This window comes from Stenotrophomonas maltophilia group sp. msm4, assembly GCF_032025605.1.
Classification (GTDB): Bacteria; Pseudomonadota; Gammaproteobacteria; order Xanthomonadales; family Xanthomonadaceae; genus Stenotrophomonas; species Stenotrophomonas sepilia.
Window position 1 is genome coordinate 557,437 of record NZ_JAVSKK010000002.1, and the last position, 55,244, is coordinate 612,680.

54 protein-coding genes and 1 tRNA gene (2 of these 55 only partly in view) are annotated in these 55,244 nt (G+C 67.6%); 25 read left to right on the top strand and 30 right to left on the bottom strand.

The window, feature by feature from the left end:
* Together ROV93_RS11615 and ROV93_RS11620 are read right to left on the bottom strand one after the other, a co-directional pair.
* Positions 1-9, bottom strand: the start of a protein-coding gene (locus ROV93_RS11615) for a cob(I)yrinic acid a,c-diamide adenosyltransferase (protein WP_072167889.1). 546 nt of this gene lie to the left of the window's left edge; 9 of the gene's 555 nt are visible here — the first part of the coding sequence; the start codon lies at positions 7-9; its stop codon lies beyond the left edge, outside the window.
* A gap of 8 nt (positions 10-17) precedes the next feature.
* The gene (locus tag ROV93_RS11620; RefSeq protein ID WP_069139530.1) at positions 18-602 is read right to left on the bottom strand and encodes a hypothetical protein; all 585 of its coding nucleotides are present in this window, start codon (positions 600-602) and stop codon (positions 18-20) included.
* Between the two features lie 109 nt (positions 603-711).
* Between ROV93_RS11620 and ubiH the strand changes: the two genes are divergently transcribed.
* Entirely contained in the window at positions 712-1,920 is a 1,209-nt protein-coding gene (ubiH, locus tag ROV93_RS11625) for a 2-octaprenyl-6-methoxyphenyl hydroxylase (protein ID WP_072167890.1), read from the top strand.
* Complete coding sequence (locus ROV93_RS11630; protein WP_072167891.1) at positions 1,917-3,098, top strand: UbiH/UbiF family hydroxylase; 1,182 nt, start codon at positions 1,917-1,919, stop codon at positions 3,096-3,098. The genes ubiH and ROV93_RS11630 overlap by 4 nt, the downstream gene beginning before the upstream one ends.
* Positions 3,099-3,272: 174 nt before the next feature.
* On the opposite strand, the gene ROV93_RS11635 is transcribed toward ROV93_RS11630, so the two are convergent.
* The 6 genes from ROV93_RS11635 to ROV93_RS11660 form a co-directional block, all read right to left on the bottom strand.
* Entirely contained in the window at positions 3,273-3,671 is a 399-nt protein-coding gene (locus ROV93_RS11635) for a hypothetical protein (RefSeq protein WP_072167892.1), read from the bottom strand.
* 64 nt (positions 3,672-3,735) lie between these two features.
* Entirely contained in the window at positions 3,736-4,803 is a 1,068-nt protein-coding gene (gene rlmM / locus ROV93_RS11640; RefSeq protein WP_072167893.1) for a 23S rRNA (cytidine(2498)-2'-O)-methyltransferase RlmM, read from the bottom strand.
* Positions 4,787-5,347 (bottom strand): nucleoside deaminase, encoded by a 561-nt coding sequence (locus tag ROV93_RS11645; protein WP_005415358.1) that lies wholly within the window; start codon positions 5,345-5,347, stop codon positions 4,787-4,789. Before ROV93_RS11645 ends, rlmM begins: the two co-directional genes overlap by 17 nt.
* A gap of 97 nt (positions 5,348-5,444) precedes the next feature.
* Positions 5,445-6,167 (bottom strand): DUF6348 family protein, encoded by a 723-nt coding sequence (locus tag ROV93_RS11650; RefSeq protein WP_072167894.1) that lies wholly within the window; start codon positions 6,165-6,167, stop codon positions 5,445-5,447.
* A 48-nt stretch (positions 6,168-6,215) separates the two neighbouring features.
* Positions 6,216-6,869, bottom strand: coding sequence for a hypothetical protein (locus tag ROV93_RS11655; RefSeq protein WP_072167895.1), 654 nt, complete (start codon positions 6,867-6,869; stop codon positions 6,216-6,218).
* 43 nt (positions 6,870-6,912) lie between these two features.
* On the bottom strand, positions 6,913-8,661 hold the full coding sequence (locus ROV93_RS11660) for a glutamine--tRNA ligase/YqeY domain fusion protein (RefSeq protein ID WP_072167896.1): 1,749 nt from the start codon (positions 8,659-8,661) through the stop codon (positions 6,913-6,915).
* A 197-nt stretch (positions 8,662-8,858) separates the two neighbouring features.
* On the opposite strand from ROV93_RS11660, the gene ROV93_RS11665 reads away from it, so the two are divergent.
* Entirely contained in the window at positions 8,859-9,122 is a 264-nt protein-coding gene (locus ROV93_RS11665) for a DUF2007 domain-containing protein (RefSeq protein WP_005415362.1), read from the top strand.
* Between the two features lie 30 nt (positions 9,123-9,152).
* Positions 9,153-9,818, top strand: coding sequence for a peptide-methionine (S)-S-oxide reductase MsrA (gene msrA, locus ROV93_RS11670; protein WP_072167925.1), 666 nt, complete (start codon positions 9,153-9,155; stop codon positions 9,816-9,818).
* A 640-nt stretch (positions 9,819-10,458) separates the two neighbouring features.
* On the opposite strand, the gene ROV93_RS11675 is transcribed toward msrA, so the two are convergent.
* The 5 genes from ROV93_RS11675 to ahpC all read right to left on the bottom strand — a co-directional run bounded on the left by ROV93_RS11675 (position 10,459) and on the right by ahpC (position 15,423).
* On the bottom strand, positions 10,459-11,415 hold the full coding sequence (locus ROV93_RS11675; RefSeq protein ID WP_072167897.1) for a transaldolase: 957 nt from the start codon (positions 11,413-11,415) through the stop codon (positions 10,459-10,461).
* 50 nt (positions 11,416-11,465) lie between these two features.
* Positions 11,466-11,870: a nucleoside diphosphate kinase regulator gene (gene rnk, locus ROV93_RS11680; protein ID WP_049414505.1), complete on the bottom strand. Its 405-nt coding sequence runs from the start codon at positions 11,868-11,870 to the stop codon at positions 11,466-11,468.
* A 123-nt stretch (positions 11,871-11,993) separates the two neighbouring features.
* Positions 11,994-12,956, bottom strand: coding sequence for a LysR substrate-binding domain-containing protein (locus ROV93_RS11685; RefSeq protein WP_049414506.1), 963 nt, complete (start codon positions 12,954-12,956; stop codon positions 11,994-11,996).
* 85 nt (positions 12,957-13,041) lie between these two features.
* Positions 13,042-14,634 carry an alkyl hydroperoxide reductase subunit F gene (ahpF, locus tag ROV93_RS11690; protein WP_072167898.1) on the bottom strand — a complete coding sequence of 531 codons (1,593 nt, stop codon included), beginning with the start codon at positions 14,632-14,634 and terminating at the stop codon, positions 13,042-13,044.
* A 225-nt stretch (positions 14,635-14,859) separates the two neighbouring features.
* Positions 14,860-15,423 carry an alkyl hydroperoxide reductase subunit C gene (ahpC, locus tag ROV93_RS11695; RefSeq protein WP_005408159.1) on the bottom strand — a complete coding sequence of 188 codons (564 nt, stop codon included), beginning with the start codon at positions 15,421-15,423 and terminating at the stop codon, positions 14,860-14,862.
* A gap of 355 nt (positions 15,424-15,778) precedes the next feature.
* On the opposite strand from ahpC, the gene prmC reads away from it, so the two are divergent.
* Positions 15,779-16,636: a peptide chain release factor N(5)-glutamine methyltransferase gene (gene prmC / locus ROV93_RS11700; protein ID WP_072167899.1), complete on the top strand. Its 858-nt coding sequence runs from the start codon at positions 15,779-15,781 to the stop codon at positions 16,634-16,636.
* Between the two features lie 48 nt (positions 16,637-16,684).
* Positions 16,685-17,626, top strand: a complete 942-nt coding sequence (pip, locus tag ROV93_RS11705) for a prolyl aminopeptidase (protein ID WP_072167900.1) — start codon at positions 16,685-16,687, stop codon at positions 17,624-17,626.
* 147 nt (positions 17,627-17,773) lie between these two features.
* Here pip and ROV93_RS11710 read toward each other — a convergent pair whose 3' ends face one another.
* Entirely contained in the window at positions 17,774-18,658 is an 885-nt protein-coding gene (locus tag ROV93_RS11710) for a LysR family transcriptional regulator (protein WP_072167901.1), read from the bottom strand.
* Positions 18,659-18,763: 105 nt separating this feature from the next.
* Here ROV93_RS11710 and ROV93_RS11715 point away from each other — a divergent pair, with 105 nt between their 5' ends.
* Positions 18,764-20,176, top strand: a complete 1,413-nt coding sequence (locus ROV93_RS11715) for an MFS transporter (RefSeq protein WP_312539883.1) — start codon at positions 18,764-18,766, stop codon at positions 20,174-20,176.
* Between the two features lie 136 nt (positions 20,177-20,312).
* Here ROV93_RS11715 and ROV93_RS11720 read toward each other — a convergent pair whose 3' ends face one another.
* The 4 genes from ROV93_RS11720 to ROV93_RS11735 are packed head-to-tail and all read right to left on the bottom strand — an operon-like array spanning position 20,313 to position 23,167.
* Complete coding sequence (locus ROV93_RS11720) at positions 20,313-21,110, bottom strand: N-formylglutamate amidohydrolase (RefSeq protein ID WP_072167903.1); 798 nt, start codon at positions 21,108-21,110, stop codon at positions 20,313-20,315.
* Positions 21,103-21,657 (bottom strand): NUDIX hydrolase, encoded by a 555-nt coding sequence (locus ROV93_RS11725; protein WP_061480126.1) that lies wholly within the window; start codon positions 21,655-21,657, stop codon positions 21,103-21,105. The genes ROV93_RS11720 and ROV93_RS11725 overlap by 8 nt, the downstream gene beginning before the upstream one ends.
* A complete protein-coding gene (locus ROV93_RS11730) occupies positions 21,654-22,589 on the bottom strand; it encodes a 5'-3' exonuclease H3TH domain-containing protein (RefSeq protein WP_072167904.1) in 936 nt (311 codons plus the stop codon). The genes ROV93_RS11725 and ROV93_RS11730 overlap by 4 nt, the downstream gene beginning before the upstream one ends.
* Positions 22,586-23,167, bottom strand: a complete 582-nt coding sequence (locus ROV93_RS11735; RefSeq protein ID WP_061480136.1) for a nitroreductase — start codon at positions 23,165-23,167, stop codon at positions 22,586-22,588. Before ROV93_RS11735 ends, ROV93_RS11730 begins: the two co-directional genes overlap by 4 nt.
* A 331-nt stretch (positions 23,168-23,498) precedes the next feature.
* Here ROV93_RS11735 and ROV93_RS11740 point away from each other — a divergent pair, with 331 nt between their 5' ends.
* Positions 23,499-25,820, top strand: a complete 2,322-nt coding sequence (locus ROV93_RS11740; RefSeq protein ID WP_072167905.1) for a DUF1631 domain-containing protein — start codon at positions 23,499-23,501, stop codon at positions 25,818-25,820.
* Between the two features lie 51 nt (positions 25,821-25,871).
* Positions 25,872-26,951, top strand: a complete 1,080-nt coding sequence (locus ROV93_RS11745) for an NAD(P) transhydrogenase subunit alpha (protein ID WP_072167906.1) — start codon at positions 25,872-25,874, stop codon at positions 26,949-26,951.
* A gap of 101 nt (positions 26,952-27,052) precedes the next feature.
* Here the strand turns inward: ROV93_RS11745 and ROV93_RS11750 are convergent, their stop codons facing one another.
* From ROV93_RS11750 to ROV93_RS11760, 3 genes are read right to left on the bottom strand one after another with little or no spacing between them, the layout of a single operon-like run.
* On the bottom strand, positions 27,053-27,514 hold the full coding sequence (locus ROV93_RS11750) for a DUF3106 domain-containing protein (RefSeq protein ID WP_049414516.1): 462 nt from the start codon (positions 27,512-27,514) through the stop codon (positions 27,053-27,055).
* Positions 27,515-27,517: 3 nt separating this feature from the next.
* A complete protein-coding gene (locus tag ROV93_RS11755; RefSeq protein WP_072167907.1) occupies positions 27,518-27,844 on the bottom strand; it encodes a hypothetical protein in 327 nt (108 codons plus the stop codon).
* Positions 27,841-28,425, bottom strand: coding sequence for an RNA polymerase sigma factor (locus tag ROV93_RS11760; protein WP_080376936.1), 585 nt, complete (start codon positions 28,423-28,425; stop codon positions 27,841-27,843). The genes ROV93_RS11755 and ROV93_RS11760 overlap by 4 nt, the downstream gene beginning before the upstream one ends.
* 98 nt (positions 28,426-28,523) lie before the next feature.
* Between ROV93_RS11760 and ROV93_RS11765 the strand changes: the two genes are divergently transcribed.
* On the top strand, positions 28,524-28,844 hold the full coding sequence (locus ROV93_RS11765) for an NAD(P) transhydrogenase subunit alpha (protein ID WP_005415382.1): 321 nt from the start codon (positions 28,524-28,526) through the stop codon (positions 28,842-28,844).
* The gene (locus ROV93_RS11770) at positions 28,841-30,301 is read left to right on the top strand and encodes an NAD(P)(+) transhydrogenase (Re/Si-specific) subunit beta (RefSeq protein WP_072167909.1); all 1,461 of its coding nucleotides are present in this window, start codon (positions 28,841-28,843) and stop codon (positions 30,299-30,301) included. The genes ROV93_RS11765 and ROV93_RS11770 overlap by 4 nt, the downstream gene beginning before the upstream one ends.
* 176 nt (positions 30,302-30,477) lie before the next feature.
* Here the strand turns inward: ROV93_RS11770 and ROV93_RS11775 are convergent, their stop codons facing one another.
* Positions 30,478-30,897, bottom strand: a complete 420-nt coding sequence (locus tag ROV93_RS11775; protein WP_032953950.1) for a membrane protein — start codon at positions 30,895-30,897, stop codon at positions 30,478-30,480.
* A 122-nt stretch (positions 30,898-31,019) separates the two neighbouring features.
* Between ROV93_RS11775 and sufT the strand changes: the two genes are divergently transcribed.
* From sufT to ROV93_RS11790, 3 genes are all read left to right on the top strand, one after another.
* Positions 31,020-31,571 carry a putative Fe-S cluster assembly protein SufT gene (sufT, locus tag ROV93_RS11780; RefSeq protein ID WP_005415385.1) on the top strand — a complete coding sequence of 184 codons (552 nt, stop codon included), beginning with the start codon at positions 31,020-31,022 and terminating at the stop codon, positions 31,569-31,571.
* 59 nt (positions 31,572-31,630) lie between these two features.
* A complete protein-coding gene (locus ROV93_RS11785) occupies positions 31,631-32,725 on the top strand; it encodes a branched-chain amino acid aminotransferase (RefSeq protein ID WP_005412326.1) in 1,095 nt (364 codons plus the stop codon).
* 451 nt (positions 32,726-33,176) lie between these two features.
* Complete coding sequence (locus tag ROV93_RS11790) at positions 33,177-34,919, top strand: S8 family peptidase (RefSeq protein ID WP_072167910.1); 1,743 nt, start codon at positions 33,177-33,179, stop codon at positions 34,917-34,919.
* A 189-nt stretch (positions 34,920-35,108) separates the two neighbouring features.
* Here the strand turns inward: ROV93_RS11790 and ROV93_RS11795 are convergent, their stop codons facing one another.
* The 3 genes from ROV93_RS11795 to wrbA form a co-directional block, all read right to left on the bottom strand.
* Positions 35,109-35,594: an asparaginase domain-containing protein gene (locus ROV93_RS11795; RefSeq protein WP_010481766.1), complete on the bottom strand. Its 486-nt coding sequence runs from the start codon at positions 35,592-35,594 to the stop codon at positions 35,109-35,111.
* 79 nt (positions 35,595-35,673) lie between these two features.
* Complete coding sequence (locus ROV93_RS11800) at positions 35,674-36,009, bottom strand: DUF2069 domain-containing protein (protein ID WP_005415388.1); 336 nt, start codon at positions 36,007-36,009, stop codon at positions 35,674-35,676.
* Positions 36,006-36,599 carry an NAD(P)H:quinone oxidoreductase gene (wrbA, locus tag ROV93_RS11805; RefSeq protein ID WP_049438254.1) on the bottom strand — a complete coding sequence of 198 codons (594 nt, stop codon included), beginning with the start codon at positions 36,597-36,599 and terminating at the stop codon, positions 36,006-36,008. The genes ROV93_RS11800 and wrbA overlap by 4 nt, the downstream gene beginning before the upstream one ends.
* Positions 36,600-36,676: 77 nt before the next feature.
* Here wrbA and ROV93_RS11810 point away from each other — a divergent pair, with 77 nt between their 5' ends.
* Together ROV93_RS11810 and ROV93_RS11815 are read left to right on the top strand one after the other, a co-directional pair.
* A complete protein-coding gene (locus tag ROV93_RS11810) occupies positions 36,677-37,951 on the top strand; it encodes a YihY family inner membrane protein (protein WP_005415390.1) in 1,275 nt (424 codons plus the stop codon).
* Positions 37,948-38,523, top strand: coding sequence for a TlpA disulfide reductase family protein (locus tag ROV93_RS11815; protein WP_072167911.1), 576 nt, complete (start codon positions 37,948-37,950; stop codon positions 38,521-38,523). Before ROV93_RS11810 ends, ROV93_RS11815 begins: the two co-directional genes overlap by 4 nt.
* 494 nt (positions 38,524-39,017) lie before the next feature.
* Here the strand turns inward: ROV93_RS11815 and ppk2 are convergent, their stop codons facing one another.
* Genes ppk2 through hemA form a run of 4 tightly spaced genes read right to left on the bottom strand, consistent with a single transcriptional unit; the run spans position 39,018 to position 43,902 of the window.
* Complete coding sequence (ppk2, locus tag ROV93_RS11820; protein ID WP_072167912.1) at positions 39,018-39,800, bottom strand: polyphosphate kinase 2; 783 nt, start codon at positions 39,798-39,800, stop codon at positions 39,018-39,020.
* A gap of 46 nt (positions 39,801-39,846) precedes the next feature.
* Complete coding sequence (locus ROV93_RS11825; RefSeq protein WP_072167913.1) at positions 39,847-41,553, bottom strand: tetratricopeptide repeat protein; 1,707 nt, start codon at positions 41,551-41,553, stop codon at positions 39,847-39,849.
* Positions 41,554-41,558: 5 nt separating this feature from the next.
* Positions 41,559-42,641 carry a peptide chain release factor 1 gene (gene prfA / locus ROV93_RS11830; protein WP_014036080.1) on the bottom strand — a complete coding sequence of 361 codons (1,083 nt, stop codon included), beginning with the start codon at positions 42,639-42,641 and terminating at the stop codon, positions 41,559-41,561.
* On the bottom strand, positions 42,619-43,902 hold the full coding sequence (gene hemA / locus ROV93_RS11835; protein WP_065178970.1) for a glutamyl-tRNA reductase: 1,284 nt from the start codon (positions 43,900-43,902) through the stop codon (positions 42,619-42,621). The genes prfA and hemA overlap by 23 nt, the downstream gene beginning before the upstream one ends.
* A gap of 63 nt (positions 43,903-43,965) precedes the next feature.
* Between hemA and ROV93_RS11840 the strand changes: the two genes are divergently transcribed.
* The 8 genes from ROV93_RS11840 to ychF all read left to right on the top strand — a co-directional run bounded on the left by ROV93_RS11840 (position 43,966) and on the right by ychF (position 50,925).
* Positions 43,966-45,651: a tetratricopeptide repeat protein gene (locus ROV93_RS11840; RefSeq protein WP_172412111.1), complete on the top strand. Its 1,686-nt coding sequence runs from the start codon at positions 43,966-43,968 to the stop codon at positions 45,649-45,651.
* Positions 45,648-46,307, top strand: a complete 660-nt coding sequence (gene lolB / locus ROV93_RS11845; RefSeq protein WP_072167915.1) for a lipoprotein insertase outer membrane protein LolB — start codon at positions 45,648-45,650, stop codon at positions 46,305-46,307. The genes ROV93_RS11840 and lolB overlap by 4 nt, the downstream gene beginning before the upstream one ends.
* The gene (ispE, locus tag ROV93_RS11850) at positions 46,304-47,173 is read left to right on the top strand and encodes a 4-(cytidine 5'-diphospho)-2-C-methyl-D-erythritol kinase (RefSeq protein WP_072167916.1); all 870 of its coding nucleotides are present in this window, start codon (positions 46,304-46,306) and stop codon (positions 47,171-47,173) included. The genes lolB and ispE overlap by 4 nt, the downstream gene beginning before the upstream one ends.
* Before the next feature lie 11 nt (positions 47,174-47,184).
* A tRNA-Gln gene (locus ROV93_RS11855) sits at positions 47,185-47,261 on the top strand.
* 140 nt (positions 47,262-47,401) lie between these two features.
* Positions 47,402-48,361, top strand: coding sequence for a ribose-phosphate diphosphokinase (locus tag ROV93_RS11860; RefSeq protein ID WP_005415400.1), 960 nt, complete (start codon positions 47,402-47,404; stop codon positions 48,359-48,361).
* Positions 48,362-48,471: 110 nt separating this feature from the next.
* Positions 48,472-49,089: a 50S ribosomal protein L25/general stress protein Ctc gene (locus tag ROV93_RS11865; protein WP_005415401.1), complete on the top strand. Its 618-nt coding sequence runs from the start codon at positions 48,472-48,474 to the stop codon at positions 49,087-49,089.
* Between the two features lie 48 nt (positions 49,090-49,137).
* Positions 49,138-49,716, top strand: coding sequence for an aminoacyl-tRNA hydrolase (gene pth / locus ROV93_RS11870; RefSeq protein ID WP_072167917.1), 579 nt, complete (start codon positions 49,138-49,140; stop codon positions 49,714-49,716).
* A gap of 117 nt (positions 49,717-49,833) precedes the next feature.
* On the top strand, positions 49,834-50,925 hold the full coding sequence (gene ychF / locus ROV93_RS11875; RefSeq protein WP_005415403.1) for a redox-regulated ATPase YchF: 1,092 nt from the start codon (positions 49,834-49,836) through the stop codon (positions 50,923-50,925).
* Between the two features lie 611 nt (positions 50,926-51,536).
* Here the strand turns inward: ychF and ROV93_RS11880 are convergent.
* On the bottom strand, positions 51,537-54,275 hold the full coding sequence (locus tag ROV93_RS11880; protein ID WP_072167918.1) for a TonB-dependent receptor: 2,739 nt from the start codon (positions 54,273-54,275) through the stop codon (positions 51,537-51,539).
* A gap of 170 nt (positions 54,276-54,445) precedes the next feature.
* Here ROV93_RS11880 and ROV93_RS11885 point away from each other — a divergent pair, with 170 nt between their 5' ends.
* On the top strand, positions 54,446-55,244 hold the 5' portion of the coding sequence (locus tag ROV93_RS11885; protein WP_005415405.1) for a cyanophycinase. Its footprint extends 221 nt past the window's final position; only the first 799 of its 1,020 coding nucleotides appear in the window; the start codon lies at positions 54,446-54,448; the stop codon falls past the right edge of the window.

Consider the following 55,244-nt stretch of genomic DNA (forward strand, 5'->3'; position numbering starts at 1 on the left):
ATGACCCATGGCGCGGCTCAGTGCCGGATGTCGCGGCGGGCCTGCTGGAGCTTCAGTACCTGCTCCACGGCCAGCTGCAATGCCGCCGCCAGCGCCACGTAGATCGCGGTGGTGCGCAGGTAGGGGCCGAACCATTGTGCGTAGTTCTGCGCCCAGCCGGCCAGCGTCGGCTCGGCCACGTTGCGGGTGGTCCAGTAGAAACCGCCCTGCGCCAGCAGGTGGCAGACCGCCACCGAGGCCACCAGCAGCAGCGTACCCTTGGCCAGCACCGGCCAGCGTGCGCCCTGGTAGTTGCGGCCCAGCAGCATGCCGCCGGCCCACAGCGAGAAGTATGCCGGCAGCAGCAGCCAGTAACCCGGCGACACGCAGTAGTGCTGCCAGAAATCCAGGCCGCTGCTGCGGATCACGATCCAGTCCACCAGCACGGCGAACACCATCAACAGCGGAAACGCCCAGCGTGTCCACGTGGCCAGGTAGAAGCCACCGATGAAGAACACCGCCCAGGAGGCATCGGGGATCGCCGCGAAGTGGTTGACCCGGGTCGCCGCCAGCAACAGCACAAGGACGGACAGGACGAAGGCGCGGTTGGCGGTGGCGGACATGGCAGCGGGCCCGGAGCGGATTCAGGTTTCATTCTAGCCCGCCGCGCCGGTTGGCGCAGGTCGGGTGATGTTGGGTGTTCGGGCAGGGCGAGCGCGTATCATGAACATCATGAGTGAACGACATGACGTGCTGATCGTCGGTGGTGGCCTGGTCGGTGCCAGCCTGGCCATCGCCCTGGACCGCCTGGGCCGCGATGTGGGCCTGCTCGAGGCCAGCCCGGCCGGCGAGCTGCCGGCGGTATTCGACCAGCGCAACCTCAGTTTTGCCGCTGCCACGGTCAATGCGCTGACCGCGCTGGGGGTCATGCAGAAGCTGGCGATGGCGCCGGGCCCGATCCGCCGCATCCACGTCAGCCGCGCCGGCGATTTCGGCCGGGTGCAGCTGGAGGCTTCCGACTACGACCGGCCGTGGTTCGGCCAGGTGGTGGTGGCGCGGGACTTCGGCCAGGCGCTGGAAGCGCGCCTGCAGGAGCTGCCGCGGCTGCGGCGATACCGGCCGATGCGTTTCCTGGGCCTGGGCGAGGTGGTCGACGGCTACCGCCAGGTGCGGGTGGCCGAAGAGACCGGCGAGCGCCTGCTGCTGGCCCGGCTGGTGGTAGGGGCCGATGGCACGACCAGTGGCGTGCGCGGCGCGCTCGGCATCGAGGTCGACCGCCATGATTTCCAGCAGACCCTGTTCGTGGCCCGCGTGCGCAGCCAGCGCGCGCCGGACGGCACCGCCTGGGAGCGCTTCACCGATACCGGCCCGACCGCCCTGCTGCCGCGTGGTGATCGCCACTTCGGCACCGTGCACGGTGTGGCGCGCGACCAGGCCGATGCGGTGATGGCGCTGGACGATGCGGCTTGGCTGCAACGCCTGCAGAACGCGATCGGCTGGCGCGCAGGCCGGCTGCTCGAATCCGGCCCGCGCAGTGCGTATCCGCTCATCCAGGTGCTGGCGCGCGCGCTGGCCGGAGAGCGCACGGTGCTGCTCGGCAATGCCGCGCAGACCATCCATCCGCTGGGTGCGCAGGGCTTCAACCTGGGCCTGCGCGATGCGCTGACCCTGGCCGAACTGCTGGAGGATGCGCATGAGGATGCCGGCAGCGATGCACTGCTGCAGGCCTATGTCGCGCGCCGCGAAGAGGACCGCCGGCAGACGGTGGCGTTCTCCGGCGGGCTGGCGCGCCTGACCAGCAACCCGGCGCCGCTGATGCGGCCGCTGCGCAGCCTCGGCCTGGTGGCCGCGCAGCGCGCCTCGGTGCAATCGATGCTGGTCGGTGGTGCGATGGGCTTCCGCGGCGAGGTACCGCGGCTGTGCCGTGGAGAAGCGGCATGAGCCGGCGCGCGCGTCTTGATGTGGCCATCGTCGGCGGTGGCGTGGTCGGTGCCGCCTGTGCGCTGGCGCTGGCTGATGCTGGCCTGTCGGTGGCGCTGGTGGAAGGTCGCGAACCGGCGCCGTGGCAGGCCGCACAGCCGGACCTGCGCGTGTTCGCCTTCGCTGCCGACAACGTACAGCTGCTGAACCGCCTGGGCGTGTGGCCGGCGATCGCGCAGGCCCGTGCATGGCCCTATCGGCGAATGCAGGTGTGGGACGCGGCCGGTGGCGAGGATCTGCTGTTCGACGCCGATCGCTTCGGCCGTCGCGAACTGGGCTACATCGTCGAGAACGGGCTGCTGCAGGACCGTCTGTGGTCGGCGCTGCCGGCGGCGGGTGTGCAGCTGCACTGCCCGGCACGAGTGGACGCGCTTGAGCAGGAGGAGGACGGCGTGCGCCTGCGCCTGGATGACGGGCGCCGCCTGGAAGCGGCGTTGGCGGTGGCCGCCGACGGTGCCGAATCGACCCTGCGCCAGCTGGCCGGGATCGAGGTTGAAAAGCATGACTACCACCAGCGCGGCGTGGTGGCCTACGTGGACAGCGATCTTCCCAATCAGGCCACGGCCTGGCAGCGCTTTCTGCCAAGCGGGCCGCTGGCGTTGTTGCCGGTGGCCGAACGCCGCAGCTCGATCGTCTGGACCCTGCCCGAGGACGAGGCGGCGCGTGTTCTGGCGCTGGACGAGGACAGCTTCAACCGCGAACTGACCCGCGCCTTCGCGGCACGCCTGGGTGAGCTGCGGTTGGCCTCATCGCGTGCGGCATTCCCGCTGCGCCGCCAGCTGGCCCGTCACTACGTGGCCGGTCGTGTGCTGGCGTTGGGTGACGCGGCGCATGTGGTGCATCCGCTGGCCGGGCAGGGCGTGAACCTGGGGCTGCGTGATGTCGCCGCCCTGCAGCAGTGGCTGGCACCCTCGGCAGAGCGCCGCGGCCAACCGCGGCTGTCGCCGCAGCGCCTGCAGCGCTGGGCACGTGAACGGCGGAGCGACAACCACATCGCCGCCTATAGCTTCGATGCGATCAACCGCCTGTTCTCCAACGACGAAATGCACCTGACCCTGGCCCGGGGCCGTGCGCTGGGCTGCGTCGGCCGATGGCCGCCGCTGGTGCAGGCGTTCTGGAAGCGCGCCGCCGGCGTCTGACCGGAATTCAGACCGCACGACGCGACGGGCGTCGCTGGCGTGTTACCAACCACGGGACGCCGCTTTGGCACCTACCGATAGCGGATCGTGCGCGCGCCGTCGGTGATCAAAAAAGGGGACGGAGGGGATTAAGTCGTATGTGCACATACGACTTAATCCCCTCCGTCCCCTTTTTCAATCCACCAGCCAACCGGCCAGGTCTGCACGATCCAGCTTGCCGCGACGCTTCACGTCCAACGCATTGAACTCATCGGCCAGCGCCGGGTTGGCCTGTGCTTCCTCGCGGCTGATGAAACCGTCGCCATTCACGTCAAGGTCGCTGAAGCGGATGCGGTACTGGCCAACCACGCTGCTGGGTTCCAGCGAGCGCACGGTCACCTGTGCCTCGCCGGCCGGCTGCGGAATATCGACGCTGCCGGTGACGCGGCCGGCATCCAGGGGCTGCTGACGGATGGCGCCGCCGGTCGGGCCCAGCGGCTGGCTCTGCGCAGGGGTGGACGGACCATGCTGGGCCATCGCCGGTACCGAAGCCAGCAGGGTGGCCACCAGCACGGCGGAACGGGGAAGGTTCATGACAGGCTCCTTGCCAGAGGGTACCGGGAGCGTACTCCCGGCAACCTGTGCCGCCGATGACGGATCAGCGCAGCGGCGAGGCCAGCACGGTGATCTCTTCACGATCGTGATAGAGCTGCTTGGCGCGCACCACCAGCGGCTTGCCGGCCTGGTCCTGGAACAGGTCCAGGCACAGCCGGGTCTCGTCCCAGCGCTTCTTCATCGGCAGCTTCAGATTGAAGATCGCATGCCTGCACCAGCCCTCGCGGAACCAGGTGGCCATGCGTTCGGCGACGCGGCGCGGCTGCTCGACCATGTCGCAGACCATCCAGTCCAACGGTTGTTCCGGATGCCAGTGGAAGCCATCGGCGCGCAGGTGCTCGACCAGGCCGGTGTCCAGCACGTGCTGGCGCAGCGGGCCATTGTCGATGCTCAGCACGTGCATGTGCTGCCGGGTGAGCACCCAGGTCCAGCCACCTGGGGCGGCGCCAAGGTCGGCCGCGCGCATGCCGGGCTTGGCCAGCGTCTCGCGTTCTTCCGGCGTCAGCAGGGTCAGCAGCGCTTCGTCCAGCTTCAGCGCCGAACGCGAAGGCGCTTCGGGCAGCAGCTTCAGGCGCGGAATGCCCAGTGCCCACGGCGCGCTGTCGGCCGGGTCGGCCACGCAGACGAAGGCGTGGGTACCGTCGACGAACACCACATGCAGGCGCGGCAGGCGGGTGTTCGGCTTGTCGCTGAGCTTGCCGGCCTTGCGCAGCGCCGGGCGCAGCGCGTTGCCGAAGGCACGCGCCAGCCCGGACAACGGCTTGCCAGCGTCGGAATCGGGATGCTCCAACCACAGGTCGCCGAAGCGCGGCGCATCGGCCAGCACCTCCAGCATCGGCGTGATGCGGTCGGCCGGATCCAGCTGTGGCAGCTCAGCGAGCACAACCAGCTTCTGCCGCGCGAAGATCAGTTCGCGCCAGCGCAGGCGCGGTGCCAGCGCCGCGGCCTCGTCGCACATGAACAGCACGTAGCCGTCATTGCGCTGGGTGCGCGCATAACCGGCGAAACCGGCTTCGCCGGCACGGAACTGCAGTTCGCCTGCCAGCTCGGGCTCGAAACCCTGCCGGCACAGGCACAGCAGGCCGATGCCGGTTTCAGTAACGGGCGCCATCGCTTTCCCCATAGGCACGCAGCACGCTGCGCGCGGCGTCGCGGTTCAGGCCCTGCACCACTTCGATGCCACGCTTGTTGAGCTCGCCGACCCAGTCGGCCGGCAGCGGGCCTTCGTCAAACGGAGTCAGTTCTTCGACATCGGCTGCACTGGCACCGATCAGCAGGCGGTCGATGCCCGCCCATACGGTGGCGCCGTAGCACTGGCAGCATGGCTGCGAACTGGTGGCTAGGGTGACCGGCGACAGCACCGCGTTCAGGCGCGGGGTCTGCAGGCGCTGCTGGGCCAGCATGTAGGCCATGTTCTCGGCATGCGCCAGCGAAGTGGCGTGCGGCATCACCCGGTTCACGCCGGCGGCGATCACCTTGTCATCCGGGCCGAACACCACGGCGCCGAACGGGCCGCCACTGGCGTGCTCGACGTTCAACCGCGACAGCTCGATCGCCAGCGCGACCTTGGCCTCATCGCCCGGATATCGACGATCCAGGTCGATCTGGTCGTGGATCCAGGCGGGAAGGGTCAGGTGGACTTGCGCGTACAGCATCGCGGGGGTGCCTCGTAGGGAATGGAAGAAGGTGCGGTTGCTTGGGAAACCGGCGCGCAGTGTAGCCGCACCGGCCTGTATCGGGTGTGGCGGTGGGTCAGCCGGGCGAGCCGGTGCGGATCACCACGTACTGCTTGCGGAACTCCAGCCCGGCCTGCGGCCAGCTGGCGGCATACGCGCGCAGCAATGGCAGGGCAGCGGCGAAGTCGTGGCCATTGACCCGGCAATCGGCCTCGCACAGGCCATCGGCATCGCGCGAGGCGAACAGGCGGATGGCCAGGAATGGGCGCGCTTTCAGCAGTTCGTCGAAGGCGTCCATGCTCCTGGTGAACAGGCAGCACGGACAGGACCCATGGTCGTCCTCGCTGCAGGTGCTGGCGTCCACCTCGTGCTCGCGGTAATGCGCCAGCGGACCCAGCACCACGGTGCGTTCGTGTTCCTGGCCGTCATCGCCGGCCGGATAGGTCAGACCCATCATCGGCAGGCCCTGTGCGTCTTCGGCGCCGATCGCGGTCTGCAGGGTCACTAGGTCCACCCGTGCCCAGGCCTGGAAGCCGGCCAGCAGCGATGCCTGTTCATCGGTACCGTTGGCGTGCTGGTACTCGAACAGGCCGTCAGCGAACAGCAGCGGATGCTGGCTTTCGATGACGGTGGAGGTCTGCCAGCCGCCGTTGTCGCGCGCGTATGCGGCCATCGCATGCGGGGTCAGGCGCAGTCCGCTGTCCAGCAGCAGCGCGTTGCCGTCGATGCGGCTGGCGACGCTGACGTCCTGCAGCGCCTGCTGCAGCAGTGGGAGGAGGGCGGTGGACGTCGTGGTCATGTCGGGCCTGTGGATGGATCGGGTGGAGCATCCAGGCCGGGCCTGGTGCTAGCGGTCGAGCGCGTCAAGTTCGGCGCGATAGCGCTGCGCGTCGGACTGCTGCTGCGGGTCGTTGCCGTGGTCGCGCAGCCAGCTTTCCAGCTCGCGGCGATAGTCCGCGCGGAAACCGGCATTGCCCGGGCTGAAGTGCAGCTTGCGCGCCGCCACCTCCACCCGCTCGCGCGCGCTGGCACGGGCTTGCGCGATGCCGTGCGGCGATTCGTTGGTGAGGATGACGAAGTTGCGTGGGAAGCCCGGCGTGTACTTCACGACGAACGGCTGGTCCTGCGCGGGGATACGGATGGCGTTCTCCAGCGGCCACAGCGAGGCGGTGTTGGTATGGAACACCACCTCCACGTCGCGGCCCTCGGCGGTGCGCAACACCGCTTCGTAACGCCAGATGTACTGTTCGTTGAGCGTGGAATTGGTTTCCTCGGCCTTCACGATCACGGCTTCACCGCGCTCGCCCACCGCATTGAGGAAAGTGGCGTTGAGGAAGCTGCCGAGGAAGATGTTGAGCATCGCCAGCGGAAACACCACGATGGCGTAGACCGGCGAACGCCGCCACCACGAGACCAGCCCGGCCAACACCATTGCTGCAAAGAACGTCAGCAGCGGATGCTGCGAGATGAACCAGAGCAGGGCGGACAGGGCGGTGATCATCGTCGGGAGTGTGCGGGCGCCATCCCGGCGCCCGCGCAGGTCCTCAGGCCGACCAGGTGTCGCGCAGGGTCACGCTGCGGTTGAACACCGGCTTGGCTTCGGTGTGATCGCGGCGGTCGGCGACGAAATAGCCGGTGCGCTCGAACTGGAACGACTGCTCCGGTGCGGCGCTGGCTGCGGCCGGCTCGACATAGCCGGTGACGGTACGGCGCGACTCCGGGTTCAGGTAGTCGCGGTAGGTCTTGCCTTCCGATTCGTCGTCCGGGTTCGGCACCGAGAACAGGCGGTCGTACAGGCGGATCTCGGCCGGCACGCCGTGCACGGCGCTGACCCAGTGGATGGTGCCCTTGACCTTGCGGTTGGCGCCTTCCATGCCCGGACGCGATTCCGGATCGAGCCAGCCGCGCAGTTCGATGATGGTGCCGTCGGCATCCTTGATCACTTCGTCGCAGCGGATGATGCCGGCGCCACGCAGGCGCACTTCGCCGCCCGGTACCAGGCGCTTCCAGCCCTTCGGCGGCACTTCGGCGAAGTCCTCGCGATCGATCCACACTTCGCGGGCGAACGGAACTTCGCGGCTGCCGAAGCTCTCGTCCTTCGGGTGGTTGCTGAAGGTCAGCAGTTCTTCGTGGCCTTCCGGAAGGTTGGTCAGCACCAGCTTGACCGGATCGACCACCGCCATGCGGCGTGGTGCGGCGCTGTCGAGGTCCTCGCGCAGTGCGCCTTCCAGCACGCTGAAGTCGATCAGCGAATTCTGCTTGCTGATGCCCACGCGCTCGGCGAACAGGCGCATCGCGGCCGGGGTGTAGCCACGGCGGCGCAGGCCCTGCAGGGTCGGCATGCGCGGGTCTTCCCAGCCGTCCACCAGCTGTTCGGTGACCAGCGCCATCAGCTTGCGCTTGCTCATCACCGTGTAGTTGATGTTCAGGCGCGAGAACTCGATCTGGCGCGGCTTGGCCGCTTCGCGTGGCAGCCCGGCATCGACCAGCGGCTGGGTCAGCGCGTGGTCATGGGCGAAATCGACGTTGTCCACGCACCAGTCGTACAGCGGGCGGTGGTCTTCGAATTCCAGCGTGCACAGCGAGTGGGTGATGCCCTCGATCGAATCACCCAGCGCATGGGCGAAGTCGTACATCGGGTAGATTGGCCACGCGTTGCCGGTGTTCTGGTGCTCGACGTGCTTGATGCGGTACAGCGCAGGATCGCGCAGGTTGATGTTGCCGCTGGCCATGTCGATCTTCGCGCGCAGGGTGCGCGCGCCATCCGGGAATTCACCGGCGCGCATGCGGCGGAACAGGTCGAGGTTTTCCTCGACGCTGCGGTCGCGCCATGGCGACGGACGGCCCGGCTCGGTCAGGGTGCCGCGGTAGGCGCGCACTTCTTCGGCCGACAGGTCGCAGACATAGGCCTTGCCCTGTTCGATCAGCTTCTCGGCGGCCAGGTAATAGGCCTGGAAGTAGTCCGAAGCATGGCGCAGCTCGTTCCACTCAAAGCCCAGCCAGCGCACGTCGTCCTGGATCGCGGCCACGTATTCCGGATCTTCCTTGGCCGGGTTGGTGTCGTCGAAGCGCAGGTTGCAGACGCCGCTGAACTCGCCGGCGATGCCGAAGTTTAGGCAGATCGACTTGGCATGACCGATGTGCAGGTAGCCGTTCGGCTCCGGCGGGAAGCGGGTCTTGATCGCCTGGTGCTTTCCGCTGGCCAGGTCCTCGCGCACGATCTGGCGGATGAAATCGCGCTTCTCGTGGCTGTCGGCGGGGGTCTCGGGGCTGGCGGGGGTGTGCTCGGACATGAGTCGGCGAAAAGAAAGGCAGAAAGACCAACAGTCTAGCGCGTACCGGGCAGAACTGCCGGGGTTGCCGGCCAGCGGCCGGCACTACCAGGCGTCTTCCGGTAGTGCCGGCCGCTGGCCGGCAACTCTCGGATCCCGCCCTCTCCACCATTCAGCCCCCAGGCGTATGCTGGACCCTTGCCCCGAGGAGCCGCCACATGCACATCGTGTACAAGGCCGACAACCTGTTCGACGCCCATCTGGTCAAGCACGCCCTGGAAGACGCCGGTATCCCCGCGTTCGTGTTCGGAGAGCAGTTGCTGGGAGGGATGGGCGAGCTGCCGCTGTTTGGCGTGTTGCGGGTCGGCATCCCCGATGCGGCGCGGCCGCAGGCCGAGGACATCGTAGCGGCGCTGGACTTGGGCCAGGCCCCGTCCGACCCCATTTCCGATGCAGACGACATTGCCGGCCTTCCGGCGTAGGAGCGCATCATGTTGGGAATTGGCCAGGGCATCCTCGGCATCGGCGCCTTCAAGCAGCGCCTGCCGCGCCCGGAAGAGGCGCTACCGGGGCGTGACCAACCACTGCCGCTGCACAGCAACCAGCACTTCGTGAACAGCCATCCGCTGAAGGACCGTTTCGCCGGCCTGCAGCAGATCCGCTTCGCGCTGGGCTGCTTCTGGGGCGCCGAGCGCAAGTTCTGGACCGAGCCGGGCGTGTACAGCACCTCGGTCGGCTATGCAGGCGGCATCACGCCGAACCCGACCTATGAAGAGGTCTGCTCGGGCCTGACCGGCCACACCGAAGTGGTACAGGTGGTGTTCGACCCGGCGGTGGTGAGCCTGGAGCGGCTGCTGCAGCTGTTCTGGGAAAGCCACGATCCAACCCAGGGCATGCGTCAGGGCAACGACACCGGCACCCAGTACCGCTCGGCGATCCATGCCACCGACGAGGCCCAGTACAGGGCCGCGCTGGCCAGCCGCGAGGCCTACCAGACGCAGCTGGCTGCGGCCGGCTACGGCCCGATCACCACCGAGATCGTGTACCCGGCACCGGCGTACTACTACGCCGAGGACTACCACCAGCAGTACCTGGCGAAGAATCCGAACGGCTACTGCGGCATCGGCGGCACCGGCGTGAGCTGCCCGATCGGGTTGGATGTGGAGGCGCCGCGCTGACGCGCGGTGGTCCGCCTGCGGCGGGCAACGTCAAAATCAACATCAACAGCCAAAGCGGCTCTGGGTCGCTGATGGTTGGGCGGGACGGGGGCGGCTGGCAGGACACGCCGTGAACCCGGCCATGGGGGCTCGATGGCGCCATCCATGGCGCCAACGGTCCTGCCAGCCGCCCCCGTCCCACCTTCGACAGTTTCCCGGTGACGGTGGGCAAGAGCATGGGTTACTGACGAACTGAAGAAAAACAAAAAGGACGCGGCGTTTGCCGCGTCCTTTTTGTTTGATCCTGCAGTGCTTTCTGTAGAGCGGAGCCATGCTCCGCTCCAAGCAAGCGAAGCGCGCGACCCGCTGTTGCTCTTCTTTCCTTCTTCCGTGGCGGGCGGCCGCAGGAAACTGTCGAAGGCGGGGTGGGTAGGCCGTGCAGGGGCGTGAGCCGCATGGGCCCGAGGCATGCCTCGGGCGGGTTGGGCAGGACGCCCAACCCCGGTCTTGCCGTGTGCGCAGGACAGCGCACACGAGCAAGCGGCGGCCAAGCCTCCAGGGATGGATTCACGGCGTCTCCCGCGAACCCAACCCGCCCGACCCAGCACGACTTTTGCTCTGAGCCCCCCGCCACGAGGGGCTCAGCCGTTGGCCGGAATCCTCACAGTGCCGCGCGGATCCGCTCGCGCAGTGCTTCCAGATCCTTGGCAAACGCATCGATGCCGGTCGCCAGCTTCTCGGTGGCCATCGGATCGGCCGCCAGGTCCGCCGCGAACTTCGCCGCATCGATCGGCGTCACCGCCGCGCCATCGGCGGCACCGGCCACCAGCTTGCGCGGCAGCTCGCCGTGGTCGGCGTCCAGCTTCTCCAGCAGGTCCGGCGAAATCGTCAGGCGGTCGCAGCCGGCCAGTGCTTCGATCTGCGCGGTCGAACGGAACGAGGCGCCCATCACCACTGTCGGCGAACCGCGACGCTTGAATTCGGCATAGACGCCGCGCACGAACTTCACGCCCGGGTCTTCATCGATGGTGGCCGGGGCCTGGCCGTTGGCCACGTACCAGTCCAGGATGCGGCCGACGAACGGCGAGATCAGGAACGCCCCGGCTTCGCTGCAGGCCAGCGCCTGGGTCGGGTTGAAGATCAGCGTCAGGTTGCAGTCGATACCCTCGGCCTGCAGGATGCGCGCGGCTTCCACGCCTTCCCAGGTCGCGGCGATCTTGATCAGGATCTTCTCGCGCGGCACGCCGGCATCGGCGTACATCTGGATGAACTGGCGGGCCTTGGCCACGGTGGCAGCGGTGTCGTGAGCCAGGTCGGCATCCACTTCGGTGGACACCCGGCCCGGCACCAGCGTGCTCAGCAGCGCGCCGACGCCGATGGTCAGGCGGTCGGCCACGGCGTGCACCACGGCTTCGCGGTCGCCCGTCTGCTGGCGGCCCCAGGCCAGTTCGCGTTCGATCAGCTCGGCGTAGACCGGCAGGTCCAGCGCCTTCTTCACCAGGGTCGGGTTGGTGGTGCAGTCCACCGGCTGCAGGCGCTTGATCGCCTCGTAGTCACCGGTATCGGCAACAACCACGGACAGTTCGCGCAGCTGGGACAGTTTGGACGGGGTACTCATTACGGCTCCTGGGACAGGGGGATCGAATCGCGCGCGGTGCGCAGCGGTAATCAGGGGCGGTCGTTGTGGACCGCGGTCACGCGCAGGCGCAGCTTGCGGCCGCCGGGCGCGGTCCAGTCGATGCTCTGGCCGATCGAAAGGCCGAGCAGGGCACTGCCGACCGGGGCCAGCACGGAAACCTTGCCTTCATCGACGTTGGCTTCGCGGGGGAAGACCAGGGTCAGGACGTGCTTTTCGCCCGACACTTCATCTTCGCACTCCACGCGCGAATGCATCATGACGATGCCTTCGGGAATCTGGTCCGGTGCCAGCACGGTGGCCCGGTTGAGCTCTTCAGCAAGCGCGAGCGCGGCAGGCGTCTGGCTCAGCGCGGGAGATTCGAGCATGGCGTCCAGGCGGTCCATGTCGAAGGTAGAAACGGTGATCGACGGCGGCAGGCCGCTGGCGGTGTTCATGGTGACGCTCCTTGGTTGAAAGCCATGCAAAAGGCGGCACCTGCTGGCGCCGCCTGTCTGTATTGTGGGGACAAATGCGGCCGGAATCGACACCTGCCGATTCCGGGCCGGTGCTGCAGGGGTTCAGCCGTTCAGCGCCGGGCCGGGCAGGGCCGGTGCATCGCTGCCGGCATCGAGCGCCTCCAGCGTGAACAGCGCCTGCGGCAGGCGCTTGAACTGGTCGGCCAGGTCCATCAGGAAGTCGTTCATGGCCGAGCTGCGGCGCCAGATCATGGCGATGCGGCGGCTGGGACGGCCTTCGCCGGTGAAGTCGAGCAGGCGGATGTTGTTCGAGCGCGGCACTGGCGGCTGCACCGACAGACTCGGCAGCAGGGTGATGCCGACGTCGGCGGCGACCATCTGCCGCAGCGTTTCCAGGCTGGTGGCGCGGAACTCGGACTTCTCGTTGGCGCCGAACAGGCGGCAGACTTCCAGCGCCTGGTCGCGCAGGCAATGGCCGTCCTCCAGCAGCAGCAGCTTCTGCGTGGCCAGTTCCTGCACGTCCAGGTGCTCGCGACGAGCCAGCGGGTGGCGACCGGAGACGGCCAGCAGGAACGGTTCCTCGAACAGGAACTCGGCATGCAGCTGGTCGTCGATCACCGGCAGCGCCAGCAATGCAGCGTCGAGCTTGCCTTCGCGCAGGCGGTCCAGCAGCACATCGCTCTTTTCCTCGACCAGCAGCAGTTCCAGCTCCGGGAAGCGCTCGCGGATGCGCGGGATCACATGCGGCAGCAGGTACGGGCCGAGGGTCGGGAAGATTCCCAGGCGCACCGTGCCGGCTTCCGGATCGCGGCTGCGTCGCGCCGCTTCCTTCAGCTGTTCCACTTCGGACACGATCACCCGCGCCCGTGCGGCTGCTTCCTGGCCGGCCGGGGTCAGCATCACCTTGCGCGGTGCGCGTTCCACCAGCGGCAGGCCGAGCTCTTCCTCCAGCTTGCGGATCTGCGTGGACAACGTCGGCTGGCTGACAAAGCAGGACGCGGCAGCCCGGCCGAAATGCTTGTGGTCGGCCAGGGCTACCAGGTACTTCAGATCACGTAGGTTCATCCTTACACCCCAGGGGTAACGGACCGGCTGACGGCGTGGTTACCCGACAGGCAGACAATGTTCCCGGTGATCTGGGAACGGTGGATCAGGCCGCTTCAGCAACGGCACCGCTGCTGTTGCTCACCGACGAGCGGATCAGGTGGTCGAACGCACTCAGCGCGGCGGTCGAGCCGGCGCCCATGGCGATGATGATCTGCTTGTAGGGCACCGTCGTGCAATCGCCAGCAGCAAACACACCCGGCAGGTTGGTCTGGCCGCGGTCGTCGATGACGATCTCGCCGCGCGGCGACAGCGCCACCACATCCTTCAGCCACTCGGTGTTGGGCAGCAGGCCGATCTGCACGAAGATGCCTTCCAGCTCGACACGGTGGGCATCGCCGCCGATGCGGTCCTTGTAGACCAGGCCGGTGACCTTGCTGCCGTCGCCGAGCACTTCGGTGGTCTGTGCGCTGGTCAGCACGGTGACGTTGCCCAGGCTGCGCAGCTTCTTCTGCAGCACTTCGTCGGCACGCAGGCTGGAATCGAACTCCAGCAGGGTTACATGCGACACGATGCCGGCCAGGTCGATGGCCGCTTCCACACCGGAGTTGCCGCCGCCGATCACCGCCACGCGCTTGCCCTTGAACAGTGGACCATCGCAGTGCGGGCAGTAGGCCACGCCCTTGTTGCGGTACTGGTCCTCGCCCGGCACGTTCATCTGCCGCCAGCGCGCGCCGGTGGACAGGATCACCGAACGCGACTTCAGCACCGCGCCGTTCTCCAGCTGCACATGCACCAGGCCGTCTTCGCCGGCCGGCACCAGCGCACTGGCGCGCTGCAGGTTCATGATGTCCACCTCGTACTCGCGCACGTGCTGCTCCAGCGCCGTGGCCAGCTTCGGGCCTTCGGTCTCCTTCACCGAGATGAAGTTCTCGATGGCCATCGTGTCCAGCACCTGGCCACCGAAACGCTCGGCGGCGATGCCGGTACGGATGCCCTTGCGCGCGGCGTAGATCGCCGCTGCAGCACCGGCCGGGCCACCGCCCACCACCAGCACGTCGAAGGCGTCCTTGGCGGCGATCTTCTCGGCATCGCGCTTGCTGGCATTGGTGTCCAGCTTGGCCACGATCTGCTCCAGGGTCATGCGGCCCTGGTCGAACACTTCACCGTTGAGGTACACGGTCGGCACCGACATGATCTCGCGCTTCTCGACTTCGTCCTGGAACAGGGCGCCATCGATGGCCACGTGCTGGATGCGCGGGTTGAGCACCGCGGCCAGGTTCAGCGCCTGCACCACGTCCGGGCAGTTCTGGCAGGACAGCGAGAAGTAGGTTTCGAACCTGTACTCGCCTTCCAGGTTCTGCACCTGCTCGATCAGCTCGGCGGTGGCCTTGGACGGGTGGCCGCCGACCTGCAGCAGGGCGAGCACCAGCGAGGTGAACTCGTGGCCCATCGGCAGGCCGGCGAAGGTCAGGTGGATGTCCTGGCCCGGCGTGCCCAGGTCGAAGGACGGCACGCGGCCCTGGCCATCGCGCAGGACCTGCAGCGTGATCTTGTCCGACAGGCTTTCCAGGGTCTGCAGCAGTTCCAGCATTTCCTGCGACTTGGCGCCGTCGTCGGCGTGCGCGGTGATCTGGATCGGGCGGGTCACGCGCTCCAGATAGGTCTTCAGCTGCGACTGCAGGTTGGCGTCCAACATCGGGTCATCTCCTGGCTTCAGGCAAACAGGGGGCGTGGCACCGCTGTAGAAGGTAGCGGACCAGCAGGGGGTAGGGGTGAACCCAAGACAGCGACCGTGGAAGGGGCTGGCTGGCCAAAGCTGGCGCGCGTTGGCTGTCTTGGGTTCACCCCCACGCCGGCGGGGGGACCGGCACGGGGATGAAGGGCGCGCCGTGGCGTGGGGCCACGGCAGGCCGGTACTGCCTTAGATCTTGCCGACCAGGTCCAGCGAAGGGGTCAGGGTCTTCTCGCCTTCCTTCCACTTGGCCGGGCAGACCTGGTTCGGGTTGGCGGCGGTGAACTGGGCAGCCTTCAGCTTGCGCAGGGTCTCGGACACGTCACGGGCGATCTCGTTGGAGTGGATCTCCAGGGTCTTGATCACGCCTTCCGGGTTGATGATGAAGGTGCCGCGCAGGGCCAGGCCTTCTTCCGGAATGTGCACGCCGAAGGCGTTGGTCAGCTGGTGGGTCGGGTCGCCGACCAGCGGGAACTGGGCCTTGCCGACGGCCGGCGAGGTTTCGTGCCACACCTTGTGCGAGAAGTGGGTGTCGGTGGTGACGATGTAGACCTCGGCGCCGGCCTTCTTGAACTCGGCGTAGTGGTCAGCGGCGTCTTCGATCTCGGTCGGGCAGTTGAAGGTGAAGGCGGCCGGCATGAAGATCAGGACGGACCACTGGCCCTTCAGGCTGGCGTCGGAAACCTTGATGAACTCGCCGTTGTGGTAGGCGTTGGCTTCGAACGGCTGGATCTGGGTATTGATGAGGGACATCATTTTTCCTCTGGTGAAGGGGAGTGGGTGAATCGACAGGAGCTAGGTTACCCATTCGCTCGCGATAAGAACAATCCATTGATTGCATCTATTTGATAGATGGAGTCTATCAAATTGCCATGAGTAGGCACTGAACCGTGCCGCTCCTATCCTGTAACTGCTTGTGTGGCAAGGAAAATCGCCCGGGATGTGAGAAGAGGGCTGATAGCCCCTCCTTATACCCTCTGGCGAAACCTGAACGGATTCCAGCTTTTTTGTAGCGTCGAGCCATGCTCGAAGGTGGATCTGTAGAGCCGAGCCGATGCTCGGCTGTTCCAGCAGCAGCCGAGCATCGGCTCGGCTCTACAATTGAGGCATGTCTTTCCAACCCGAACCCACTCTGCGTCAGGTCGTAGCCGACGCCAGTGCCCGCTTGGGCGGTGTCGACGCCCGCCACGAAGCCGAACTGCTGCTGCTGCATGTACTGGACCGCCCGCGCAGCTGGCTGTTCGCCCATGCCACCGATCCGCTGGCCGCCAATGACCAGGCCGCCTTCGAAGCCTTGCTGGCTCGCCGTGTGGCCGGTGAGCCGGTTGCCTACCTGACCGGGCGCCGCGGTTTCTGGACGCTGGACCTGGAGGTCGACCCGGCCACGCTGATCCCGCGCCCGGAAACCGAGCTGCTGGTCGAGTTGGCGCTGGAGCGACTGCCGCCGGACCAGGCGTTGCAGCTGGCCGACCTCGGTACCGGCAGCGGTGCGATCGCACTGGCACTGGCCAGCGAACGGCCCCGGGCACAGGTGCTGGCCACCGATGCCAGCCCGGGCGCGCTGGCCGTGGCCGCGCGCAATGCCGCCCGCCATGAACTGGACAACGTCCGTTTCGCCGAGGGCGGGCACGACTGGTATGGGCCGCTGCAGGGCGTGCGCTTCGACCTGATCGCCAGCAATCCGCCGTACATCGCCAGCAACGACCCGCACCTGGAACAGGGCGACCTGCGCTTCGAACCGTCTACCGCGCTGGCCTCGGGCATGGACGGCCTGGATGACATCCGCCGCATCGTCGAGGGTGGCCAGGCCCACCTGCGGCCCGGCGGTTGGTTGCTGATCGAGCACGGTTGGGACCAGGGCGCCGCGATCCGGGCACTGTTCGAGGCGACGGGATTTGCCGAGGTGCAGACCGTGCAGGACCTGGAGCAGCGCGACCGCATCACCCTGGGCCGGCGTCCGGCCTAGAATGGAGGTTCTCCTGCCCCGGCAGGGCATCACCCTGGAGCTGCAAGCATGCGTACGCTGTACCCCGCCATCACCCCCTACGACGTCGGCACCCTGAAGGTCGACGACCGCCACACGCTGTACTTCGAACAGTGCGGCAACCCGGAAGGCAAGCCGGTGGTGATGCTGCATGGTGGCCCGGGTGGCGGCTGCAGCGACAAGATGCGCCAGTTCCACGACCCATCCAAGTACCGCATCATCCTGTTCGACCAGCGCGGTGCTGGCCGTTCCACCCCGCACGCGGATTTGGTGGACAACACCACCTGGGACCTCGTCGCCGATATCGAGAAGCTGCGCGAGCACCTGAAGGTCGATCGCTGGCAGGTGTTCGGTGGCAGCTGGGGCTCGACCCTGGCCCTGGCCTATGCCGAAACCCACCCGCAGCGCGTGACCGAACTGGTCCTGCGCGGCATCTTCATGCTGCGTCGCTGGGAGCTGGAATGGTTCTACCAGGAAGGCGCCAACCGCCTGTTCCCGAATGCGTGGGAGCACTACCTCAAGCCGATCCCGTCGGTGGAGCGTCATGACCTGATCTCGGCCTTCCACCGCCGCCTGACCAGCGACGACGAAACCACCCGCCTTGAAGCGGCCAAGGCGTGGGCGGTGTGGGAAGGCGCGACCAGCTTCCTGCACGTGGACGATGACTTCATCAACAGCCACGAAGACCCGCATTTCGCGCTGGCGTTTGCCCGCATCGAGAACCACTACTTCGTCAACGGCGGCTTCTTCGAAGTGGAAGACCAGCTGCTGCGCGACGCGCACCGCATCGCCGACATCCCGGGCGTGATCGTGCACGGCCGCTACGACGTCGTCTGCCCGCTGGCCAATGCCTGGGATCTGACCAAGGTGTGGCCGAAGGCGAAGCTGGAAATCACCCCGGCCTCGGGCCACTCGGCGTTCGAGGCCGAGAACGTGGACGCGCTGGTGCGCGCCACCGATAGCTTCGCCTGACCGGTAGTGCCGGCCGCTGGCCGGCAACGCCGCACCGGTAGCGCCGGGCATGGCCCGACGCTGCCAACCCCATCCACGCATGGCGTGGATCTACCGCAGTCCACACGTGAAACGTCTGGATTTGCAGGCGCCGGCCAGCGGCCGGCGCTACCAGTCCCCAGCCAGCAACGCGTCGGCCAGTACCTGCAGCTTCGGCGAATGCTGGCGCGACGGTGGGTAGATCAGTGACAGCGCGCGGCTGCGGCCTTCAAACGGCTGCAGCACGCGCAGCAGGCGGCCGTCGGCCAAGGCGTCGGCCACCGCGAAATCCATAGCCTGCACGATGCCGATGCCGGCGATCGCCGCTTCCACCAGCGGATCGCCGCTGTCGAACACCATCCGCGCCGGTGGCGTGAAGTCGTGAAGCTGGCCGTCCTGCAGGAACTGCCAGTCCACCAGCCGGCCACTGCGCAGGTTGCGCACCGCCAGGCAGGCATGATCCCGCAAGGCGGCCACATCGTCGGGCGCGCCACAGCGGTCGAGGTAGTCCGGGCTGGCCACCGTCACCCAGCGCAGCGGCCGCAGTGGCCGCGCGACGATGCGCTGGTCGGCAATGACGCCGGTGCGCAGCGCGGCATCGAAGCCTTCCTCGACCAGATCGACCAGGCGGTCGTTGAGCACGGCTTCCACCTGCAGTTGTGGGTGCTGCTGCAGCATCGGCCCCAGCAGCGGTACCAGCACCTTGCGCCCGAACATCGAGGGCGCACTGATCTTCAGGGTGCCCGAGGGCGTGCACGGACGGTCGGCCAACTGGCGTTCGGCGTCTTCGAGACCGCACAGCAGGGGCGCGACCTGATCGACGAACTGGCGACCATCCGGGGTCAGTGCCACGTTGCGGGTGTTTCGCTGCAGCAGCTTCACCCCCAGCGTGGCCTCCAGCCGACTGATCGCGCGCGACAGGCCTGACTGGCTCAGGCCCAGCTGCCCGGCGGCGACGGTGAAACTGCGTGCTTCGGCCACCTGCACCAGCATGCGCACGGCATTGAGGTCCATCGAGGTTCCATTCATGCTGAAAATCATGACAGATATGGACGGAATGGGGTTTATTGATAGCTCTGCATCAATGAGACTGCGCTCCCCCACAGCACCGGACCGTCGATGCCTCCCCTCAAGTACCCGCGCTGGGCGCTGGCCCTGCTGGCCACCGCCCAGCTGATCATCGCCCTGGACGCCACCATCATCTTCGTCGCCCTGCATGACATGGGGCGCGCGCTGGAGATCAACGCACAGCAGCTGCAATGGGTGGTCAGTGCCTACACCGTGGCCTTTGGCGGCAGCCTGCTGCTGGGGGGCCGTGCCGCCGACCTGATCGGCCGTCGCCGCTTCTACCGGCTGGGCATGCTGCTGTTCGCACTGGCGTCGCTGCTCGGCGCGCTGGCGCCGAACGCCACCCTGCTGATCATCGCGCGTGCGGCGCAGGGCATCGGCGCGGCATTGCTGTTCCCGGCCACGCTGGCGCTGATCAACACGTCGTATGCGGAAGGTCCGGTGCGCAACCGTGCACTTGCGATCTGGAGCATGGCCAGCGCGGTGGGCCTGGCGCTGGGCACGCTGCTCGGTGGCGTGCTGACCCAGGCGTTCGGCTGGCCGGCGGTGCTGGCGGTGATCGTGCCGCTGGCCACCACCTGCGCGGTGGCTGCGGGTGCGTGGTTGCCGGCCGATGGCCCGCGTGCGCAGGGCCGCTCGTTCGATCTGGCCGGCTGCATCACCGTCACTGCCGGCGGCAGCCTGCTGGTCACTACCCTCGTGCAAGGGCCGGAGTGGGGCTGGACTGCGCCGGCCACGCTGGGCTGCCTGCTGCTGTCGGTGCTGCTGCTGGTGGCGTTCGTGCAGATCGAACAGCGCAGCCGCGATCCGCTGATGCAGTTCGCGTTGCTGCGGCTGCCCGGACTGCGCGCGGCACTGGGCCTGACCTTCGCCTTCATGAGCAGCTATGGGGTGCAGTACTACTTCATGGCGCTGTACTTCCAGGACGGCTACGGCTGGAGCCCGCTGCAGGCCGGCCTGGCGTTCCTGCCCGCCACTGCGGTGTGCACGGTCGGCATCCAGCTGGCCGAGTGGACGCTGCAGCGCTGGAGCGCGCGCAAGGTGCTGGTGATCGGGCAGCTGGCCGGCGCCATCGGTATCGCCTGGGTGGCCGCGACGCTGCCGCACGGCGCGAACTTCTGGCCGCTGCTGCCGGGCGTGGTAGTGCTGAGCATCGGCCAGGGCATGACCTGGACCTCGATGTGGATCGTGGCCGGGCAGGGCGTGCCGTCCGCACAGCAGGGTGTTGCATCTGGCATGGCGGCGACCGCGCAGCAGATCGGTGGTGCGCTGGGCCTGGCCGTGCTGGTGATGGTGGCCAATGCCGATGCCGGTACAGCCGGTTCGCCGAGTGCACTGGCCGGGCTGGTGCGCGCCGAATACGGTGCCGCCTTGTTTTCACTGTTCGGCGTGGTGATCGCGCTGGGCCTGCGCCCGGCACCGGCCGAATCGGCCGCCACCGTCTGCCCGGCCAACGAGGCATGATTGAAGGGGTTGCCGTGGGGGGATGTGCCGCGCCTGTGGTAGTGCCGGCCGCTGGCCGGCAATCTCGGGGTGGTTGGATCACTGAGGTTGCCGGCCAGCGGCCGGCACTACCGATACGGGATGGAACCACGCGCGTTCAACCCAGCGCCAGCAACTCCGGTTGCAGCGCGCCGAAGATCCGTGCCAACCGCTCGGCCCACGCCTGCTGCCCTGCCATATCGGCAATGAGGTCCTGGCGGATCTCCAGTTCCACGTGCACCAGCCCGCGGCCTTCGCCATGCACCGGCACCGCGTAGTCGCTGGTACTGCTGACCGAATACGGTTCGTTGTCCCCCACCACCAGGTCGCCTTCTTCGCGCAATGCCTGCAGCAGGGCATGGGCAAAACGCATGTCCTGGTGGTACAGCACGCCGGCGTGCCAGGGCCGCTGCGTGCCGTTCATCACGGGGGTGAAGCTGTGCATCATCACCAGCAGGGTGGGCTGGCCGGCATCACGGCGCGCATCAAGCTCGGTCTCGATGCGTGCATGGTACGGCGCGTGGATCGCATCGATGCGCTGCTGGCGCTGCGCCGCCGACAGCCCGGCATTGCCCGGCACCACGGTGTGGTCGCTCACCTCCGGAATCAGCGTCGGTGAGGCCAGTGGGCGGTTGCAGTCGATCAGCAGCCGCGAGTACGTCTGTTCGATCGCCCAGGCATCGAGCCGTTCGGCCAGTGCACGGGTGGTGCCGGCGATGCCGATGTCCCAGCCGATATGGCGGTCCAGCTCGGCCTGGGGCAGGCCGAGCCCGGTCAGCGCACGCGGCACCTGCTGGCCGGCGTGGTCGGCAAGCAGGAGGTAGGGCGAGACGCCCTGCGCCCGGTGGATCGTGTAGATCGCCGGGTCGTCGGCGCCGAGCAACGCAGGCAGCCTGTGCAGGTCAGCGTCAGCCACGCGGGCGCCCGTCCAGGTGGTGCTCGATCATCCACAGCCCGGCCCAGAGCTTGGCGTCCAGCTCGTAGCCTTCGCCCATCTTCTGCACCAGCCACGCTGCAGCCTCATTGCGTGGAATCTCGTGCACGGTGATGTCCTCGCTGTCATCACCGCCCCCTTCGCCGATGCGGCGCAGGCCGGTGGCGCGCACGAAGGCGATCTTCTCGCTGCTGGCGCCGGAAGACGTCGGGCCGATCATCAGCACTTCGGCGTGATCGGCGGTCCAACCTGTTTCTTCTTCCAGTTCACGCACCGCCGAGACTTCGATCGATTCGCCGGCGTGGATGTCGCCGACCAGGCCGGCCGGCATTTCGATGGTGGGCGCCTGCAGCGGTACACGGAACTGTTCGACGAACAGCACCTTGTCCTCCGGGGTGACGGCGATGATGATCGCGGCCAAGCCACCGGCATGGGTGCGTTCGCTGTATTCCCAGGTACCGCGCACCAGCATGCGCTGGTACTTGCCTTCGTAGACGACGCGCGGGGCTTCGGTATTGCGCTGGCTCATGCGGGCTCGCTGTGGGAGGGAAGAGGATCGGCCACGCCGGCGGCGTCGAACAGCCGGCGGCGGGTCATCGGGCCGAAGCGCAGGGTCTGGCACAGGCCACCGAGCAGCTCTGGATCGGCCGATTGGCGCAGCAGTCCGGGCTGGCTGCCCTCCAACGGCGCGTCCAGCGCGATGGTGGTCAGCTGGCGCCAGAGCTGGGCGTGCTCGCGCTGCTCGCGCAGCCGCACTGCCATCTGTGCAGCGCCACGCAGGCGCAGGAACGGCACTTCGTCCAGTCGTTCGAACAGCGCATCCATGCTGCCGAAATGGGCCAGCAGCACGGCGGCCGATTTGCTGCCGAGGCCACTGACACCGGGAATGTTGTCCACCGCATCGCCACACAGCGCCAGGTAGTCGGCGATCTGGTGCGCGTGCACGCCGTGCCGCGCCTTCACCCCGGCCACGTTCCAGCGCTGGTTGCGGGCGTAGTCCCACTGCTCGTCATGGTCGACCAGCAGCTGCGACAGGTCCTTGTCGGCGGAGATGATCACCCCGCGATGGCTGCCCCGGTGTACGTGCAGGGCGCTGCCGATCAGGTCGTCGGCCTCGTAGTCGTGGTGGGCCAGGACCGCAAGGCCCAGCGCCGCGCACAGCGCCTTGCAGTGCACGAACTGGCGCTTGAGCGCCTCCGGTGCCGGCTCGCGGTTGGCCTTGTAGGCCGGATACAGCCGGTGGCGGAAACCGCTGTCGAGCGCTTCGTCGAAGGCGATGGCGATGTGCCGCGGGCGCTCGCGCTCGAGCAGGTCCAGCAGGAAGCGGGCGAAGCCGTGCACCGCATTGGTGGGCCAGCCCTGTGCGTCCTGGAACTGGTCTGGCAGTGAATGCCAGGCACGGAACACGTAGATGCTGGCATCAACCAGGTACAGCGACGGCGGGGCGGCCGGCAGGGTCATGCCGGGGGCGTCCAGTCGCGCAGCAGGGCCGCCGGGTCGGGGCGCTCGCGCTCGGGTACGTCGGCCTTGGGCGTACCGATGTGGATGAAGCCGGCGATGCGTTCGCCGTCGACCAGGCCCAGGTGGGCCTGCACGGCTGGATCGAAGGCCATCCAGGCGGTCAGCCACTGTGCGCCGAAACCCAGCGCCTGCGCGGCCTGCAGCAGGGCGAAACAGACGCAGCCGGCGGTCATCAGCTGTTCCTGTTCGGGCACCTTCGGGTCCGGCCGCGGGCTGGCCACCACCACGATCACCAGCGGTGCGTGGCTGAAACGCTGGCGGTCCTTCTCGAACACGGCCTCGCCCGCATGTGGGTCGCGCTGGCGGCTGCGTTCAGCCAGGAACTCGCCCAGAGTGTGACGTGCATCGCCTGCGATTTTCAGGAAGCGGAACGGCACGCGCTTGCCGTGGTCGGGCACGCGCACCGCCGAGGCCAGCATCCGCTGCAGGGTGGCCGGGTCCGGCCCGGGCTCGCCCAGTTGCCGCGAGGGCACCGAGCGGCGGGCATCCAGGGCGAGCAGGGCAGCAGGATCGGGCATGGAGTCTGAACCGGTCATCACGGGCGTTTGATTATAGTCGGGGTGGTCAATGACGCCGTTTGTGTCGCGTCCGGCCCTTGAATACCAAACTGTGATGAACATCATGCCACTGGCGGGAAACGGACAGCCGCTTCCCCTCGCCTCGTGGGCCTTGCACGGCTTACGATATCTGTCTTGCCGGGCCGCCGGTCATGAGGTTTGAAGTGAGGACTGTTTCACTGTCCGTGACGGGCTGGCCGGCCTACCATCGACGTTCCGGTACATGGGGTGTGCCGGAAGCCGCGATGTCCATGCTGTCTGTCGTACCAGAGAAGGTGGGGAGCCTTCCCGAATGATGAGCGTGCCCACACCGATGGGATCGCCGGGCCGTGACCCGGCCCAGCTCCAGCGTGCCCGGGACATGGTCCTGCCCGCGCTGTGCCAGGCCTTCGGGGCGGCACTGGCGCGTTTCGACGATGCCCTGTTCGACCGCGCCGGCAATGCCGGCTCGTCGCAGTTGCTGTTCCTGGACGCGATGCGCGAACTGCGCCGGCGCCGTGAGGACATCGCGGCCGCTTTCGCAGGCCACCTGCAGCAGGCCTGGGCCGCATTGGAGGCTGGTGAGCCGCTGTCAGCCGAGGCGACCCTGTCCGGGCCGGCCGAGGATGGGCTCAGCCTGCTGGCCGAGCATGTGCTGGAATCCCGGTTGGCGGTGCGCAATTTCGCCACTGTGTTGCTGCGTGACTTCAAGCCGGTGCTGGCGCGGCTGGATCGCCGCCTGGGCCGGTTGATCGGCGGCGCGGAACTGGACGCCGACCACAATCCGATCAGCCCCGAACACCTGGGCGTGGCCATCCACGAGGCCTTTGCCGGCTGTGAACTGGCCCCGGAAGTGCATCTGGTGCTGATCAAGCTGTGCGAGCGCGACCTGCGTGCACCAGTCGGTCGCATCTACGAGAAGCTGGACGAGCAGCTGGCCGCAGCCGGCGTGATGTCGCAGATGGGGGCTCCGCAGCGCCCACAACCGCCGGCACCGGATCCGCGCATGGCCGGGATGCTGGATGACCTGGTCGAGCATCGCCACGGCGTGGGCGTCGATCCGGGGTTCAGCGATGACGAGCAGGCCGCACCGGCCTGGGCGCAGCGCTTCGCCGCCCGCTGGTCCGAGCGCCGCGGGCATATGCAGCAGCACCTGGGCGGCGATGACGGCGCCACCGGCGAGGCCTACGCTGGCCAGCAGGGCATGCTGCTGGAAGCGCTGCACGAACTGCTGCAGCAGACCCGCCACGTGCGTGAGGATGCCACGTCTGCGGCGCAGGTGGCGGTTGGCCAGCAGCGCCCGCTCAGCCAGCGCGAAATGATGTCGGTGCTGTCGCTGCTGCAGGCCACGCCCAGCGCCACCCTGCGCGCGGCCATCGGCGAGGACGGCGAATCGCTGGCCCAGCGCCTGAAGAGCGAAGTGCTGTCCAGCGCCACCCAGCTTGGCGTCGATCCGGGCCAGACCCGGCTGGACCCGCAGGATGAGGACGCCATCGACCTGGTCGGCATGCTGTTCGACGTGATGCTGGACGAGCGCGAACTGGAAGGCCGCTCGCGCGAACTGATCGGCCGCCTGGTGGTGCCTTTCGTCAAGGTCGCCATGCTCGACCGCCGCATGTTCGTGCAGAAGACCCACCCGGCGCGCAAGCTGCTCAACTCGCTGGCCGAGGCCTGCGAGGGCAACACCGGCGAGAGCCAGGCCGAGCGCATGCTGATGGCCAAGGTCGAAGAGATCATCGAGCGCCTGGTGGCCGAGTTCAACGAGAACCTGGCGATCTTCCTGACCCTGGAAGAGGAATTCCGCGAGTTCCTGGTGCAGCATCGTCGCCGGGTGGAAATCGCCGAGCGCCGTGCCGCAGAAACGCAGCGCGGCCAGGAAAAGCTGGAGATGGCCCGCAGCCGGGCCGGTGCGGAACTGGACCGCCGCATCGGTGACGCCACGCTGCCGCCGGCCATTGCCGAGTTCCTGCGCCAGCCGTGGCAGCATCATCTGACCCTGGCGCTGCTGCGCGAGGGAGAAGAAGGCGCGTCGGTGGCCGAGGCATTGAGCCTTGGCGATGGCCTGCTTGAGGAAGTGGCCGAGGCCCGCCGCCAGATCGTCGGCAAGCCGTGGCTGCAGGCCTGGCAGCCGGTGCTGGCCAAGGTGTTTGCCAGCGTCGGCGTGCACGGCGATGCGGCAACCGCCGCCATCGATGCCCTGCATGACACCCTGCAGGGCATCGCCGAATCGCGGCCGGAACTGCAGCGTGCGCTGCCGGAGCTGCCGCAGGTTGCCTTGCCGGCGCCGCCAGTGGCTGAATCGCCGGCGGTTGAGCTTGGCGGGCAGATTGACGCCGACGATTTCGACAACGCCGATGCCGACCGCTTCCGCCGCATGGAAATCGGCAACTGGCTGGACTTCGTCGACAAGGATGGCAAGGTGCAGGCGGGCAAGCTGTCCTGGGTCAGCCCGATTTCCTCGCGCCTGCTGTTCGTCAACCGTCGCGGCGTGCGCTTCTGCGTGGCCTCGCCTGAAGAGCTGGCGGTGATGATGCGGCTGGGCCGCCTGCGTGCCCACGTTGATGATGGCGCCTTCGACAGCGCCATGCAGGGCGTGATCGATCGCCTCGACCCGGGCAGCGCCACGCTGCACTGAGCGGGTGCCGCCTGCTAGGATCGGGAAACTCACCGATCAGCGGGGATCTGCATGGCCGTGGCGTTGCTGGGGATCAAGGAGACCGCGCCGGGCGAACGGCGCGTGGCACTGACGCCGGAGACCGCGCGCAGGCTCGGGGCCTTGGGCATTGCCGTCTGGTATGAGGCGGGCGCGGGTCTGGCCGCTGGTTTCACCGACGCCGCCTATGACGATGCCGGTGCATGCGTCTTCGACGCGGGCCGCTGGGCCGAGATCGATATCCTGCTGTGCGTGCAGGCCCCCCCTGCGGCGGTGCTGGAACAGCTCAAGCCCGGCGCCAGCGTGGTCGGCCTGCTGGCCCCGGCCAGCGATCCGGCGCTGGCCGCGCTGGCGGCCGATGGTCGCCTGCAGCTGTTCGCGCTGCAGCAGCTGCCGCGCACCACCCGTGCGCAGGCGATGGATGTACTCAGTTCGCAGGCCGGCATGGCCGGCTACAAGGCGGCGCTGATCGCCGCCGAACGCGCGCCGCGCTTCTTCCCGATGCTGACCACTGCTGCCGGCACCGTGCGGCCGGCCAAGGTGCTGGTGATCGGTGCCGGCGTGGCGGGCCTGCAGGCCATCGCCACCGCGCGCCGCCTCGGTGCACAGGTGGAAGGCTTCGACGTGCGCCCGGAAACCCGCGAGCAGATCCAGTCACTGGGCGCACGCTTCCTCGACCTCGGGGTCAGCGCGGCGGGCGAGGGAGGCTATGCGCGGGCGCTGACCGATGACGAGCGCGCCGAGCAGCAGCGTCGGCTGGCCGACCACCTGCGCAGTGTGGACGTGGTGATCTGCACGGCTGCGGTACCGGGCCGCCCGGCACCGACCATCGTGACCGCCGCGATGGTGGAAGGCATGGCCACCGGCAGCGTCATTGTTGATCTGGCGGCGGAAAGTGGCGGCAACTGCGCACTGACCCTGCCGGGGCAGTGCATCGAACACCAGGGCGTGACCATCGACGGTCCGCTGGGCCTGGCCAGCCGCGGCGCGACCCAGGCCAGCGAGATGTATGCGCGCAACCTGCTCAACTTCGTTGCGCTGTTCGTGCGCGACGGGCAGCTCGGTTTCGATTGGGACGACGAACTGCTGGCGAAGACGCGCTGGCAGGGGTGAACCTCATTGCCTCCTGTAGAGCCGAGCCCATGCTCGGCTTGCGCAGGCGCGATAGAGCAGCAGAGCGTGGGCTCGGCTCCACAAAGGGTTGAACGTTGCCTTTACCGCGGCTTCGCCGGCGGCGGATTCTCTCGCACCCAGTCCTTGCGTTGCTCCGGCGTCATCTGCGACCAGCGCTCGCGCAGTGCGTCGCGCTGCGCGGGCGGCAGATCCCGCATCTGCCCGAACAGGGCCCGGGCCTGTTCACGCTGTTCCGGGCTCATGTGCTCGAAGCGGCGCAGGCCACGGCGGGCCTTGTCGCGCTCCTCCGGGCTCATCGTCTGCCAGCGCTGGCCATGCGAGAGCATGCGCTGGCGCTGGCCGGCATCGGCGCTGTTCCAGCGGTCGCGCAGTGGCGCCAGCAGCGATTCCCGCTGCGCTTCGCTCAACTGTTCCCAGGCCGGCAGCGGCGTGGCCGGCGCAGGGCGCGCCGCAGGGGCGGGCGCGGCGCTCTGCGCCAGCGCCGGGAGGGCCGGCAGCAGCAACAGGGTCATCAGCAGCGGCAGGGTGTGCAGTCGGGACATGATTCACTCCATCGCCAGGTCGGTATCGCCCAGCCACAGGTACAGATCGGGATTTTCGTCGTACAGCACGCTGTTGTCTTCCATCGAGGCCAGCACCGGTGCCGGCACGGCGGGCGACAGGGGGCTGTGGCCGCTGAACTGCAGGCCGACCCCCAGCGCCACCACCAGAGAACAGGCGCTGGCCAGCCACCAGCGCCAGCGCCCGTGACGGGCCGCGCTGGCGCCGTGGCGCGCCAGGCGCAGCCGTGCCAGCGTGGCCGGCGACAGCGCCTGCAGCGACTGCGCGTGCAGGTCGCGCAGGGTGTCATCGGAAGGCAGGGAGCGGTTCACGGGTGGGTCTCCAGGTAGTCCTGCAGCGCCTGCCGGGCGCGTGCCAGATGGGTTTTTACCGCGCCTTCGCTGCAGCCCATGGCGCGGGCGGTGGTGGCCCCGTCCAGGTCCTGCAGCACGCGCAGGGTGAAGGCCTCGCGCTGGCGTGCGGGCAGGGTACGCAGCGCCTGCACCAGTTGCTGGTACTGCTGGCGCTGTTCGTGCGCCTGCGCCGGGTCCGGGCCGGGGTCGGCCCAGTCGATCCCGGCTCCGTCGGCGTCCTGGTTGTCGCGCCAGAACGGCAGGCGTAAACGGCGCCGGCGCTGCAGGTCGATCACACGGCGGCGCAGGATGCTCCAGAACAGGGGCGCCCATTCGGCCGCTGGCTTGTCTGCGTAGTCCAGCATGCGCATCAGCGCGTCCTGCACCGCGTCCATGGCGTCTTCGCGCTGGCGCAGGCCGGCCTCGGCGAAACGGAACGCGCGCGGGCCGACGCTGGCCAGGAACGCCTCCAGCGATGCCGGCAGGGCATCGGTGTCGGCGCTCGGGGGGACGGGGCTGCTCACCAGCACAGGGTACGGTTCCTCGCTCGGGCTCACCATCGACAACGCGTGAGCGTCGCCGCGGTTGACGCCGGGTGCGCGCCGGGTTCAGCCCGTGGTTATGATGGGCCGACGAAGACAGAGCGGGAGCGTTGCCAGTGAGTGACGGGTTCGTAGCGCTGTACATCTTCATGCTGGCGGCCATCGCCGGCCACGTGATCATTTCGCGGGTGCCGGTGATCCTGCATACCCCGCTGATGTCGGGTTCCAACTTCATCCACGGCATCGTGCTGATCGGCGCGATGGTGGTGCTGGGGCACGCGCAGACGCCGCTGGAAAAGGCGCTGGGCTTCCTTGCCGTGGTGCTCGGTGCCGGCAATGCCGCCGGTGGCTACGTGGTCACTGCGCGCATGCTGGAGATGTTCAAGCCGAGCGCGCCCAAGGGCGGCAGGGACGAACCGAAGGAGCCACAGGCTTGAACATCAGCACCGTCGAACTGCTCGACTGGCTGGTCAAGGCCAGCTACCTCGTCGCCGCCACGCTGTTCCTGCTGGGTCTGCAGCGCATGGCTTCGCCGCTGACCGCGCGCAGCGGCATCCGCTGGGCCGGGCTGGGCATGCTGCTGGCCACGGTGGCGACCTTCTTCCTGCCTGAACTGCACAACGTGCCGCTGATCCTGGTCGCACTGCTGCTGGGCGCGGGCCTGGCCTGGTGGTCGGCCGGCAAGGTGGCCATCACCGACATGCCGCAGATGGTGGCGTTGTACAACGGCATGGGCGGTGGCTCGGCGGCGGCGATCGGTGCGGTGGAACTGCTGCGCTATGCCTTCCTTGCCAACCGCGATACCCGCCATTGGAGCGAGCAGGCGCTGGCCGACCTGGCCGCGCGCCAGCCCTCGGGCATGGTGCTGCTGCTGGCGGTGGTCGGCGCGGCGATCGGTGCGGTCTCGCTGTCCGGTTCGGTGATCGCCTGGGCCAAACTGGACGGACGCCTGGACAAGCGCGTGACCTGGCCCGGCCAGCAGCTGATGAACCTGATGGTGGCACTGGCGGTGGCGGTGCTGGCGATCATCGCGGCCAGCACGCTGAACACCTCGGCAATCGTCGCCTTCTTCGTGCTGGCGCTGGCACTGGGCGTGCTGATGACGTTGCCGATCGGTGGCGCCGACATGCCGGTGGTGATCTCGCTGTACAACGCATTCACCGGCCTGGCGGTGTCGTTCGAAGGTTATGTGCTGGGCAATGAGGCGCTGATCATCGCCGGCATGATGGTCGGCGCGGCCGGCATTCTGCTGACCCGGTTGATGGCCAAGGCGATGAACCGGCCGATCCGCAACGTGCTGTTCTCCAACTTCGGCGGCGGTGCCGGAGGCGAGGCACAGGCGATCACCGGCGCGCAGAAGCCCATCGAAGCGTCGGACGTCGCGGCGATGATGGCCTTTGCCGAGCGCGTGGTGATCGTGCCCGGCTACGGCATGGCGGTGGCGCAGGCCCAGCACAAGATCTGGGAACTGGCGCAGCGGCTGGGCCAGCGTGGCGTGAAAGTGAAGTTCGCGATCCACCCGGTGGCCGGGCGCATGCCCGGGCACATGAACGTGCTGCTGGCCGAGGCCGGCGTGCCCTACGATCTGATCGCCGACATGGACGACATCAACCCCGAGTTCGCCAATACCGACGTGGTGCTGGTGATCGGTGCCAACGACGTGGTCAATCCGGTGGCGCGGACCGACCCGGCCAGCCCGATCTACGGCATGCCGGTGCTGGACGTGGTCAACGCGCGCAACGTGGTGGTGATCAAGCGTGGCAAGGGCACCGGTTTTGCCGGCATCGAGAATGCGCTGTTCTACGCCGACAACACCCGCATGCTCTATGGCGACGGCGCCGAAGCGGCGGCCTCGCTGGTGAGTGAACTGAAGGCGCTCGACGGCGGGCATTGAGTTGAGGACCGGGGTCGGATCCCTTTCCGCAGGAAAGGGCTCTGCCCCCCTTGCCGGCCAGCGGCCGGCACTACCCCATCCGCGCGTGGTGGCTGCAGCGGGTAGGTGCGGTCCCTGGTCCGCACGCCTTTGCCGGCCAGCGGCCGGCACTACCGAATCCACGAATCTCTACGCGCTCAGCGCGCCAGCCAGGCACCTACGGCCACGGCCACGGCCAGCCACAGCCATTCCACCGCGCCATTGGCCAGGCTGATTAGGGTCCAGGCCAGGTGCGGGCCCATCCGCGTGGTGGCATCCCACAGGTCCAGGCCGATCGAGCCGCCCATCCAGGCGCTGGCGATGGCCCAGTTGGCCACGGCGGCCACCAGCAGGGTGCCGAGCACGACCAGGGCGACGCGCAGCCGGCCTGGGCCCAGCGTGCCCAGGCGCAGCATGAACACCAGTTCCAGGGCGGCCAGCACCGCCATCCAGCCGACCTGCCGGCCGGTCATCAGCGCCAGGACCATCCAGGCGAGGGGAGCGACAAACAGGCCCAGCAGCAGCATGAGGGGCCAGAGCCAGGTCACGGTCCTGGCACGCGCGGCATTGGAGGACATCGAAGCTCCCAGAAGATCACCCACAGGATACTGTGGTTTGCCGCAGTGCACCGGCGGTGCGGGGGCGGCTGGGCTAGAATGCCGTCTTGCGTGGCCTCGGCCACGGCCCCATATCGGTCCCCATGTATTCCCGTAGCAGCGAACCTGTCCACTTCGAACGCGATTGCGAGGCCGTGATGGTCCCGCAGGGCGATACCGTGACCCTGCCTGCCGGCAGCTATGGGTACATCACCCAGGCGCTGGGCGGCAGTTATTCGGTGTTCGTCGAGGGCAACCTGTTCCGCATCGCCGGCAAGGACGGCGATGCCATCGGCAAGGAGGCACCGGCGCCGCTCGAGCTGCCGGCCGACGCCACCGATGAACAGGTGGAGCAGCTGGTGTGGCAGCAGCTGCGCACCTGCTTCGATCCGGAAATTCCGGTCAACATCGTGGAACTGGGCCTGGTCTATGAAGTCGAGATCAAGCACCTGGATGAGGGCAAGCGCGAGATCGACGTGAAGATGACGCTGACCGCCCCGGGCTGCGGCATGGGCGAGATCCTGGTCGACGACGTGCGCAGCAAGCTTGAAATGATCCCGACGGTGGCCGAGGCCGACGTCGACCTGGTGTTCGACCCGCCGTGGAACCAGCACATGATGTCCGAGGCGGCCCGGCTAGAGACCGGCATGCTTTGACCCAGGGCCCGCAGTGACGCGGGCCCGGCACTACCCGCAACCAGAACAGGAATCCTCCGGTGTCCCAGTCCATCCCCAGCTTCGCCGTCACCCGTTCGGACCACCCGCGCAGCGCTGAAGAGCGCGCCAAGATCCTGGAGAAGCCGGGCTTCGGCCTGCACTTCACCGATCACATGGTGGAAGTGCGCTGGGACAAGGATGCCGGCTGGCACAATGCCAATGTGCGCGCCTACGGCCCGCTGCAGCTGGACCCGGCCGCCGCCGTGCTGCATTACGGCCAGGAAATCTTCGAAGGCATCAAGGCCTACCGCCACGCCGACGGTTCGATCTGGACCTTCCGCCCGGATGCCAACGGCCGTCGCCTGCAGCGTTCGGCGCAGCGCCTGGCGTTGCCGGAACTGCCGGTGGAGATCTTCGTCGAATCGCTGAAGCAGCTGATCGCCGTCGACAGTGACTGGGTGCCTTCGGCCGATGAGTCGAGCCTGTATTTCCGCCCGTTCATGATCGGCGACGAGGCCTTCCTCGGCGTGCGCGGCGCGCACAAGGCCGGCTACTACGTCATCGCCAGCCCGGCCGGCCCGTACTTCGCCAAGGGTGTTGCCCCGGTGTCGATCTGGCTGTCCACCGAGTACGCGCGTGCGGCCAAGGGCGGCACCGGTGCCGCCAAGTGCGGTGGCAACTACGCCGCCTCGCTGCTCCCGCAGCAGAAGGCGCAGGCGCAGGGCTGCTCGCAGGTACTGTTCCTCGACCCGGTCGAAGGCAAGTACCTGGAAGAACTGGGCGGCATGAACGTGTTCCTGGTCTACAAGGACGGCACGCTGGTCACCCCGGAACTGTCGGGCAGCATCCTCGAGGGCATCACCCGCGAGAGCATCCTGCAGCTGGCCCGCGACCGTGGCATGAAGGTCGAAGAGCGCAAGGTCAGCATCGACGAGTGGAAGGACGGCGTCGCCTCCGGTGCGATCAGCGAAGTGTTTGCCTGTGGCACCGCCGCGGTGGTCACTCCGATCGGCCAGCTGAAGGGCGAGGGCTTCTCGGTGGGCGACATCAACGCGCCGGCCGGCGAAGTGACCATGTCGCTGCGCAAGGAACTGACCGATATCCAGTACGGCCGCCTGCCGGACCGCCACAACTGGCTGGTCAAGCTGGGCTGATCGCCCACATCGAATCGTAGAGCCGGGCCCGCGCCCGGCTGCGCTTCTGGAAAGCCCGTCCCCGCGACGGGCTTTCTGCGTTTCGAGCCAAGGGGTCAGATCCCTTTCCGCGTGAGAAAGGGATCTGCCCCGGATCGGTGGACGCCGATGTCGGCAAAGTCATTCCAGGACACGTGACGACCCAGTCAGGTCTGTGCAGGACACGAGAAAGTTCCTTCACCTTCACAAACCCTCGACCCAAAAAGTCTCAGAACGAACATTTCATCTTGCTGAAAAGACGCTGAAAATCTTGTGGTGTCCGGTTTCGGCCATTAGCGTCATATGTACGGCGGATCGTTAGGGGGATCCGCTGACTCATCGGACTTCGAACCTCGCCAACGCAAGCCAGCCCAGGGTTCGGGCCGGTGCTTCTGCCGATTCCGGCATTCACACCACAAGAAAGGGAAATACGATGTCCCAGGTAACGCAACCGCGTGTGCGTCGAGTGTGGGTGGTCCTTGGTGCGTCCGTTCTGTCATCGCTGCTGCTGGCCACGCCTGCGCTGGCCGGTGACGTCCAGCTCAGCGGCCTGCAGTCCGCGCCGACGCACCAGCGCTTCATCGTGAAGTACCGCGACGGCAGTGCGCCGGTGGCCAACACCACGGCACTGGCCTCTTCTCTGAAGACTGCCGCCGCCGGCCTGGCCAGCAGCCAGGGCCGCGCGCTGGGCCTGCAGGAGGTCCGCAAGCTGGCCGTTGGCCCGACCCTGGTCAAGACCGATCGCCCGCTTGACCAGGCCGAATCCGAGCTGCTGATGCGCAAGCTCGCCGCCGACCCGAACGTGGAATACGTCGAAGTCGACCAGATCATGCGTGCGACGCTGACCCCGAATGACACCCGCTTCAGCGAACAGTGGGGCTTCGGTACCTCCAACGCGTCGATCAACGTGCGGCCGGCCTGGGACAAGGCCACCGGCACCGGCGTGGTGGTGGCCGTGATCGATACCGGCATCACCAACCATCCCGATCTCAACGCCAACATCCTGCCTGGCTATGACTTCATCAGCGATGCCGCGATGGCGCGCGATGGCGGTGGCCGCGACAACAACCCGAATGACGAGGGCGACTGGTACGGCGCCAACGAGTGCGGCTCGGGCATCCCGGCCTCCAACTCCAGCTGGCACGGTACCCACGTCGCCGGCACCGTGGCGGCGGTGACCAACAACAGCACCGGCGTGGCCGGTACTGCGTTCAATGCCAAGGTCGTCCCGGTGCGCGTGCTGGGCAAGTGCGGCGGTTACACCTCCGACATCGCCGACGCGATCGTGTGGGCCTCTGGCGGCACCGTCAGTGGCGTGCCGGCCAACGCCAACCCGGCCGAGGTCATCAACATGTCGCTGGGTGGTGGCGGCACCTGCTCGGCCACCTACCAGAACGCCATCAACGGCGCGGTCAGCCGTGGTACCACCGTGGTGGTCGCCGCCGGCAACAGCAACACCAACGTGTCCTCGTCGGTGCCGGCCAACTGCGCGAACGTGATCGCGGTGGCGGCCACAACCTCGGCCGGTGCGCGTGCCAGCTTCTCCAACTACGGTGCCGGCATCGACATTTCCGGCCCGGGCCAGAGCATCCTGTCCACCCTCAACACCGGTACCACCACGCCGGGCAGCGCCAGCTACGCGTCGTACAACGGCACCTCGATGGCGGCGCCGCATGTGGCCGGCGTGGTTGCGCTGATGCAGTCGGTCGCGCCAAGCCCGCTGAGCCCGGCGCAGGTCGAAAGCATCATCAAGAGCACTGCACGCCCGCTGCCGGGCGCCTGCTCGGGTGGCTGCGGCGCCGGCATCGTCGACGCCAACGCGGCCGTGGCTGCGGCGATCAACGGCGGTGGCAACCCGAACCCGGGTGGCAACGTGCTGCAGAACAACGTGCCGGTGACCGGCCTGGGCGCTGCGACCGGTGCCGAGCTGAACTACACCGTCGCCGTTCCGGCCGGTAGCAGCCAGCTGCGCGTGACGATCAGTGGCGGCAGCGGCGATGCCGACCTGTACGTGCGCCAGGGCAGTGCCCCGACCGATACCAGCTACACCTGCCGTCCGTACCTGAGTGGCAACAGCGAGACCTGCACCATCAACAGCCCTGCCGCTGGCACGTGGTATGTGCGGGTGAAGGCCTACAGCACCTTCTCGGGCGTGACCCTCAACGCCCAGTACTGAGCCCAAGTCCCTCTCCAAGGGCACGCCCTGGCTTCGGCCGGGGCGTTCTTGCTTCTGTGGGGCCGAGCCCATGCTCGGCTGCTCTGGCTGCGGACCGTTGTGCCGCGCTGGCACGCGGTTGCCGAGCATGGCTCGGCACTACAAGGGCAGCGCTCTGGCAGGTGCCGAGCTTGGTCGGCGCGCGGTTCCTCAGACCGACTCGAAGCGGTTCGCGGCCACGTTCTTGCGCACGTGCTGCGGGTCGAAGATCCGCCCGTTCATCGCGATGTACACGCCGCTCGGCAACGACTGCACCGCACCGATCGCACAGCCGATGTTGAACTCGGCATCCGAGCCGCGGAAGCGTGCCGGGCTCAGTGCGCCGGTCATCACGATGGTCTTGTCGGGGATTGTCGCCAGCACCTTGCCGGTCTGCACCATCGAGTCGGTGCCGTGGGTCACCAGGACGTGCCGGGTCGGCTGCGCGGCGATGGTGGCGCGGATCAGTTCGCGGTCCTCATCGTTGATGTGCAGCGAATCCTTGCGCAGGATCGGAATCACGTTGAAGCGGAACGTCACGCCCAGCTCGCGCAGGATCATGCCGATCTGCGGATCGCCGATCTGGTAGTCCGACTTGTCGTCGAAGTAGATCTTGTCGATCGTGCCACCGGTGGTGACGACCAGGAGCTCTTCCATCATGTGCATGCGCGAAACCAGGACAGGTACTGCGGCGCGGGGCCAGGAATGCAGATGATACGACCCAGCGGGCGCAGCGTCAGCGTTGCTTGCCGAAGCGGGCGCGCAGGCCGGGCAGGCTGGCGCTGAAGATCACCAGGAGGGCCAGCGCGATCTCGATCAGCGCCAGCCAGCGCGTTTCCGGGTGGCTCCAGGCGCTCATCACGCCGTGGCTGAACCAGCCCAGCGCCAGTACCGAGGCCCAGAATCCGGCCTTGCGCCAGCCCAGGCGCACGGCGATGGCCAGCGCCAGCGGCGGCGCGGTGAACACCAGCTGGGTCGCCAGCCAGTGCTTGTCATTGATGAACCAGCCCGCGAACAGCGCGGCCAGCCCCATCAGGGCCAGCAGCAGGACCGTGCGCGGCGCGGCGCTCATCGGGCCAACCGCTGCGCGATGCCGGCCACCCGGCGCCCCAGCGCGCGCGCCAGCACGGCTTCGTCGTCGGTCGGCTGCGGGTCGTCGGCGGCACCGGCTACGTGGCTGGCGCCATAGGGTGTGCCGCCACTGGTGGTATGGCTCAGCGCCGGTTCGGTGAACGGGATGCCGACGATCACGCAGCCATGGTGCAGCAGCGGCACCTGCATCGACAGCAGGGTCGATTCCTGCCCGCCATGCATGGATGCGGTGGACGTGAACACGCCGGCCGGCTTGCCGGAGAGGGTGCCATTGACCCATTCGGCGCCCAGCCCATCCAGGAAATGCTTCACCGGCGCGGCCATGTTGCCGAAGCGGGTCGGGCTGCCGAGCAGCAGGCCCTGGCATTCGACCAGGTCCTGCACGCTTACATAGGGGGCGCCATCGTCGGGTACCGGCGGCTGCGCGGTCTGGGTCACTGCGGCCACCGGCGGCACCGTGCGCAGGCGCGCGGTCATGCCCGGCACTTCGCCGATGCCCCGCGCGATCTGGCGCGCCAGCCGTGCCACCGAACCGCCCCGGCTGTAATACAGCACCAGAATCTCGCCCATCGTGCCCGCTTCTCCTCGTCGTGTGGCCACCAGTATGGCTATCCTGCGAGCATTCCGCATCGGGTACCCTTCCACCGATGGAACCTTTGGATACGCTCAACCTGTGGATGGAGCGCGCGCGGGATCGCGCACGGGCCATCAGTTTCGGCCGCTTCCTGTGGCATCGCTTCCTCGACGACCGCCTGTTCCAGGCAGCGGCGGCGCTGGCGTACACCACGGTGTTCGCGCTGGTACCGCTGGCCATCGTGGTGTTCGGCGTGCTCTCGGCCTTCCCCGTTTTCGACCGCTGGAGCGACCAGCTCAGCGACTACGTCTTCTCCAACTTCGTGCCCTCCGCTGCGCGCGCGGCCGAGGGTTACCTGCGGCAGTTTTCGGCCAGTGCCGGCCAGCTGACCGCCGCCGGCTTCATCGCACTGGTCGCCTCACTGCTGATCACGCTCAACAGCGTGGAAGAGACCTTCAACCAGATCTGGCGGGTCGGCTCGAGCCGGCCCAAGCTGACCCGCTTCCTGGTCTACTGGACCGTGCTGACCCTGGGCGCGATGCTCGCCGCTGCGTCGCTGGCGGTGTCGGCGCGGGTGTTCGCGATGCCGTTGTTCGGTACCCAGGAGGGCCGTTGGCTGGCCGAACTTGCGCTGCGGCTGGCACCGATCCTGATCGAGTTCGTCTGCATCACGCTGATGTTCCGTGTGGTACCGCACCACACGGTGAAATGGCGGCATGCCGTGCCCGGCGCGATCCTGGCGGCGGTCATCCTTGAACTGGTGAAGTGGGGCATCGGCGCGTATCTGGGCAGCTTCCAGTCCTACCAGAAGCTGTATGGCACGGTCGCCTTCGTGCCGATCCTGCTGCTGTGGATCTACCTGTGCTGGGTGGCGGTGCTGCTGGGTGCGTCGCTGGCCTCCTCGATGGCCGCCTTCCGCTACCAGCCGGTCGAGCTGCGCCTGCCGCAGGGGTACGAGTTCTATGGGCTGCTGCGCCTGCTTGGCCGCTTCCAGCATGCGCGGGCCAAGGGCAAAGGCCTGGCCGATGACGAGATCCTGCGGCTGGAGCCGATGCTGACCGATTCACTGCTGCAGGACCTGATCTGCAACCTGCAGGAGATCGACCTGCTGCGCCGCGATGAGCGCGGCGAGTGGCTGCTGTCGCGCGACCTGGACCAGGTCAGCCTGGCCGATCTGTACGAATGCACCCAGCTGCGCATCCCGGTAGCCGAGCAGCACCTGCCGTATCGCGACGACAGCCTGGGCCGTGCCGCCTTGGCGGCGCTGGATGACCTGCGACTGCCCCTGCGCGAACGCCTGAAGCGCAAGGTCAGTGATATCTATACCGACTCTGGAGACACCCCATGACCCGCAAGACGTCGTTGCCGCTGCTGCTCCCGTTGACCCTGCTGCTGGCCCTGGCGGCCTGCAAACCGGCCCAGGAGCCGGCACCGGCCAGCAGCCAGCCACCGGCGCAGGCACCGACGCCGAGCACGCCGGCACCGGTCGAGGAAACCCCGGCCGAGCGCACCACCGCCGAGTTCCCGACGCTGAAGATGAAGGCGGTGGATGGCAGCGACTACGACCTGGCCGCGCATCGCGGCAAGTGGGTGGTGGTGAACTTCTGGGCCACCTGGTGCGCGCCGTGCCGCAAGGAGATGCCCGAGCTGTCGGCCCTGCATGCGATGCGCAGCAACATCGAAGTGGTCGGCTTGGCCTACGAGGACATCGAAGTGCCGGAGATGCAGTCGTTCCTGGCCAAGCATCCGGTGACCTATCCGATCGTGATCGTGGACCCGTTCGATCCGCCGGCCGACTTCGCCACGCCACGTGGTCTGCCGCTGACGCATCTCATCGATCCGCAAGGCAAGCTGGCGCACACGTTCCTTGGCCCGGTGACCGCCGCCGACATCGAAAAGCAGATCGCTGCTGCCAAGTAGGTTGGGTATCGGCAGGGCTGCGCCCTGCACCCGCGGTAGTGCCGGCCGCTGGCCGGCAACCCCAGCAAAAGCAACAGCAACAGCAACAGCCCAAGAGGGTTTCCTGTGGGGAGGCGGGGTGGGTCCGGTTGCCGGGGACGCCGTAAATACGTCCCTGTAGGCTCGGTCGCCGCATCCATGCGGCTCACGCCCCCGCAACCGGACCCACCCCGCCTTTGACAGTTCTCCGCGATCTGCCGGAATGGGATGGCCTGCTCTTGGTGGGTGTCGACCTTGGTCGACACGTAGATCCACGCCATGCGTGGATGCTCTTCGTTCCATTGTCGAAATGTTCGATTTCAATGGAGATTCATCCACGCATGGCGTGGATCTACCAGATCGCCGGAATCTGTCAGAGGTGGGGCGATGCCGGAGTGCGGGGTGTTGCTGTTGCTGTTGCCGGCCAGCGCCCGGCACTACCGCAGGTGCAGGGCCGCAGGCCCTGCCGACCCACCCTAATCCTCGACCGGGAAGTCCTCGATCGGCTTCAGCACATCGAAGTGCTCGCGATGCAGCTTGCCCTTCAGCTTCGGCAGCTCCGGCAACGGTGCATCCACCCGCGTATCCGGCAACCGGTCCAGCAGGTTTCGCACCAGGGTCAGCCGGCCCAGCCGCTGGTCGTTGAAGTCCACCAGCGTCCACGGCGCCGCCTCGCGATGCGTCGCGCGCAGCATCGCCTCGCGGGCCTCGGTGTACGCGCTGTACTTGCTGCGCGATTTCAGGTCGACCGGTGAGAGCTTCCAGCCCTTCAGCGGATCGAGATGGCGTTCGGCGAAGCGCTTTTCCTGCTGCTCCTGGTCCACGCACAACCAGTACTTGAACAGCAGGATGCCGTCGTCCACCAGCAGCTGTTCGAACACCGGCGCCTGGCGCAGGAACTGCTGGTACTCGGTTTCGCTGCAATAACCCATCACCCGTTCAACACCGGCACGGTTGTACCAGCTGCGGTCCATCAGCACGATCTCGCCGGCGGCGGGAAGATGCGCGGCGTAACGCTGGAAGTACCACTGCGTGGCTTCACGGTCGGTGGGCTTGGGCAGCGCCACCACCCGGCATTGGCGCGGGTTGAGATGCTGGCTGATGGCCTGGATCGCACCGCCCTTGCCGGCTGTATCGCGGCCTTCGAACAGCACCAGCAGGCGTTGCCCGCTGTACTGAACCCAGCGCGCCATTGCAGTCAGTTCCAGCTGCAGCGGCAGCAGCAGTTCGTCGTAGTCCTTGCGCTTGAGCTTGGCCATCGTCACGCCACGCGGGGAGGAAGCCGGAGCGTAACGCAGCGGTTGCTCAGGGGGTGTCGACGCCGCGCCAGCCCTGCTCGCCCGCCAGCGTCTGCAGCAGGGCGGAAAGGTCCTGGGCAAAACCTGCCATGTCGAATACACCACTGTCTTCGCGTGCCTGCGCCAGTTCGGCACGCAACGCTGCCAGCGCCGCCGGCTTGTTGCCCAGCGCGCTGGCAGTGGCGATGAACGCCGCATCGTCGGCAACGTTCATCCGCGAAAGACCCAGATGATGGTTGAGGCTGCCGGCCACGCGCGCGGCGAAGGTATCACCCGGGCAGGTCAGCACCGGGCAGCCGGCCCACAGCGCATCGGAGGCGGTGGTGTGCGCGTTGTACGGATGCGTGTCGAGGAACAGGTCGGCCAGCTGATAGCGGGCCAGGTACTGCGGATGCGGCAGCTTGGCCATGAACACCAGGCGCGCCGGGTCCAGGGCTGCGGCCTGCGCGGCCGCACGCAGGCGGGCGTCGGCCTTGCCGGGCCCGGACAGCAGCCACAGCACGCTGCCGGGCACGGCCTGCAGCACCGCGAAGGCGCGGCCCATGCTGCGCGGGTTGAGCTTGTAGCTGTTGTTGAAGCAGCAGAACACCACGCCGTGTTCGGGCAGCCCGCACTCGGCGCGGGACGGTGCCGGTTCCAGTACGCGGGTGTTGTCCGAGGGCTGGAAGGCACGTGGCAGGCGCAGGACGCGTTCGCTGAAGTGAGGTTCCAGCGATGCCGGCAGCACGAATTCGTCGGCGACCACGGCATCCAGCCAGCGCGCACCTGATGTGCCGGGGTAGGCCAGCCAGTTCAGCTGCAACGGGGCCGGGCGCATGGCCAGCACTTCGGGCGTGCCGCCGCCCCCCCAGCCGCGCAGGTCGAACAGCAGGTCGATGCCCTGTGCACGGATGCGGGCCGCGATGTCGGCATGCCGCAGTGCGGCCACGTCATGCAGGCGGGTGGCGGCCTGCAGGCGTTCGCGGATGCGGCTGCCATCGGCGCGGTTCAGCGCGAACAGGTGCAGTTGCAACGCCGGGTCATGGCGCAGGTGTTCGAGCAGGGCCACGGTCAGCAGCCCGGTGGGATGGGCGCCGAAGCCATTGGAGAGGAAGCCGACGCGCAACGCGCCGTGCTCGCGAACCTTCACTGCAGGAAGGGGGCGCACCGCCGACGCAACGACCGCGGCGCGTGCGCGCGCACAGGCCAACTGCTCCGCAGCGCTTACGTCTTCACTGAGGAAGGCGAAGGGTTCCACTGCACCCTGACCCGCGGCGAGCGCGTTGCGCACCTGCGCAGCCAGCGTGTCCACGTCCTGCCAGTCGCACAGGCGGCGCTGCCAGGCCAGGCGCTGGGCGGCGATGTAGGGTTCGCCCGGCATCAGCGCGTGCGCGCGGCGATAGGCCGCTGCTGCGCCTTCGGCATCATCGGCATCTTCCAGCGCGTGGCCCAGCCACAACGCGATGCCCGGGTGCTGCGGGGCCAATGCCGAGGCCTGGCCGAGCAGCTTCGCCGCGTCGGCGTGCGCGCCGGCCATCCACGCCACGCGCCCCAGCCGCGCCAGCGCTTCGGGGTGGTTGGGGCGCAGCTGCAGGGCACGTCGTGCGGCCTGCTCGCCGGCAGCGATGTCGCCGGCTTCCAGTTCCAGGTCGGCCAGCATCACCCAGGCGACGAAGTCGCCGGGCTGGCGTGCGATCGCCTGCTGCAGGTGCTGCCGCTGCTGCCAGGCCGTCATCGTGCTCAGCCCGCCGACAGCTGGGCCAGGGCGTCGACCTGGTGTTCGTGGCTGAGCCGCTGCAGCAGCGGGTCGAGGTCACCGGCCAGGATGTTGGGCAGGTCGTACAACGTCAGGCCTTCCACGCGGTGGTCGGTGATCCGGCCCTGCGGGAAGTTGTAGGTGCGGATGCGCTGGCTGCGATCGCCGCTGCCGACCTGCAGGCGCCGCGACTCGGCCTGTGCCGCGTCCTGGCGCTGGCGCTCGGCATCGAGCAGCTGCGCCTTCAGGCGCTTCATCGCCTTGTCGCGGTTGGCGTGCTGGCTGCGCTCGGTCTGGCACTCCACCACCACGCCGGTCGGCACGTGGGTGATGCGGATCGCGGACTCGGTCTTGTTGACGTGCTGGCCACCGGCGCCGGACGAGCGGAACGTATCCACCTTCAGGTCGGCCGGGTTGATGACGATGTCATCGACTTCGTCGGCCTCGGGAATGATCGCCACGGTCGCGGCCGAGGTATGGATACGGCCCTGCGATTCGGTGGCCGGCACGCGCTGCACGCGATGCGTGCCCGATTCGAACTTCAGGCGCGAGAACGCACCACGGCCGACCACACGCGCCACCACTTCCTTGTAGCCGCCATGCTCGCCGGGGTTGTCCGATTCGATCTCGACCTTCCAGCCCTGGCGCTCGGCATAGCGGGCGTACATGCGGAACAGGTCGCCGGCGAAGATCGCGGCTTCGTCGCCGCCGGTGCCGGCGCGCACTTCCAGGAACAGGTTGCCTTCGTCGCGCGGGTCACGCGGCACCAGCAGCAGCGCAAGCTCCTGCTCCAGTTCCTGCAGGCGCGCCTGCGCGGCGGCGATTTCCTCGTCGGCCAGCTCGCGCAGGTCGGGGTCGGCGCGCATGCCTTCGGCGGCGGCCAGGTCGGCCTTGGCACGGGCTTCATCGGCCAGTGCAGTGGCGACCGGTTCAAGTTGGGCGAATTCGCGCGAAAGGTCGCGGAAACGGGTGTTGTCGGCGACCACGTCGGGTTCGGCGAGCAGGCGTTCCAGTTCTTCGCGGCGCTCGGCCAGCGCTTCCAGCTTACGGCGCAGGGTCGGCGTCATCGGGTCTCACGGGTGGGTGGTGGTAGCCCGGCGTGGCCGGGAACAGGCGCTCGGCGGCGCGGGTCAGGTCGGCATCGCCACTCAGCGCGGCGGCGCGCAGTGCGGCGGTCGGCGGATGCAGCAGGCGGTTGGTCAGGCCGTGGGCCAGCAGTTCCAGCACTTCGTCGGCGGGCTTGCCGTTGGCCAGCTGCTGGCGTGCGCGCTCCAGCAACTCGGCGCGGGTGGCCTCGCCGAACGCACGCAGCTGCCGCAAAGGCGCCTGATGGGCACTGGCCTGCTGGGTCTCGACGTAACGCGATACCTGCAGGTCGATGATCGCCTCGGCTTCGGCGGCGGCCTCGCGGCGGCCACGGCGGTTGTCTTCCACCGCGCGCTCCAGGTCATCGACCGTGTAGAGGAAGGCATCGTTGAGCGTGCCGACCTCGGCTTCGATGTCGCGCGGAACGGCCAGGTCGAACAGCAGCATCGGCTTGTGCCGGCGTGCACGCAGGGCCTTGGCCACCATCTCGCGATGGATCACCGGCTCGCGCGCCGCGGTGGCCGAGAACACCACGTCGGCCTCGCCCAGGTGACGGTCCAGTTCGGTCAGCGGCAGGGCCACGCCGCCATGGCGGCTGGCCAGTTCCTGCGCGTGGGCCAGGGTGCGGTTGGCGATCAGCAGCCGCCGCACCTTGCCTTCGCTCAGGTGCCGTGCAGCCAGCTCGATGGTCTCGCCGGCACCAACCAGCAGCACAGTGGAGTCGTCCAGCCGGGCGAACGCGTTCTGCGCCAGGCGCACCGCCGCCGACGCCACCGATACCGGGTTGGCACCGACCTGGGTATCGGTGCGCGCCCGCTTGGCCACCGAGAAGGTCTGCTGGAACAGGCGGTCCAGGCGCTGGCCGAGCAGGCCATGGTCGCGCGCGGTCGACCAGGCGTCCTTCACCTGGCCGAGGATCTGCGGTTCGCCCAGCACCATCGAGTCCAGCCCGGTGGCGACCCGGAACAGGTGGCGCACAGCCTCGGCATCGGCATGCTGGTACAGATAACCCTGCAGGTCACCGGCCTGGCTGCGCAGCCACTGGTCCAGCGCCTGTGCCGACTCGGCCACGGCGTACAGCTCGGTGCGGTTGCAGGTGGACAGCAGGACCGCCTCGGCGATCTGCGGGGTATCGCGCAGCGAGCCCAGCGCACGCGGCAACGCCTCACCGGCGAAGGCCGCGCGCTCGCGCAGCTCCACCGGTGCGGTCTGGTGATTCAGTCCGAGCACCCACAGGGTCATTGTTCAGTTGCTTGCGATAAGCTGCTGGCCATTGGACGACATTTTAAGGCCCCGATGCCGACGATGCCCGCATTGATTCGCATCCCCAGTGTTCTGCTGCTGTCCCTGGCCTGCGCGCAGGCCCTGGCGGCGGTGCCGCCCAAGGCCCCCGTGCGGGCCGCGGCCACCGGGGAACTGGCGCTGGAGCCGGTGATGGCCGGTGAGTTCGCCCTGCAGGCCGGCAAGCTGGCCGAGGCCGCGCGCTGGTACCTGCAGGCCGCGCAGCAGACTGACGGCGATGCTGGCCTGGCCGAGCGCGCGACCCGTATCTCCATGCTTGCCAACGATGACGCCAGCGCCGCCAAGGGCCTGGCCCTGTGGCAGCAGCGCGCCCCGCGTTCGTTGACCATGCGCAGCGCCGCCGGTGCGCTGGCCATGCGCCAGGGTGATGTGAAGGCCGCCCGCACTGAATTGCAGGCGCTGCTGGCCGACCCCGACGAGCGCGGCTGGAAGTTCGCCCTGGCCGCGCTGATCGGCGGTGGCCGCGACCCGGCGGTGCCGGCGCAGGTGCTCGGCGAGCTGGTCGATGCCAATGCGATTCCGCCGAAGATCGAGGCCTGGCAGGAGTTCGGCCGCCTCGCCCTGCGCATGGACAAGCCCGACCTGGCGCGTCGCATGATCGATGAAGTGGTCAGGCGCTTCCCCGAAGAACCGCGCGTTGCCTTGCTGCGTGCCAGCCAGCTGCAGCAGGCCGGCGAGACCGACAAGGCCTTGTCGCTGCTGCACGACGTCGAGCCGAAGACCCGGCAGGACCCCGAGCTGCGCAATGCGGTGGCCATCGCCTACGACAGCCTGGGGCAACCGGCTGCTGCCGAGCGCGTACTGGCATTCGGCCCGCAGGATGTGCAGACCTGGGGCATGCGCGCTTCACTGTTGGCCAAGCAGGGCGACAAGGCGGCGCTGTCCAACCTCTACAACGAACTGTCGCGGCAGGCGGCCAAGCCGGACCCCGCGCAGCGCCTGTTGCTGGGCAAGATCGCCGAATACCTGAAGCGCTATCCCGAGGCGGTGCAGTGGTACCACAGTGTGCCCGGCGGTGATGAGCTGAGCGAGGCGCGCCTGCGTGCGGCCAACGCCCAGGCGCTGGCCGGACGGCTGCCGCAGGCACTGGATGAAGTGCACGCGATCCAGTCCGACGCGGTGGTCGACGATGATGTGCGCCGTGACGCGTATCTGCTGGAGGCCGAGCTGCGCCAGCGCGGCGATGACAGTGCTGGCGAACTGGATGCGCTGGCCCGCGGCCTGGCCGCCTACCCGGATGACAATGGCCTGCTGTACGCCCGCGCGCTCACCTGGGAGCGTCGGGACGATATTCCGCGCGCCGAGGCCGACCTGCGCAAGATCCTGGTGACCGACCCGGAAAACGTGCCGGCCCTGAACGCCTTGGGCTACACCCTGGCTGACCGTACCGGGCGCCTGCAGGAGGCGCTGGAGCTGATCGACCGCGCCCGCGTCGCCGAGCCGGACAACGCCGCTATCGTCGACAGCTATGGCTGGGTGCTGTATCGCCTGGGCCGCAAGGACGAAGCGCTGGTGCAGCTGCGCCGGGCCTGGACCCTGGCCAAGGACCCGGAGATCGCCGCCCATGTCGGCGAAGTGCTGTGGGTGCTGGGCAAGCATGACGAGGCCCGCCACTTCTTCGACGAAGCGGCCAAGCTCGATCCTGAAAACCGCGCGCTGCTGCGCGCCCGCGAGAAATTCAATCCATGAGTGTTTCCCTGATCCGGCCGCTGCTGTTGGCGGCTGCGACCCTGGCGGTGACCGCCTGTACCAGCGTGGGCACGCAGAAGACCCCGCCACCGGCGGTGGTCGAGACGGTTTCGGCCGAAGCGGCGCAGGCCGAAGCGGCGCGCGTGGCCGCCCTGCATGCACAGCCGGACTGGGCCTTCCAGGGCCGGGTCGCGGTCAGCAAGGGCAAGGACGGCGGCAGCGGTCGCATCGACTGGAAGCAGGAAGGCCGCCGCTACGTGGTGGAGTTGAGCGCGCCGGTGACCCGGCAGAGCTGGAAGCTGACCGGCGATACCCATTCCGAAGCTGGCCGCCTGGAAGGACTGACGGGCGGCCCGCGCGACGGCGAGGACGCCCAGCAGCTGTTGCTGGAGGCGACCGGCTGGGACATTCCGGTCAACCAGTTGCCGGAGTGGATCCGCGGGCTGGTCGCCGGCGACGCCGCCGGCCCCGAGACGGTCGAACGCGACGGTGAAGGCCGGCCGCGCCGGATGCAGCAGATGGGCTGGCAGGTACAGTACCTGGACTGGTACCCGGCCGACGCCGGACGGCCGGCGCTGCCGCGCCGGATCGAGGCCAGCAATGGTGACGCCAAGGTGCGCCTTCTGGTGGACCAGTGGGGGCAGGGCACGCCATGAGCGGGGCAGTCGACGACGCGGGCTGGTCCTGGTGGCCGGCCCCGGCCAAGCTGAACCTGTTTCTGCACATCACCGGGCGCCGGGCCGACGGCTACCACGAACTGCAGACCGTGTTCCGCCTGCTGGACTGGGGCGATCGCATCGGCCTGCGCCTGCGTGAAGACGGCCAGGTGCGCCGGCACGGCGAGGGCCTGGCGGGCGTGGCCGAGGGCGACGATCTGGCGGTACGTGCCGCGAAGCTGCTGAAAGAGACGACCAATGTCGCGCAAGGTGCGGACATCATCGTTGAAAAGCATGTTTCAGCCGGCGGCGGCTTCGGTGGCGGCTCGTCCGATGCGGCCACGGTACTGGTGGTGCTGAACCGGCTCTGGCAGGCCGGGCTGGACGAAGAGGCGCTGGCCGCGCTGGGCCTGCGCCTGGGCGCCGACGTGCCGGTGTTCGTGCGCGGTCGCAACGCCTGGGCAGAAGGGGTGGGCGAGCGCCTGCAGCCGATCACGCTGGCGCCGGCCTGGTATGTGGTGGTTGAACCGGGCGTTCATGTTCCCACGCCGGCCCTGTTTGCAGACCCGGATTTGACGCGCGACAGCCCAGTGGCGAAAATAGAGGACTTCGCTTCCGGGACCCTGGTCGGGAACGCGTTCGAACCGGTGCTGCGCCGCCGTGAGCCTGCCGTCGAGGCAGCGCTTGCCGCGTTGAGCGACATCGGCACGGCGCGGCTGACCGGTTCGGGAAGTGGTTGTTTCGTCGAATTCGCGTCGCAGTCTGCTGCAGAGCAGGGACGGTCGAAATTGCCGAAGGAGTTGCGGGCAAGGGTGGCAGCGGGCGTTGCGCGTTCGCCACTGCTGGATGCACTCGAGCAACACTGATTTATCAATGCAGGGGCGTCGCCAAGAGGCCCAAGGCACCAGGTTTTGATCCTGGCATTCGTAGGTTCGAATCCTACCGCCCCTGCCAATAGCGGCTGTGTCCGCGCCTTCCAGCGCATCGCCCGCGCGGGACGTGGAAACAACCGCGGTGTTGTCAGCAGCAGGGGTCCATCCGGGTCCTTGCCGCCCCCGGATCCCCGCCACTCGTCCCCGCCCGAGACAATCATGATGCAAGAGTCCCCGAACCTGCTGGTCTTTTCCGGCAACGCCAACAAACGTCTGGCGCAGAACATCTGCAAGGAACTGGGGGTTCGCCCGGGCAAGGCGCTGGTCTCGCACTTCTCCGATGGCGAAGTGCAGGTGGAGATCGAAGAGAACGTCCGCAAGCAGGACGTGTTCGTGATCCAGCCGACCTGCGCGCCGAGCGCGGAAAACCTGATGGAACTGCTGGTGCTGATCGACGCGCTCAAGCGCGCATCGGTGGCCAGCGTGACCGCGGTGGTGCCGTACTTCGGCTACTCGCGCCAGGATCGCCGCATGCGCTCCTCGCGCGTGCCGATCACCGCCAAGCTGGCGGCGAAGATGTTCAGCACCGCGGGCGCTGATCGCGTGCTGACCGTCGACCTGCACGCCGACCAGATCCAGGGCTTCTTCGATATTCCGGTGGACAACGTGTACGCGTCCCCGCTGCTGCTGGCCGACATCTGGCGCGCCTACGGCACCGAGAACCTGATCGTCGTCTCGCCGGACGTGGGCGGCGTGGTCCGCGCCCGTGCGGTGGCCAAGCGCCTGGATGACGCCGACCTGGCGATCATCGACAAGCGCCGCCCGCGCGCCAACGTCTCCACCGTGATGAACATCATCGGTGACGTCGAAGGCAAGACCTGCGTGATGGTCGATGACATCGTCGATACCGCCGGCACCCTGTGCGCCGCTGCCGCTGCCCTGAAGGCGCGCGGTGCGCTCAAGGTCGCCGCCTACTGCACCCACGCGGTGCTGTCGGGCCCGGCGGTGGACAACATCACCAATTCCCAGCTCGACGAGCTGGTGGTGACCGACACCATCCCGCTGAAGGACGCCGCGCGGGTGTGCAGCAAGATCCGCCAGCTGAGCGTGGCGGAGATGCTGGCCGAAACGATGCGCCGCATCGCCTTCGGCGAGTCGGTCAGCTCGCTGTACGTCGACTGAGTTTTTCGTCCCTGCCGGCAACGGCGGGGACATACCCCGGGTGCTTCTGGTCGCGGAAGCATCTTCAACCGCCACGCCGCAGGGCGCGGCAACAACCTGAGTAGTCGAAAATGTCGAAGACCCATGAAATCAAGGTCACCAAGCGTGAACTGCAGCGTAAGGGTGCGAGCCGCCGCCTGCGTCACGCCGGTGTGATCCCGGCCATCGTGTACGGCGGCAACGCCGAGCCGGTCGCCATCAGCCTGGACCACAACGAAATCTGGCTGGCCCAGCAGAACGAGTGGTTCTATGCCTCGATCCTGGACCTGAACCTGGACGGCCAGGTGCAGAAGGTCCTGCTGCGTGACATGCAGCGCCACCCGTACAAGCAGCTGATCATGCACCTGGACTTCCAGCGCGTGAACGAGAACGAAGCCCTGACCGCTTCGGTCCCGCTGCACTTCGTCAACGAAGACACCTCGCCGGCCGGCAAGGCTGCCGACGTCGTGGTCACCCACGAACTGAAGGAAGTGACCATCACCTGCCTGCCGAAGGACCTGCCGGAGTCGATCGAAGTCGACCTGGGTGAGCTGAAGGCCGGTGACGTGGTGTACCTGTCCGACATCAAGCTGCCGAAGGGCGTGGAAATCCCGGCCCTGGCGCTGGGCAAGGACCACGACGACGCCATCGTCACCGCCAAGGCCGGCAAGGCCGACGCGGCCGACGAAGAAGCGGCTGCCGCCGAGTAATACCGCTGCGGTGCCTGCCTCCGGGCAGGCACCGTACTGGAAGGAACCATGGCAGGACTGCGACTGATCGTCGGTCTGGGCAACCCCGGATCGGAACACGCCCGGACCCGGCACAATGCCGGGTTTCATTTCGTTGAGGCCCTGGCGGAAAAAGCCGGTGCGCGATGGAATGTGGACAGCAAGCTGTTCGGCGAGACCGCCAAGGTCGAGATCGCCGGGCAGACGGTGTGGCTGCTCAAGCCCGCCACCTTCATGAACCTCAGCGGCAAGTCGGTCACCGCCGCGCAGCGGTTCTGGAAGATCGAGCCGGAGGAAACCCTGCTGGCCCACGACGAACTGGACCTGCCGCCCGGCGCGGCACGGCTGAAGTTCGACGGTGGCCACGGTGGCCAGAACGGCCTGCGCGACACCATGCGCCTGCTCGGCCACGGCAAGTTCCATCGCCTGCGCGTGGGCATCGGCCATCCCGGCCACAAGGACCGCGTGGTGGGTTGGGTGCTGGGGCGCCCGTCGAAGGACGACGACGTGCTGATCGCACGCGCCATCGATGATGCGATCGACGTGATGCCGCTGGCGGTGCAGGGCGATTTCAACGAAGCGATGAAGCGGCTGCACACCCCGAAGTAAACCGCTTTGGGTAGGTGCCAACCTTGGTTGGCACACAATGATCGACACCGAGATGGATTGGCCAAGCAGCGCGCGCGCTGTTTCACCAATCACTTTCACCCCAGAGAGCTGTCACCCATGGGTATCAAATGCGGCATCGTCGGCCTGCCCAACGTCGGCAAGTCGACCCTGTTCAATGCGCTGACCAAGGCGGGTATCGCCGCGGCGAACTTCCCGTTCTGCACCATCGAGCCGAACGTCGGCATCGTGCCGGTACCGGATCCGCGCCTGAACGAGCTGGCGGGCATCATCAACCCGCAGAAGGTCATCCCGACCGCGGTCGAGTTCGTCGACATCGCCGGCCTGGTGGCCGGTGCCGCCAGCGGTGAAGGCCTGGGCAACAAGTTCCTGGCGCACATCCGCGAAGTCGATGCGATCACCCACGTGGTGCGCTGCTTCGAGCACGGTGACATCGTGCACGTGGCCGGCAAGGTCGATCCGATCTCGGACATCGAAACCATCGATACCGAGCTGGCGCTGGCCGACCTGGACAGCGTCGAGAAGGCGCTGAACCGTGCCGAGCGCGCCGCCAAGGGCGGTGACAAGGACGCCGCGGCGCGCAAGCCGGTGCTGGCCAAGCTGCAGGCGGCGCTGTCGGAGGGCAAGGCCGGTCGCTCGGCGGGCCTGGACGAGGAAGAGAAGGCGCTGGTGCGCGATCTGTTCCTGCTCACCCTGAAGCCGGTGATGTACATCGCCAACGTGCTGGAAGACGGTTTCGAGAACAACCCGCACCTGGAAGCCGTGCGCGCGCATGCCGCCGCCGAGGGCGCGCAGGTGGTGCCGGTGTCGGCCGCGATCGAAGAAGAGCTGTCCCAGCTCGACGACGAGGACCGCGATACCTTCCTGGCCGACCTGGGCCTGAGCGAGCCGGGTTTGAACCGCGTGATCAACGCGGCCTACAGCCTGCTCGGCCTGCAGACCTACTTCACCGCTGGCGTGAAGGAAGTCCGTGCGTGGACCGTGCGCAAGGGCGCCACTGCCCCGCAGGCCGCCGCGGTCATCCACACCGACTTCGAGAAGGGTTTCATCCGCGCCGAAACCATCGCGTATGACGACTTCATCAAGTACAAGGGCGAAGCCGGCGCCAAGGAAGCCGGTCGACTGCGCCTGGAAGGCAAGGAATACCGCGTGCAGGAAGGCGACATCCTGCACTTCCGCTTCAACGTCTGATCCAGCGGCATCGGATCGACCCCGGACGCCCCGCCTTGTGCGGGGCGTCTGCGTTTCTGGCGATGGACAAAAAATCACCACGCTGCGAAACGCTTGCGGCGTGACGTTCGCCGGCACTTGTCCACAGCAAACTCCCATCGCTTTCCACGCCGCATGTGGAAAACCGCGCAGCTCCCCTGTAGCGCCGAGCCCACGCTCGGCTTAGGGGGGGGGCATCAGCCGAGCGTGGGCCCGGCTCTGCCAGGGTTGCCCGTGCAATGTGGACAAATTTTCACCACGCTTCGAAACGCCTGCGGTGCAATGCTCGCACCCACTTGTCCACACCAAGTTCCCATCGCTTTCCACGCGTGGTGTGGAAAACAACTGGAGGCGTGGGCAAAAAATCACCACGCCAGGAAATGCCTGCACCGCAACGCTCGAACCCACTTGTCCACACCAAGTTCCCATCACTTTCCACGCGTTGTGTGGAAAACCCTGGTGACCCGCTCTGGTTGCCGCTCACCTTGGTGGGCGCACGGCGAAACAGTGCCGGTGGGCATCTACCAGAGCCGCAAACAACAAGGCCCGCCAATGGCGGGCCTCGTCGTCCACGTGCTGCAAGGCGGCGCGCCTTACAGTGCGCTGCCACCGAACTTGTGGGTGTACTGCAGGTTGATCGTGCGGCCGACACTGTCGAACCAGGACACGTCGTAGTACGGGTAAGCGGTGTACGTACGGTCCTTCGGCGGCATCTTGTTGAACACATTGACCACCGACAGCGACAGGCGCGAGTGATCGTCGAAGCGGTACTGCAGCGAGGCGTTGTAGCGATAGGTCGCCGTCACGTACGGGCTGTCGCCGCTATCCCAGTCGAACACCTGGTCGTAGCTGTCCGAGGTCGGCAGCTTGCCCAGGCGCGAGCCGTACACCGTTGCCGACCACGCATCCTTCTCCCAGGTCACGCTCAGGCTGGTCTTGGTGCGCGGAATGTCGAAGCCACTGTTGACCGCGAACTGGTCTTCGGTGCGGTCGCCGGGGTAGCGCTGGAAATCATGCTTCTTCACCCAGGTGTGCGTGCCGTTGAAGATGAAATCGCCGATGCCCGTCTGCAGGCGATAGCGCAGGCCGACGTCGATGCCGGAGGTGGATTCGCGGGCGACGTTGATCGGCTCCACGTGCACGCCATACAGGCGTCCGTCGTTGCTGCGGGTGATGCGGGCGAGCGCGTCCACGCAGGTCGGCGAATTGATGTCGGCGCTGCCCAGGCGGCAGTTTGCTTCGTTGGCCAGGAGCGTGCGCACGTCCATGTCCTGCACCTGGTTGCGCATGTCGATGTCGAACCAGTCCACCGACAGGTCCAGGCCGATCGCCGGCGACCAGACGATGCCGGCGCTCCACGAGGTGCTGGTTTCCGGGTCGAGCTGGCGGTTGCCGGTGCGACTGCGGATCAGGTTGCGCTCGTAATCGGAACAGTCGCTGGCTTCCTCAAGGCGGCAGGTGTACAGATCCTCGGCGCTGGTCTCGTCGTTGCCCGGTCCGGCAAACACATAGTGCAGGTCCGGTGCACGGAATGCGGTGCCGTAGGAGCCGCGCACCAGCAGGGTATCGATCGGGCGCCATTCCAGGCCGCCGCTCCAGGTCGCCTTGCCGATGCTGTGTCCGGAATAGCGGTACTGGTCGTAGCGGCCCGCCATGCTCAGGTTGACCGTGTCGTGCAGCGGCATGCGCAGCTCCGCAGCCGTCGCCCAGCGGTTGCGCGAACCCTTGCCGTCCGAATCCTTCCAGCTGTAGTAGTAGTACCCGGTCGCCAGCGGATCGGGGTTCAGCGAATAGGCCTGCTGGCCCACTTCCACGGTCGCGGCAAACCCGGCGTCGCCCCCCGGCAGAGCGAACAGGGCCGAGTTGGTCAGGGTGAAGGCGGCGGTCTCCGTGCGCGACTTAGGAGTGTAGGTGGTACGCGCGGCGATCGAGTCGTACTCGGCGCGGGTCATTGGACGGTACAGCCGTGACGGATCGGCGTTGTAGACCGGGAAACCGTCGTCATCCACGCCCAGCTGCGGGCCGAGGAACAGGTCGTTGGCCTTGGCGGCAATGATCTGTGCCCAGCTGATGCGCGACCGGTACTGCGAATGGCTCAACGCCGCTTCGTAATCCCAGTTGCCAATCAGGTTGCCCTTGAAGCCGGTGGTCACGCTGAAGGTCTTCTGAGTGCTGCGCACCATGGCGTTGCGCAGGCCGCCCATTTCCTCGGGCGAGAACTGGCGCTGCCAGAACTCGATCTCGCCAGTGGCTTCGTTGTTGAAGTAGCCCGACTCATCACCGTTGGCATCCATGCGGCCCCACTGGGTGACGTCGCGCATCAGCGACATCGTGTGGTAGCCGAGCTGCACGTCGGCGAACCATTGCTCGCCATTGTCGAAGTCGTAGCTCAGCGACGCGTAGCCGTTGGCACCGCGGCGCTTGCTGAGGATGGTGCCGTAGCCGATCGAGCTGTCGCTGCCGCAGTAGTAGCCGTACTTCGGGCGGTAGGCACGATAGGTGCTGCCCTGGTTCTGGCCGGACAGCGCTTCGCAGGTGGCGGCGCCCGGGTCCAGGTAGTCATCGTTGTAGTCGGTGCGCAGATAGGCACGGCGTGCGATGCGCGAACCTTCGGTGGGGCCATCCTGGGTCGAGTCCTGGATGTCACGGTCATAGGCCCACAGCGGGGTCTGCGACTGCAGCTCGACGCTGTACACGGCGTTGAAGTTGCCACGGCTGAAACCGCTGGCCAGGCTCATGTCGAACGATTCGCCGCCGCCTTCGGTGGTGGTGCCCATGCGCATGTCGATCGTGGTGCCGTCGGCCTTCTTCTTCAGGATGAAGTTGACCACGCCGGCGATCGCGTCCGAGCCGTAGATGGCCGAGGCGCTGCCGGTCAGCACTTCGATGCGCTCGATCATGCCCAGCGGGATGTTGGAGACATCGGTGAAGTTGCTGCGGCCCTTGAACGGCATCGGGAAATCGGCAATGCGCCGGCCATTGACCAGCACCAGCGTGTGGTTCGGGCCCAGGCCGCGCAGGTCCACCTGCTGGGCGCCCGGCGAGAAGTCGGCGCCACTGGAAGACTGCTGGCTCTGCGTCTCACCGCCGTTCTGGGTCATTGCACGCAGTACGTCCGGCACGCTGGTGAAGCCACTGGAGCGGATCTGCTCGGCATTGATCACCGTGATCGGAGCGGGGCCTTCCACCTGGGCGCGCGGAATGCGCGAGCCGGTGACCTGCACCGCGTCCAGTTGTTGCACCGGAGAGGAAACCGGTGCCTGGGCCGCCGCAGAAGCAGCCACGCCCATCAACGCCAGCTGGATCGACCACGCCATCGCCTGTCTACGCATGAGGAATTCTCGGAAATGAAGCCGGCCCGCAGAGGAGGGGCCCTGTCCGCCATTCAGACTTCCGGAATGGGCGCGCGCATTTAACGCCTTTTTCATGTCCTTGACTACTGGGCCCCTATCTGGCAAAGAGTGAAAACGCTTGCAAGTCGATTTTGTTCAGGGAGATCAAGATGCGACGCCTCGACCGGACCCTGCCTGGCCCCTTCGCCTGGCTGGCGCTGCTGGTGCTGGCCTGGCCATTGGCCGCGCCCGCGCAGGACCTGCAGGGCCCCGGCTTCGCCTATTACGAAATCGGCGATCTGGAATCCCCGCGTCCCGGTCCGCGCGCGCCCGCCATGATGCTGATGGGCGGTGGCGAGTGGGTGCCGGAGGCCTTCCAGTGGTGGCTGAAGCAGGCCGGCAATGGCCGTGTGCTGATTCTGCGCGCCTCCGGTGGCGACGAACTGCAGGACCGCCTGTACCGCGAGATCGGCGGCACTACCGCAGTGCAGACCCTGGTCTTCGACAGCCGCCGCGGTGCCGATGATCCGGCGGTGCTGCGCGTGGTCGCCGCGGCCGATGCCATCTTCATTGCCGGCGGCGACCAGTCCCGCTATATCCGCTTCTGGAAGGGCACCGCACTCAACCGTGCACTCAACGCCCATGTGCGCGCCGGCAAGCCGATTGCCGGTACCAGCGCTGGCTTGGCCATCCTCGGCGGCTATGCCTATGGCGCCATGGATGGCGGCAGCATCACCTCGGCCGGTGCGCTGGCCGACCCGATGGGCAGTGCCGTGACCCTGGACAGCGGCTTCCTGCAGATGCCCTACCTGCAGCGCGTGGTCACCGACACCCATTTCGACAAGCGTGACCGGCTCGGTCGCCTGATCGTGTTCGTGGCACGTGCCGCCCAGGACAGCGGCGACCCTGATATCGTCGGCATCGGCGTCGATGAGGACACCGCCCTGTGCGTTGAGCCCGATGGCCGGG

Bases quoted from the DNA above. Each gene is read 5' to 3' on its own strand.
- ROV93_RS11620 (WP_069139530.1), bottom strand. From the start codon at position 602: ATGTCCGCCACCGCCAACCGCGCCTTCGTCCTGTCCGTCCTTGTGCTG.
- ubiH (WP_072167890.1), top strand. From the start codon at position 712: ATGAGTGAACGACATGACGTGCTGATCGTCGGTGGTGGCCTGGTCGGT.
- ROV93_RS11630 (WP_072167891.1), top strand. From the start codon at position 1,917: ATGAGCCGGCGCGCGCGTCTTGATGTGGCCATCGTCGGCGGTGGCGTG.
- ROV93_RS11635 (WP_072167892.1), bottom strand. From the start codon at position 3,671: ATGAACCTTCCCCGTTCCGCCGTGCTGGTGGCCACCCTGCTGGCTTCG.
- rlmM (WP_072167893.1), bottom strand. From the start codon at position 4,803: ATGGCGCCCGTTACTGAAACCGGCATCGGCCTGCTGTGCCTGTGCCGG.
- ROV93_RS11645 (WP_005415358.1), bottom strand. From the start codon at position 5,347: ATGCTGTACGCGCAAGTCCACCTGACCCTTCCCGCCTGGATCCACGAC.
- ROV93_RS11650 (WP_072167894.1), bottom strand. From the start codon at position 6,167: ATGACCACGACGTCCACCGCCCTCCTCCCACTGCTGCAGCAGGCGCTG.
- ROV93_RS11655 (WP_072167895.1), bottom strand. From the start codon at position 6,869: ATGATCACCGCCCTGTCCGCCCTGCTCTGGTTCATCTCGCAGCATCCG.
- ROV93_RS11660 (WP_072167896.1), bottom strand. From the start codon at position 8,661: ATGTCCGAGCACACCCCCGCCAGCCCCGAGACCCCCGCCGACAGCCAC.
- ROV93_RS11665 (WP_005415362.1), top strand. From the start codon at position 8,859: ATGCACATCGTGTACAAGGCCGACAACCTGTTCGACGCCCATCTGGTC.
- ROV93_RS11675 (WP_072167897.1), bottom strand. From the start codon at position 11,415: ATGAGTACCCCGTCCAAACTGTCCCAGCTGCGCGAACTGTCCGTGGTT.
- rnk (WP_049414505.1), bottom strand. From the start codon at position 11,870: ATGAACACCGCCAGCGGCCTGCCGCCGTCGATCACCGTTTCTACCTTC.
- ROV93_RS11685 (WP_049414506.1), bottom strand. From the start codon at position 12,956: ATGAACCTACGTGATCTGAAGTACCTGGTAGCCCTGGCCGACCACAAG.
- ahpF (WP_072167898.1), bottom strand. From the start codon at position 14,634: ATGTTGGACGCCAACCTGCAGTCGCAGCTGAAGACCTATCTGGAGCGC.
- ahpC (WP_005408159.1), bottom strand. From the start codon at position 15,423: ATGTCCCTCATCAATACCCAGATCCAGCCGTTCGAAGCCAACGCCTAC.
- prmC (WP_072167899.1), top strand. From the start codon at position 15,779: ATGTCTTTCCAACCCGAACCCACTCTGCGTCAGGTCGTAGCCGACGCC.
- pip (WP_072167900.1), top strand. From the start codon at position 16,685: ATGCGTACGCTGTACCCCGCCATCACCCCCTACGACGTCGGCACCCTG.
- ROV93_RS11710 (WP_072167901.1), bottom strand. From the start codon at position 18,658: ATGGACCTCAATGCCGTGCGCATGCTGGTGCAGGTGGCCGAAGCACGC.
- ROV93_RS11715 (WP_312539883.1), top strand. From the start codon at position 18,764: ATGCCTCCCCTCAAGTACCCGCGCTGGGCGCTGGCCCTGCTGGCCACC.
- ROV93_RS11725 (WP_061480126.1), bottom strand. From the start codon at position 21,657: ATGAGCCAGCGCAATACCGAAGCCCCGCGCGTCGTCTACGAAGGCAAG.
- ROV93_RS11730 (WP_072167904.1), bottom strand. From the start codon at position 22,589: ATGACCCTGCCGGCCGCCCCGCCGTCGCTGTACCTGGTTGATGCCAGC.
- ROV93_RS11735 (WP_061480136.1), bottom strand. From the start codon at position 23,167: ATGCCCGATCCTGCTGCCCTGCTCGCCCTGGATGCCCGCCGCTCGGTG.
- ROV93_RS11740 (WP_072167905.1), top strand. From the start codon at position 23,499: ATGATGAGCGTGCCCACACCGATGGGATCGCCGGGCCGTGACCCGGCC.
- ROV93_RS11745 (WP_072167906.1), top strand. From the start codon at position 25,872: ATGGCCGTGGCGTTGCTGGGGATCAAGGAGACCGCGCCGGGCGAACGG.
- ROV93_RS11750 (WP_049414516.1), bottom strand. From the start codon at position 27,514: ATGTCCCGACTGCACACCCTGCCGCTGCTGATGACCCTGTTGCTGCTG.
- ROV93_RS11760 (WP_080376936.1), bottom strand. From the start codon at position 28,425: ATGGTGAGCCCGAGCGAGGAACCGTACCCTGTGCTGGTGAGCAGCCCC.
- ROV93_RS11775 (WP_032953950.1), bottom strand. From the start codon at position 30,897: ATGTCCTCCAATGCCGCGCGTGCCAGGACCGTGACCTGGCTCTGGCCC.
- sufT (WP_005415385.1), top strand. From the start codon at position 31,020: ATGTATTCCCGTAGCAGCGAACCTGTCCACTTCGAACGCGATTGCGAG.
- ROV93_RS11790 (WP_072167910.1), top strand. From the start codon at position 33,177: ATGTCCCAGGTAACGCAACCGCGTGTGCGTCGAGTGTGGGTGGTCCTT.
- ROV93_RS11795 (WP_010481766.1), bottom strand. From the start codon at position 35,594: ATGGAAGAGCTCCTGGTCGTCACCACCGGTGGCACGATCGACAAGATC.
- ROV93_RS11800 (WP_005415388.1), bottom strand. From the start codon at position 36,009: ATGAGCGCCGCGCCGCGCACGGTCCTGCTGCTGGCCCTGATGGGGCTG.
- wrbA (WP_049438254.1), bottom strand. From the start codon at position 36,599: ATGGGCGAGATTCTGGTGCTGTATTACAGCCGGGGCGGTTCGGTGGCA.
- ROV93_RS11810 (WP_005415390.1), top strand. From the start codon at position 36,677: ATGGAACCTTTGGATACGCTCAACCTGTGGATGGAGCGCGCGCGGGAT.
- ROV93_RS11815 (WP_072167911.1), top strand. From the start codon at position 37,948: ATGACCCGCAAGACGTCGTTGCCGCTGCTGCTCCCGTTGACCCTGCTG.
- ppk2 (WP_072167912.1), bottom strand. From the start codon at position 39,800: ATGGCCAAGCTCAAGCGCAAGGACTACGACGAACTGCTGCTGCCGCTG.
- ROV93_RS11825 (WP_072167913.1), bottom strand. From the start codon at position 41,553: ATGACGGCCTGGCAGCAGCGGCAGCACCTGCAGCAGGCGATCGCACGC.
- prfA (WP_014036080.1), bottom strand. From the start codon at position 42,641: ATGACGCCGACCCTGCGCCGTAAGCTGGAAGCGCTGGCCGAGCGCCGC.
- hemA (WP_065178970.1), bottom strand. From the start codon at position 43,902: ATGACCCTGTGGGTGCTCGGACTGAATCACCAGACCGCACCGGTGGAG.
- ROV93_RS11840 (WP_172412111.1), top strand. From the start codon at position 43,966: ATGCCCGCATTGATTCGCATCCCCAGTGTTCTGCTGCTGTCCCTGGCC.
- lolB (WP_072167915.1), top strand. From the start codon at position 45,648: ATGAGTGTTTCCCTGATCCGGCCGCTGCTGTTGGCGGCTGCGACCCTG.
- ispE (WP_072167916.1), top strand. From the start codon at position 46,304: ATGAGCGGGGCAGTCGACGACGCGGGCTGGTCCTGGTGGCCGGCCCCG.
- ROV93_RS11860 (WP_005415400.1), top strand. From the start codon at position 47,402: ATGCAAGAGTCCCCGAACCTGCTGGTCTTTTCCGGCAACGCCAACAAA.
- ROV93_RS11865 (WP_005415401.1), top strand. From the start codon at position 48,472: ATGTCGAAGACCCATGAAATCAAGGTCACCAAGCGTGAACTGCAGCGT.
- pth (WP_072167917.1), top strand. From the start codon at position 49,138: ATGGCAGGACTGCGACTGATCGTCGGTCTGGGCAACCCCGGATCGGAA.
- ychF (WP_005415403.1), top strand. From the start codon at position 49,834: ATGGGTATCAAATGCGGCATCGTCGGCCTGCCCAACGTCGGCAAGTCG.
- ROV93_RS11880 (WP_072167918.1), bottom strand. From the start codon at position 54,275: ATGCGTAGACAGGCGATGGCGTGGTCGATCCAGCTGGCGTTGATGGGC.